The organism is Yersinia aldovae ATCC 35236, assembly GCF_000173735.1.
In the GTDB taxonomy this organism is placed as follows: Bacteria; Pseudomonadota; Gammaproteobacteria; order Enterobacterales; family Enterobacteriaceae; genus Yersinia; species Yersinia aldovae.
Genome location: NZ_ACCB01000014.1, coordinates 1 through 57,671, shown reverse-complemented (window position 1 = coordinate 57,671; position 57,671 = coordinate 1). Strand labels below are relative to the sequence as shown.

The following is a 57,671-nucleotide window of genomic DNA, read 5'->3' as shown; positions in this document are numbered from 1 at the left end:
GTTGCAAATTGGTCACGGCGGCTGGGTGAGTTTCTTATCCTTTATTGCCGTACTGATTGCCAGTATCAACATTTTTGGTGGCTTCACCGTCACCCAGCGTATGCTGAAAATGTTCCGTAAAAACTAGGTTATATATCCGTTAGGCTTATATAAAAAACCAAGTTGATAAACACAATGAAGGGGTAACTGATGTCTAGTGGTCTCGTTACAGCTGCGTACATCGTTGCTGCGATTTTATTTATTTTTAGTTTGGCTGGGCTGTCGCGCCACGAAACATCCAAACGAGGTAATACGTTCGGCATTACCGGTATGGCCATCGCGCTGATTGCCACCATTCTGGGGCCGGACTCAGGCAATGTTGCCTGGATTATCATAGCTATGGTGATTGGTGGTGCGATTGGTATTTATCTGGCAAAGAAAGTCGAAATGACTGAAATGCCAGAGCTGGTCGCTATCCTGCACAGCTTTGTGGGCCTGGCGGCGGTGCTGGTTGGCTTTAACAGCTATCTGGATCACGGCACCACGGTAATGGATGCGGTGATGGTGAATATTCACCTGACCGAAGTGTTCTTGGGTATCTTTATCGGTGCGGTGACATTTACGGGTTCTATTGTTGCTTTCGGTAAGTTACGCGGGATTATTTCATCCAAGCCATTGATGCTGCCGCAACGCCATAAACTGAATTTGGCGGCGTTGGTGGTTTCATTCCTGTTGATGATTCTGTTTGTTAAAACTGACAGTGTGGCGCTGCAAGTGGTCGCATTGCTGTTGATGACCGTCATTGCGCTCGGTTTTGGCTGGCACTTGGTCGCGTCTATCGGCGGTGCCGACATGCCAGTAGTAGTGTCGATGCTGAACTCCTACTCTGGCTGGGCCGCCGCCGCCGCCGGTTTCATGTTAAGCAACGACTTGCTGATCGTGACCGGTGCTTTGGTCGGTTCTTCTGGTGCCATTCTGTCTTACATCATGTGTAAAGCGATGAACCGTTCGTTTATCAGCGTGATTGCCGGTGGTTTCGGCACCGATGGTTCTTCTACCGGTAATGCGGAAGAGATGGGTGAATACCGTGAGACAAACGCAGAAGAAGTGGCTGATCTGCTGAAAAATGCCAGCTCTGTAATCATCACTCCAGGCTATGGTATGGCAGTTGCACAGGCGCAGTATCCGGTGGCTGAAATTACGGCAAAACTGCAAGCCCGTGGCATCAAAGTTCGCTTTGGTATCCACCCGGTAGCAGGGCGCTTACCCGGCCACATGAATGTATTATTGGCCGAAGCCAAAGTCCCTTACGACGTGGTACTGGAGATGGACGAAATCAACGACGATTTCCCAGGTACTGATGTGGTATTGGTGATTGGCGCCAACGACACCGTAAACCCGGCAGCACTGGAAGATCCACGCAGCCCGATTGCTGGCATGCCAGTATTGGAAGTGTGGAAAGCGCAAAGTGTGATTGCCTTTAAACGTTCAATGAATACCGGTTATGCCGGCGTGCAAAACCCATTGTTCTTTAAAGAAAATACCCAGATGTTGTTTGGCGATGCCAAAGACAGCGTGGAAGCAATTTTACGCGCACTGTAAGGGTGATGTCGTTTCTGATTAAGGGCCACTGCGGTGGCCCTTATTTTTTGCGTTGCAATGTGGATTAGACTAACAAGCCAGGGCTATTCAGCATCCTCCAGATCTTCATTACCTTCTATCGGGCAGGTAAATCCTTCTGGTTTAATCGCCAGCAAATCACATTTAAGATGGTCGATCACATGTTCGGTGGTATTACCGATAAAGGCCGCCGATAGACCGGTACGCCCCAGTGTACCTAATACCACAACCCCCGCTTGTAGCTGCTGCGCCAGGTCAGGGATTACCTCTTCAGGCAACCCTTTCTCCACATGAGTGAATTTCTCATCAATACCAAACTGCTGACGTAAGGCTTTCATCGCCACCAGATGTTGACCACGAATCGCATCGTTATAAACGCTGGGGTCAAAATCAGGTAACTCAATGGCAATATTGATTGGCGTAACCGGATAAGCACTGATCAGATGCACCTGCGTTGGGTGGGTTTGGTGGGTTTTATTGAGATTTTCAGCCAGCTCGGTGGTTTCTTTAACCAGCCGTAGGTTGAGTGGGTCATGCAGTGGATCTTCACTTGAGAGATTGACCGCAACCAGGGCTGAACCACCTTCGGGCCACGGCTGGTCTTTCACCATCCATACCGGGCAGGGGCATTTACGTAATAAATGCCAGTCAGTTGGCGTGAAGATAATAGATTCCAGCCGATCGTGTTGATGGGCCATTTTTTAGCAGCAAATCATGCCTGGCATTCAACACTTCCTGAATGATGGCTTCATAAGGACGGTTATGCCAAACCACTTTGATTTCAATCGGCACACCAGCATCAATGTAAAAACGACACTGCTCACTTATCCAGGCAGAACGTTGGCTAATCACCCCTTTACGCATAGCCGTGCGCTCATCAGGTGACAACAGGGTCGTCATGTCATAGGACAAGTCATAAATAGCCAAAAATGCTTTGATCCTGCCACCATTATGTTGCACCAGGTAAACCGCACGTCTTAATGCCGGTTGATCATCCTGATTGGGGTCAATAGCAATCAGAATATTCTGATACTTTGCCATAGAGTCTCCTTACTACCGAGAATTAACAGTTTGTTAGTTAAAGAGTAAACCATGAAAGGGAAAGAGAACAGGTGGGAGATCAAACCAGGCCAATAAATATATCCGTCATCTTTCAAGTTGCAGATCTATTGGCTTCTCTTGTTTGCCGCCTTCCTGCAACTTGAAATCTATAGGATATATACTTATCGGGTTTCTATTTTATTACAGGCCGGGGCGTGGATTACCGGCCAGTTGTGCCAAGGCTTCGGTATTCTCAATGGTGATATATTTACCTTTCACACTCAGAATATCGCTTTTCTGGAAACGGCCCAGTAAACGGCTAATCGTTTCTACGGTAAGACCTAAATAGTTACCGATATCACCACGGGTCATGGTGAGACGGAACTCACGCGGTGAGAAGCCACGCTGTGCAAAGCGGCGGGAGAGGTTGTAGATAAATGCGGCCAGACGTTCTTCAGCATTCTTTTTAGAAAGTAGCAGGATCATATCTTGATCGCTTTTAATTTCTCCGCTCATAAGCCGCATCATTTGCTGACGCAGATTGGGCATCTTGCCGGATAAATCATCCAGCGTATCAAATGGAATTTCACATACCATTGATGTTTCTAATGCCTGAGCAAAACTGGGATGTTGCAGATTACTGATAGCATCAAAACCGACCAAGTCACCCGCCAGATGGAAACCGGTGATTTGTTCATCACCTTCTTCGGTAATGGTGTAGCTTTTAATGGTCCCGGAGCGGATAGCATACAGCGATTTCAGTTCATCACCGGCTTTAAACAGCGCCTGTCCTTTCTGAATAGGCTTTTTCCTTTCAATGATATTGTCGAGCTGATCCAGCTCGTTCTCATTCAAGGTAAACGGAATACAGAGCTGACTGATACTGCAATCCTGACAGTGAATTGCACAACCACCAGACTGGATACGTCGGATAACGCGTTTTTCCGGGATCATAGGGTATTCCCATTAATATTGATATGCGTCAATTTTAACATCTTTTCTGACGTCTGATAAGAGCAACGATAGTTAGCACGCTAAAATATAACCCTCATGCATTAATAACCCCCGTTTTCGTTCTACACCACCGGCGTATCCGGTCAAATTGCCGTGCGAGCCGATCACCCGATGGCAAGGGACAACAATAGAGATAGGATTCAATCCATTAGCCATGCCGACGGCGCGGGAAGCGGTAGGGCGATTTATTCTTTTTGCCAGCTCACCGTAACTGATGGTTTCGCCACAAGGAATTTTGCGCAGTTCTTGCCACACCTGACGTTGAAAATCCGTTCCGGCTGTTCTCACCGGCAAGTCATCGATAATGTGCAATTCACCTGCGAAATAGCGCTGGATGCTGTCACTTAGCCCCCCTGGATTGCGGCTTTCAGCTAAGGTAAACGCGTTCGCACCATAGTGGTTGTGTAGTAACTTCATCAGGCGTTCATAATGGTCGGTCCAATCAATGGCACGGAGCCGGTTTTCTTCATCAGCAATCAGCAGCAACTCACCGAGTGGCGTCGCCATTTTATCAATCAAAAACGTTTCCATAAGTCTCCGATGTGGTGTGGCTCAGGGCAGCTTATGCGCAATTATCACATGAAATAGGGCATCAGCAGATGACAATTTAGAGAGTTCTGCAAAAGTTTGTCGCAGTAAATGATGCGCTTTGCTCCAATGACGTTGTCAGACTCATGACCAGCAGCAATTAATTGGATATTATCGATTGTAAAAGTCATTTTATTCAGCGCACAACATTAAGGTGATCATCACATGGAATCGAAACCGGCGCGCATTCTGATCAGTGCCTGCTTGATGGGCAAACCCGTGCGTTATAACGCCACCGCTTTGTCAGTCAGTGACGAAATTATCCAGCGCTGGCAAACTGAGGGGCGGTTGGTGCTTGTTTGTCCTGAGTTGTCCGCAGGGATGCCGGTTCCACGCCCGGCGGCGGAAATTCAACAAGGTCATGGTGAGGCCGTGTTACAAGGGCAGGCTCGCGTGATTGAGCAGTGGGGGAACGACGTGAGTCGCGAGTTCCTGCAAGGCGCTTATCAGACATTGGAATTAGCACAAAAGCACCATTGTGCCGTGGCGATTTTGACCGAAGGCAGCCCATCGTGTGGCAGTAGCCGTATCTATGACGGTAATTTCAGTGGGTCGCAACGGGCAGGTCAGGGCGTGACGACGGCATTACTGCGACGACATGGCATCAGGGTGTTCAGTCATCATCAGCTCCAACAGGCAGACGATTTTTTGCGAAACGCCTCACATAACCCGCTCAATAATTAACCGAATGTCATAAAATACCGCTATACTGTATAAATAAACAGTATCACCACGAAGTCGCATTTTTGGTCATTTTATTTTGTTGAAACCATTAAGTCGAGGTAGCGATATGACATTCAAAATAGTAGAAAAACAACCACTGAAAATAGTAGGGATTCGTGTCGTTGGCCCTTATCACGAAACTATCCCTCAAGGTTTTAAACAGCTCTCAACACTCTATACCCAACACCAAATCCCCGCCAAAGATTGGCTGGCTCTCTATTGGGATAACCCTGAGGTCAATCCGCCGGCAGCGTTGCGTGCTGATGTTTCACTTTCTGTTGCCGCCGATTATGTTTTGCCGCCTGAACTGAGTGATCAACTGCAACAGCAAGTTATTCCTGCTGGCATGTATGCGGTTTATCATGCCCGAGTCACCGATGATGATTACGCCAAAGCGTGGAGCGAATTGTACAACCTGCATCTGCCACAGAGCGGTTATCGCCCTGCAAAAGGGGCTTGCTATGAGGTTTACCTCAATGACGGTATCACTGATGGCTATTTTGATATCGATATTTATCAGTCTGTAGAAAAAGCAGAATAAGTTGGGTGTCAATTAGTTTGGTATAAATTAATTGAGGGCAGCCGTTCCAGCGAGTTCGGCTGCTACGTTTTGAGTGATTCAGTGATGAGTTGATGAGGTAATGGATTGCGCAATAATTAAGGCTAACTGTCATAAAAACGTCATTGGTATGTTCTAGTATCCGTTGTAACCCATTAATACAAATTGTATTACTGTTTTACAACAAGGAATTATATCGATGCAGAACCGCGTATCCACTCTGTCAGGCATAGCGCTATCTACTCTGTTATTGTCCAGCGCTCTGTTTACTCCCAATGCCATTGCTGCCGCCACAGGGTTATATGACCGTGCCGCTCAAGGCGATGTTACCCAGTTTGGCGGCGCACGCCGTTTGACCGGGGACCAGACTCAGGCACTTCGTGATTCGTTGTCTAACAAAACGGTAAAAAATATCATTTTGCTGATTGGTGATGGCATGGGTGATTCAGAGATAACCTCGGCTCGTAACTATGCAATGGGTGCCGGTGGTTTCTTTAAAGGAATCGATGCGTTGCCGCTGACAGGGCAATACACCCACTATTCGTTAGATAAGAAAACGCAGAAACCGGATTACGTGACAGATTCTGCGGCCTCTGCCACCGCATGGTCATCCGGTGTGAAAACCTACAATGGCGCGTTAGGGGTTGATGTGTTTGGTAAAGACCACGTTACTATTCTGGAATTAGCCCAAAAAGCGGGTAAAGCGACCGGCAACGTGTCGACGGCTGAGTTGCAAGACGCAACACCTGCGGCCCAGTTTGCCCATGTCACTGGGCGCAAATGCTATGGCCCAGAAGAAACCAGCGAAAAATGCGCGACCAATGCGCTGGAAAATGGCGGTCGCGGTTCCATTACGGAACAAATGATTGCCGGGCGTGCGGATGTCACGTTGGGCGGTGGGGCAAAATCCTTCAATCAGCTGGCTAAAGCCGGTGAATGGCAAGATAAATCCTTGCGTGATCAGGCGCTGGCTCGCGGTTATGTCATCGTCGAAAACCTTGATGAGCTGAAGGCGATAAAACAGGCAGATCAGCAAAAGCCCCTATTAGGGTTATTCAGTCCAGGTAATATGCCGGTACGCTGGCAGGGGCCGAAGGCTTCTTATCACGGTAATTTGGATAAACCGCCCGTGGTTTGTGAGAACAACGCCGAACGCACCAAAGACATACCAACCTTGGCTGTCATGACAGAAAAAGCGATTGATCTGTTGAAAAACAATGAAAAAGGCTTTTTCTTACAAGTTGAAGGGGCATCAATTGATAAGCAAGACCATGCGGCTAACCCGTGTGGGCAGTTTGGCGAAACTGTCGATCTGGATGAAGCGGTACAAAAAGCCTTGGCATTCGCACGGGCTGACGGCAATACACTGGTGATTGTGACTGCCGACCATGCTCACTCTAGCCAAATTATTGAAGCGGATGCCAAAGCGCCTGGCCTAACACAGGCTTTAACCACCAAAGATGGGGCAGTGATGGCAATCAGTTACGGAAACTCTGAGGATGACTCTCAGGGGCATACCGGAACTCAATTGCGCATAGCCGCTTATGGTCCCCATGCAGCAAATGTGGTTGGTCTGACTGACCAAACGGATCTGTTCTTCACCATGCGCGATGCGATGGCACTGAAATAAGTACCGCACATTAATAGTGTGTTGAGGTTATTGACAACCTGTGCGGTACAGAGCGAATAGGCCGATCATAAAGACGCCGCAAAATCATCGCTGATGGTGCGGACGTTTTACTCTTCGAGCTATCGACACCGTTTAAGAGCGTATCGTCGATATTTGTCAGCCGTCTGGTTATGGCGATTCTTCATTAATCCCGGAGCACTTTAGCCGGGATTTTTTACGTTGATGTTTTGACGGGCAGGGAGTTTGTCTACTGTGCGAGTCTTTACTAGCTGAATTCAGCGTCAACTGGCATAATTGTTTTATTCCATGTTTTTCCCTCCAACGCGGTGGGGAAGTGATATAAAATATAATTCTGACTTATTATTTAACCTCTATTTTGTACTTAAGTGCAATTAATAGGGGGGGCCGTTGTGTATTACCCAGAAATATCGGCACAAAAGAATTATTTATTAAATATTGCCCTTAACGGCAGCATAAAAATGACTATTTTAAGATAGGAGCATATAAACCATCGTGGCGAAGAAAAAATCGACGGGTACCGGCTGGGTTATCTTATTGGTAGTCGTTTTAGGGCTGTTCACCGGTATCCCAAGAGAGACGTGGATTGCGTTAAGTGCGGCTATCTTATGTCTGTTTTTTGTCTGGCAAAATCTTAAAGAGGCTACACCTCATGCCGGGCCGCCTATCACGCCGGATATGCACAAAGTCTCTACAATCCCGGACTTGGGGGGCTACCCGTTAACTGTGTCCCCCACGCAAGCGGTAGAAACGCCAGAAGATATCTCATCCCAACGCGAGCAGGCGGCTGATAAACTAAAAGCAAAACAAGCCGAAACCTCAAGAGGATCGTTGGCTCGCGCATCGTGGCTGCGGCCCGGTGAATTGGCTGTGGTTGCCGGGTTAAGTTTGCCAGATGGCATGATTTATATCGGTAATAAATACAAAAGTAACCGCACCGGTGCGGAGCCTGCCTTTATTAACCCTTCAATGGATGTAGCCAGCGAAGAAATAGATATCTCCCTACCGTTGACCGATAACACACCTGATTATTCAACGTGCAGCCCAGAGGCAAGAAGAGCTTATTTGCAGTGGCTATCGGAAGGGCGTAAATCTCCTACAGCGCATATAGGTTATGTCTTTTTATTCTTCTATGGCCTGGAACACCGGGTATTGATTGATGCAGGTATAGACACAACGGCAAAAAAAGAACTTCCCATTATTGAAATTGAAATTAATCGTCTATTAAATATATATGGGAAACATAATGCATTTAACCATTATGCTCAGAATTTATTAGTTTATATTGCCAGAGTGAATATAGAGCAGAAGCTCTATCTTTCTCCGCCGCCACTCAGTCGCGATGCGTCCACCGAGTTGCCATTGGCATTACTGGTCGGTTTAGGGCAATTGGCCGTTGACCAGAAGCCGCTCCCTGCGTCGTGGGCATTGGCTTGGGGTGAAGCAGACCCGGCAATCAATCAAGCTACGTCTATGGCGCATTGCGCTGACGTTTTTTCTCAACTTTTCCAACAACGTTATCAGGCGCAGTACGGAGATGGGTTTTTATTGTCGGTCAATAAAACGAAGTTGCAGGTTTTCTATCGACCGGCCTCCGCAGGGTTAATGGGGCAAGAATTTTTCCACCAGATAGGCGATCTGCCGAATGTTGCAGTGTGCAAATCGCATCGCGATAAACTGCGTTCAATCTTTGAAACATGCCAAAAAGATCTTGATATCTATAACCGCTTTGCCAGCGTCAATCCGCAGAAAAAGAGCACATTAGAAGGGCAATTATTACTGCCCATGCCATTGTGGTCTGAGGCACTAAAAACAGAACTGGAGAGTATTAAGGCCAGAGTGGGCTATGGTTTGTTACTCACCACTCTGGATGAGATTTTTACCCGGCTCAGTATCGCTTGTGCGACCAAACCGCCAGAACGGCTATCTCGTAGCCAGGTGATGGCATTAAGTTATGCGTTAGCCTCGTTGCAAGTTGGTATTGAGCCGGATGTGCGCGCGGATAATCGCACGCCAACCTTGCAAGATACGGTGGCGCTATTCCCTATTGAATCAATGTTGGCCGAATCGGCAAGTTTTGCCGCTTACCGTGTCACCATGTTGGCCGTGGAGCTGGCCTGTGCCGCAGTGATGATTGATGGGCGTATCGCAGAGCCGGAATCAATAATATTGACCAGACATATTGATGCCTGGAGTTATCTTAGCCCCGGTCAGCGAATGCGCTTGAAAGCTTATTTACAGCCAGGGATCAGAAAGAGCAATACCTTGCTGGCGTTGAAGAATAATTTGGAACCGCTGTCGGTGGAAAACCGCCGGGCGATTGCCCGTTTTCTGGCTCATCTGATTCAGGCCGAAGGGACGATTACACCGCAAGAAGTGCAGTTCCTTGAACGGGTTTATAAGCGTTTTGCCCTGGATAGCAAACTGGTCTATAGCGATCTTGATAGTCGTGCGACGCCAATGACATTGAGCCTGCCCGCACCCACCTCTGAAGTAATTAATGACACTGATCGCGTAAACCTACTCAAAAACGAAAGTCAGGCGTTAGTTGAACGGCTTGAAACGCTTTTTGCCACTGAAACTGTGGCCGCACCGCAAGAAGCAGAAATAAGTGCGCAATCAATGGCTGCAATTTGCGCAGAGATGAAAGCAGACAGCATAACCTTCTTGAAACTATTGATCTCTCGTGACGCCTGGCAACGTGAAAAATTAGCGGATATTGCGGCAGATATGGAAATTAAACTTGATGACGTGCTGATTGAAATTAACCGAAAAGTGTTGGCCGCATTTGATAGTCCACTGATCACTGGCGATGCTATTGTTATGATTAATCGTGAAATATCAGCAGCATTGATGATTTAAGGCGGGAAAGCAAACCACAATAACCTCACTTGAGCTGGCTCACAATAATCGCTACCATAGCGCGCTTAATGATGTCAGAGAGATAATCGTCATGAAATACCAATGGATACTGTTCGACGCGGATGAAACACTTTTTCACTTTGATGCTTATCAAGGGTTGAAACTGATGTTTTCGCGCTTTAATGTAGAGTTTTCCGTACAGGATTTCGATTATTATCAATTGGTTAACCAGCCATTATGGGTTGATTATCAAAACGGCAAGATATCGGCCTCCGAGTTGCAAAATACCCGTTTTGAGATGTGGGCTGAAAAATTGGGCGTGGCAGCAACACGCCTGAACAGCGAGTTTTTGTTGGCAATGGCCGATATTTGTTCCTTATTACCCGGTGCGCGTGAGTTAGTTGATGCACTGAGGGGAAAAGTGAGTATGGGCATTATTACCAACGGTTTTACCGAACTTCAAACCCTCCGGTTAGAGCGCACAGGCTTACAAAATATCTTTTCACCTTTGATTATCTCTGAGCAAGTGGGCATAGCTAAACCTGATGTGGCGATATTCGAGCACGCTTTCAGCTTAATGAATCATCCACCTAAAGAACGTATTCTTATGGTTGGCGATAATCTTCACTCAGATATTCAAGGCGGGATTAATGCCGGAATCGATACCTGCTGGCTTAATACGCACGGTGCCGCCGCAGATAAAAATATTGCGCCGCGTTATCAGGTCAGTTCACTGGCTGAATTAAAAACATTATTATTGGCATAATTTCATTACCTTCCCGTTAAAGCAGGGTCATTGCCGCTATATTGTCAATAATGACCCTGCTCAGATAATAAGTATTCCATGCTTACCCTTGATGTGGCATTAAAGAGGGGGTGCCAACGACGGCGGGTTTCTGGCTTTGTAATGCCTGTTCATCCTGGCTGATACTGCCGCTATTAGCGGCCCAAACACCTTCTTGCGTTTTGGTAACCGCTTGATGTTGCGCATTCAAGTCTTGCCCTACTGCGGCAATATGCGTGCTTTCAGTGCTACCACTGTTATCAGCCCACGGAATTTTTGGATCGGCTGCGCGAGCGATGCTGGTGCTGGCTAACGCAATGATAGCAATAGCAAAAATAGATTTTATTTGAGTATTCATATTATATACCTGCTTATTGTGATAAATACATTTTCTGTCTCTTAACAGAACCCTCTCACCCAAGCGGATAAATGCCGGGGGAGAGAGGTAACCAGCTTAAGTTGATACCCATACCAAAATTTAGCAACGGGTGCGATACCTGACGCGTTTTATGATTAAAATGTAATCAACATTAACATTGTGTAATCTGGTGTGTGTTAGCGCGCTTGGTATTTAAAGGGGATATTGCGCGGTCTAACAGATAACCGCGCTCATAGCACTACTGCGTATTAACAGTAGTGCGGGCGACAGGCTTTCTAAAATCAGTTCAGTATTAGTGACAATGTCACTTATGATTCGCAACCAGGTCTTCTACTTGATTGAAAATCACCATTTCTGGCCCGAATCGGCGCACCGCCAGTACATCTTCCAACTTCTCTAACTGGCTGATCATTTGCAACAGACGCTGATCATCGACGACTTGTAACCAAATACGGCTTTCCTCGCCACTGGCCAAAGGCATGCATAAAATCCCTTCGACGTTAAATGCCCGGCGAGCAAATAAACCACAAATGTGGGACATAACGCCAGGGTGGTTACGCACGGTGAGAACCAGCGTGACCTGCTCTGCGTTTTTATGGGTAGCAACCTGTTGATTATTCATATTATTCGCCTCCAATCATATCGATATTTGCCGCGCCCGGAGGCACCATAGGATACACTTTTTCATCCACATCAATCAGCGCATGAATCAGTACCGGCCCTGGGCGGTTCAGGGCTTGGTGTAATGCGGCATAAGGATCGGTGGCGGTATTCAGGTCGCAAGTGGAAAAACCAAACCCTTCAGCGATATGAATGAAATTGGTGCGATAAGGGTAGTCGGCGGCAAAAATTCGTTTACCAAAGAAAAGCTCCTGTTGCTGATGAACCAGGCCCAGTGATTGGTTATTCATCAAAATAATCTTGACGTTCAGTTGTTCCTGCGCCGCGGTTGCCATCTCCTGAATATTCATCATCAAGCTACCATCGCCGGAAAAGCAGACCACTTTGGCCTGTGGTTTGGCTAACGCGGCACCCATCGCCGCAGGCAAGCCGAATCCCATCGTTCCCAGCCCGCCGGACGTCAGCCATTGCCGCGGTCGACGCAACGGATAAGCCTGTGCCACCCACATCTGATGCTGACCCACATCGGTAGTAATGATGCAGTCATCATCCAGCGCCTCGGCGGTGGCCCGAATTAAACCGTAGTGACACAAAGGGTTGCCACTATTGGGCTGATTGAATGGAAATTCACGCTGCATATCACTCACGGTAGTTCGCCACTCACTGCGGGCTTGCGCCTCGATCAGCGGTAATAAATGCGTTAATACCTGTTTAATATCTGCATTCATTGCCAAATGGGGGCGGCGGATTTTACCCAGCTCGGAGGGGTCGATATCGATATGAATAATGCTGGCATCAGGGCAGAATTGCTCGGCTTTACCGATGGCTCGATCATCAAATCGTGCGCCGAGAACAATCAATAAATCGGCTTGCTGCATAATCAGATTGGTTGAGCGCGCGGCATGCATCCCTAACATACCCAGCGACAACGGATGGTCAACCGGCATGGTGCCTAATGCCATTAAGGTCATGGTGGTTGGCAAACCTGCTTGCTCTGCCAATTGAATCGCCTGCTGATGCGCCTCTGAACTGACGATGCCCCCGCCCAGGTACAGTACCGGTCGGGCAGCACGATTAATCATGTCAGCGGCCTGAGCGATAGCGCTTAGATCAACCGGGCAAGGTTCATCCGCAACACCGGGTGCGGGCAAGGTATCTAAGTCGATTTGTGCCAATTGCACATCTTTAGGAATATCAATCCATACCGGGCCGGGGCGACCTGATTGAGCAATGCGAAACGCGGCCGGAATGACGTGTGGTAACTCACTGATATCACGTACCAGATAATTATGTTTGGTGATGGGGATCGACATGCCATAAGTATCGACCTCTTGAAAAGCGTCTGTACCTATCATGGCGGAGGAAACCTGGCCGGTGATACAAACCAGCGGGATTGAATCTAGCTTGGCATCAGCAATGGCGGTCACCAGATTGGTGGCTCCGGGACCGCTGGATGCCAGACAAACGGCCGTTTCCCCTGAGGCGCGCGCCATGCCTTGCGCCATAAAGCCCGCACCTTGTTCATGTCGCGCTAACACATGGCGAATAATACGACTTTGCCCCAGTGCATCATACAGCGGTAACGCGGCTCCACCGGGTATGCCCGCAACAGTGGTAATGCCTTGCTGTTCCAGCAAACGAACGATCAATTGGGCACCTGTATAACGCATTGTTATATCCTTCATCAGGGCCGGTGCGCTAACAGAGTGGGGCAAAAAAGAAACCCCGCTCGGCTCGCGCCGGCGGGGTTTGGGAATCTTTCTGGATTCGTTACCCGTTACGGCGCGCTGCCGACCACCACCACTAGGACGCGCACGACTACGACTGCGTCAACATGCGCAGTGTTTTGTAGTAGGGCGAAATTAGCAGTGGAATAGTTCACGGGGTATCTCATCAAGTAGTGTAATAAGCCTTGAAAGATAAACACGATTAGCCCAAAGGCACAAGCGTATAGATTAGGCAGAATGCAAAAATCCAAAGTTGATCACAGAGTTATCGACACAATAGGGTATTGCCGCTTTAATCAGAAACAAATAATACATTGTATATTAATGATATTTTTTAATTTTTGCGGCTTTAACGCCACACTGGCAAAAATAGACAAATGGGTGAGGGTAAAAACAAAACTCATTGAAAATCCAAGAGGTAACGTTTTGTTGACACTTTGTTTAAAAGCCAAACAGTAAAGTATCAATCCTTGACGTGAATGGAAACTGCTTGATAAAGCATTAGAAGGGACTTATGCATAAATTGTTACCTTGGATTTTTGTTATTGCTTTAGTGGGGTGCGGTGCGAAAAATAACCCGCACGAAATAGTCGATATCGATAACTACACATCCAGTCGCATTAATAGCATTATTGAAACACAGGCAAAAACAGCGCATAACCGCAGTGCCGGAGACGCGATCACACAGATTTCAGCCGAATTTTTAGGAACGCCTTATGAAGCTAACAGGTTAGTTGGTTCAAACACTGAACCCGAAAAGTTAGTGATAGACTTCAGAGGGTTAGACTGTTTTACCTACCTTGATTATGTTGAAGCATTGCGTAAAACCACCGCTAAATCTGACTTTATTCAACAGGTGATTCGAACACGCTATATTGATAGCAATGTAAATTATCTACATCGCAAGCACTTCTTTACCGATTGGGCCAATAGAGAACCGTTAAACGCGCAAGATGTTACTGCACAAATTAGCCCTCATGCGGTCACGATAATGAAGCATCTGAATCAGAAAAAAGCGGGTGGGGAGTTTATTCCTTCACTGGGTGTTACCCCACGGAATGTAACGTTTATACCCCCTGAGTTTATCGATGACACGGTAATCAGCCAGTTGAGATCCGGTGATTACATCGGTATCTATACCTCAATTCAAGGGTTGGATGTCACACATACCGGCATATTTATCATGACCAACAACGGGCCAATGCTGCGAAATGCATCTTCGCTGAAAGGTAATAACAAGGTTGTTGACTCACCTTTCATGGAATATGTGAAAAAAACGCCGGGTATTATTGTCCTGCGAGCCTTATAGCCGAAACTTAGGCCATCGTAGTCAGCCGCTGACCGCGATGGCCTGTTTTACTGAGTTTTATTATTCGGCTTTAGGTTGAAGCAATACAACTATTGCGGCCAACTGCTGGCGATGCAATTCACTGATTTCGTTTCCTGCGCAATGCCCTTCATTTTGAGTAATCATTTCACCCAAGCCAACCAGCCAGTCATAAATATAAAAGGCGGTATTATTGGTCGGTGCTAATGATAATTTAGTTAAACGGAGTGAGGCGCTTAACGATGATGCCGATTGAGGGGGATGAGCAAATATTTTATAACCCCGGTTGATGCGGCTCTCGGGCCGCTGGTTTTCACTGACGTGTAAAAAACCTAACCAGGCAACAAAATCGCCCAATACCGCCAGAACGCGCGACACCTGACGGTCTGCTTTCATTTCGCGATGCAAGCCAACTTGTTCGTTATCGGCCAGTATGTTGACCAAACTGCCAGCAACATCCAGCCGAATACTGGCGGTGATAAGTTCAGACACTAATAATTCAATTGTGGGCTTAGTGACACCAAGTAATTCAACCAATGGGCCGTTATCGGGCAGTTGACGCAGGTGATTTATCCAGTAGCGTTGCACGCGGGTGGCGTATTCCATTTCATAATCGTCACTCGCCGCCGGAGCCGGGGGAGTCAGCGGATCTATCGACACGGGCGAGTCGCTAAACAAGTCAATATCAATGCCAATACTGAAAGGCTCGGTGTTAATTTGAGGCTTGCGCGGTTCATTTGAGCCAACCTGTTGCTGTCGCTGGCCGGCAAATAAGTACAGGTGGCGTAACTCTTCGCGTGAGGGAAGTAATCTCTCCAGCAATTCGCCGTGAACCCCGGTTCGGGTTTGCAATGTTTTGAGCAAAATTTCTGCTATACGTCGCTTGTGTTGTGCTTCATTAAACGTCGGTTGATGCCAGCCCAGCAACAGGTTATCAACCAATTCCCGTTGCAGCTCTTGCAGTTGCTCGCTGATGCGTTCAGCTTTGATACCACGGTGAATTTCTTTCGACAGATAAGCGATCATCCGTTCAACGCCACGTTGATCAACTGCCAGCATGGTGCCCCAACTGTCACCGGGGTTACCGACTGAGCGCTGTACCGCTTCATCGTAATTTTTGTCTTTTGCGACGAAAATAGGCGGCTGTTTCTCCGCTACAATGCGTTGGTCAAAAGGTGTTAGCACCCAAATCAGGCCCGGATTACGGCGCGATCGAACTTGAGTATTCTCGCCCTGAGTCTCTTTAACCCAATAATCCAATGCCTTACCCATGTGTTTTACTTCATTTCGCAGGCTTACTGCCTGACAGACTAATAACAAATTGATCTGCTGTTTATCGGTGTAGCGTTCCAGTAAATAGGTGTTCTTAGCCCGCGAAAGCCGATTCGCCAACGGATAGCAATCATCTTCAGCGTGAGGCGGTAGGTCACTTTTCTCACTAAAATTGGGGAAATCCAGTAGATCGACAGTTTCAAACCCCTTTTCCTGTGCCGGCATTTGTAATGGAATAGTTAATTCGACCGTCAACAAGGTAAGCTCGGCGAGTGACAACGTCACCGATTCGCTGGCATTGCTCTCTGTACAAGGGCGTACCTGAATCTGGACATCGGCGGGGGTATTTAGGTCGCTGAGTGTCGCAACATTCATGATGCCATTGGCGGGTAATAGGGTGTCATCCACCAATACACCCAGCGGGGCCAGGACTTGCTGTACATGACCAAGGTGCTGCAAGGTGTAAGCAAAATGGCGGTAAGCCGCGGTTAATTCCTCACTTTCCCCCACAGTAAGGCAAACAGTCGCGCGCGATCATCAATGCTAAGGTAAGGAGCCAACGCGACGGCGGCTGGCCAGAAATGGGTTTCCAACGTCTTTTGGCGCAAAGCATCATGGCGCAGCAGCGAATCCCAAAGCGCAATCACATCGTCATTGTTGATACCGGCCACTGCCACGGGTTGCCGGTGCATTGCCAACTGTTGGAGATGATCCGTTATATATTGTTCATCCAGCGCATGACCTGCTTTTTCCTGATGGCCATCCAACAAGAAAGCCGTCGCCATAATTCTGGCGATATCCTGTTCACTCAGCAGAGAAAGCCGCACCGGATAAGCCTCATCGGTGATTACCGCGTGATGGCTAAAGCGGGTGACTAAACCACTGGCCTGATAGTCGGGTTTGATTTGCTGCCAGAAGTCCAGTGTTTTACCGCCAAGGCGGGTTGCTACCTGACCACGCTCATCGGCAATCAACGCTGAGATCAGGTATTTTCTTCCCGCACTGGAGTGCCCGAAAAAACCTATCGTCATCGCATTACGCGATGTCTGCGCCAGATGGCGGGCTTTGTTAGCGACTCGGCGCAGTTTAATCGTCAGATGATCGGCTTCAATATCCAGACGCGCAGCGTGTCGACGCACCGTGCTAATCCAGTCAATAGCTTGATCAATGCCTTGAGTCACCTGCTGAAGCTGGCTGTGGAGTTGTTGGTTGGTTAACGATTTCATTTTCTAAATACGCTCCCACTATCAATCCAATAATGGGTTGATCCTGAGCCATTGCTGGCTAATGTGTTTAATTTGAGGCGCAAGTGATGCGAGGGGACGCGGCTGCCATCTTGTAATACGGCATCGGCTATCTCAAAACGTTCTGGGCCAATCGATAGCTTATCTTCTTTTGTCAATTGCAATTTGACCTGCAAGACGCTGTCACCGGCAACTTTACGCGCCAGTTCTTGATCGACAATCGACAAGGTATAAAGTGGCGAGGCAGGCCAGCGCTCATTATCAAGCTGACGGAATCCCAGGCACAGAGAACCACGGACTTGGAAATCGGGGGCGGAAGGTAAGCTAAAATGCGGGCTATCCAGATCAATTTCACGGTAGTAGACATTATCTTCAGTCAGGGCCTGACTGCTGTCCAGCATCCCCAGGTAGCGAATGGTTGAATAAGGTTGGAAATCACCCGCTTTAAAGTAGAAACCTGGCAGCCGTAAATCTAACGACAGCAAACACAACATGGCCCCCACTGCGGCGGTGGATTTAGGGTTATCAATGCGGCCATTTTTATTAAATGGATACCAATCATTAGTGTGGTAGCCATCCAGCGATAAAATGCGGTTGTTAGGTAACGGTTGCAGATGGCGGAATAGCGCTTGAATACCGGGGAAGCGTGACGGGCGGCCAGTGAGTAGCAACACATCGCAAGCATACAGCGACACCACTTCAGACAGAGAACGCAGGTTTTGCGTAATACTCATGCGGTTAGATAAAAACTCAGCGTGCAATTTGCTCAATTTCACCACTAACGGCACATGCAAGATATCAAATAGAGCGGCATCGGCCGGCAATTCCCGCTGGACTTCACTGTTGATGTATTCCAATACGTTATCTGTCGGCCGCTGTGTCAGCAGTTCACCGACGTTGGCGTCAATCTCAGCGGCGGTATCCAGCGGGTCAAAACGTTCATAGGCTTCCAGTATTGACCGGCCAACCGGCATGAAAATTTGCAGCGTCGCTTGCTGGCGCAGTGTCGATTGCCCATCCATCCGGCCTTCATTACCAAAGAGCTTATCCATTAGCCCATCTACGTTAGCCACCCCGGCTTTTTTCAGCATGACCTGTAATGCTGGCAGAATGTAGAGCTGGATGACATCAAGCAAAATATCATCCCCGGCAACTTTGAATCCTTCACGGAACAGCAGGCGTGGGCTAATTTTGACGTTATTACCCAGGCCATCGTCCAGCCAGTACTGTGTCACCGCCAGATCCGTGGTGCCCCCACCAATATCAATTGAGGCGATACGCAAGGTTTTCCCTGCGATTTCATCTGCCGCCAACTGCTTATCCGGCCTTGCCATACTGGCGAAGAAGGCGGCAGTGCGCCCCCCGAAATTAACTTGTGTTTCGTTATACAGGTAAACCATCTGACCACAGGTGGCTTCATCCCATTCCATCTGCACGTCAGGCACTGGGACTTGGCTCTTCGCCCAGTCGTGCTCTGTGGCAAAATTCTCATCGGCGGGGTGCCATCCCATCGCTTTCCACACCAGGGCGATAGCCTCATGCATCCGGCGACGGAAAATTTCACGCTCTGGTTTTGGCATCGCTGAGGGCAGGGTAAGAATAATGGAACGTAATTGGCGGGGCGCATTAACATGGGTCATTTTCATCCGCTGCGCCGCGCTGTTAATTTGCATTAGCGCCTGTGACAGTAATTCCGCCAGCATTAACGCCATCACTGCGCTGCGGCTATAGTGGGGTGAGAAAACCGGTAAGCGCTCATCCGCCGGTAAGTTATATAGCGGCTGCCCGTCATCGTTGAGCAAGTGGGTCAGCGGCAGAGCCGTTGCCGGTGTTTCGTGGGATGAGTCGCTTGGCGTGTTATTGAAACGCCAACCGGCAGCATAAGTTTCTTCATCCCACAAATAACGCCGTGGACTGGAAATACCGCTAGAACCCTCGGTTCCTACTCGCTGTAAAGCCATACGGCTGGCTTCCCGGCCAACGCGGGTAATGGTGGGCCAGATAAAGGCGTCATCGCGGCCACTTTCGACTGAAAAGTTGGGTTTACCGAATCTTGCCGGTGCGAATTCAACGCGGCTTTCAAATAATTCGTTATACAGCGAGTGAGGCTCACTTAAATCACGGATTTGTAATTCATAGCTCTGTTTCAACCCATGACTTTCATCAACATGATCTTCCACCAAAATGCCACAGGTATGGGAGTTACCCACGTCCAGAATCAGGTCAACATTCACCGCCGGCTCTTGCAAGGTGCTGGTATTGAGTTTGATTTCCGGTATAGCCAGTTGACGGCCCAGTAATTCCAGTAAGTTCAAATAGTGGGCCTGATACTCAAACTCACGCAGCGACACCGTAATATGGCGCGCGCTGCGCTCTTCTTGTTGTGACGCTTGCTGGGTAAAGACTTCACGTAACCAGCCGTCAACCCAGGTGAGATCGAGGAATTCGGCAATTTCCTCATTGTGGTAAGCCAAGGCAAAACTGAGGCCCGTTTTGATATCGTTCTCATTCGGTGCCAGATTCTCGCAGGCGTGGCCTTCCGGATAGACTTTAGTATCAAAAGCAAGCGTGACGCGCAGGGTATTGCCATCTTGATCCGGCGTATCCAACTGCAATATTTGCACTCTGGCCCAATTATCTGGCCCGCTGACAAAGGCGCGCGGGGGACTAAAACGCAGGAACGGCAGTGGCAACCAGATCTTATTCAGTAGCTTGAGTGATTGTTCCAGCGGGAAGCTAAACTCGGGTTTAACAATTTCAGGGGCAGCCCCCGGAACCATCAGCGAGTATTTGCCATTATGTGAGTGATAATTCAGGCGTAGCAACGGGCCATTAGCACTTTTTCTGACAAATTTGTTGGGCAGTTCGCTATCGGTCTCAGGTGTTAAAGCAAAGTCCAAAAACTGAATACCGCTGTTTTGAATGAGCGTAATTTTCTGTTTATAATCCGTGATCGTTGCCAGCATAGTGTTATTTACTCTCACGCTTCATCATCATAGAAAGGGTGGTATTGGCATCATAGCGACCTTTGCAATCAGCAATGCCCTCAACACCTTGCTTACAGACTATCTCCGGTATTTGATATTTCGAACCATCACTGCATTGCGCTCTATAGCGGCTATTAATCACCAAATTGCCTGATTTCATCAGCCCTGCGGTGACATTGGCGCGGCAGGTAACATTATCGCCGTGGGTGATTCTTACCGTGCCTTTGCCATTTTTGAGCTGATATTTCAAGCTCGGTGCCTTACCGGTGTGCGACGGTTTGATATCCGGGCTAACACGCCAGTTACCGTTAAGGAACGTCGTTGAGCCAATTTTGACCGCCTCCGCAGGGAGGATCAGCGCATTTTTGCTCACAACGCTGGACGGTGGGCTGATTGCTGCAACCGGTTCGGTTGGTGTCGCAGCACTTTCTAATGGCAGGGCAACGGTGGCCTGACTCAACGGGAGTTGCGGCGTAATAAGAGGCTTAGTGACTGGCTCAATGGCCACCGGCGCGACAACTTTAGGTTGTGCAATGATGTCTCTTGGCTCTGCAACGACGGGCTTGGCCGCAATCGGTGTTGCGGGCATCCCGCCACTGAATTGCACTATCAGCGCCACCACCAATGCCAGAACCGGTAATGCCCAACGGATACGCTGCCAGCGCGCGCGGGGCTTGGCGGGTGGGGTCGGGTTGGGCAATTCAGGAGGAAGCACGGGTGCCGGTGGTGTTTCAGTGGTCACCGGCGGGGTCATTGGGGCGGCGTTAGTCACAGGGGGGGCCGTGATTTTCGCCGCCATCGCGGTTTCTGCTGTCATAACCGCAGGTTCAAGGGGTTCAGTGGTCAGACGTAAGCAATCGAGCGGATCGGGACGCATTTTTTTATCTTGGCTGACAAACCCCCAACAGGTGATCACCGGCTTGCCCGCAACCAGATAAACGTGATTTTGATCAGGGAATTGCAGGGTTTTGGCTAACAAAACACCGAATAACCGCTGGGCGGCTTTTTCGGATTGTTGCGCCCGCTGGCACAATTCGTTGACACTCGACAGGCACACCGACAATTGTTTGATTGCCGCTTTGCGCTCGGTGCTACTGGCTGCCAGCCAGGAGGTAACATTCCCGTCAATCGGCGCATACCAATCAATGCGATCGCATTGTTCATTAAGCTGAGGAATAGCCAGACAGTCAGCGATATGCTGCTGTTTTTTAAGACGTAGCGCTTCTCTTATCTGAGATGCGGAGGCATAAACCGGTTGCCCGTTCTCACCTAACGCCAGAATATCGTCCAAACTGCCACTGCGTAAAAATGATTTTGCCACGCAAAAAAGACCTTTGTAATGATGCCCAAGGCAGAAAAATATGTTGTCTGCGACAACAACTACTTTAGGGCCAAAAGCAGGAATCAAACGGTGGAATAAAGGGCAAAATGCCCCGTTGTTTTGAACGCGGCGGCCGATAAGCGCATGGTGCAAAAGAGGGAATGCACAATAAAAGGCATTAATAACGGTGGGGGCCAGGCCAATAGTCACTTTATGAAAGACCTGAATAAGTCTGCGGCTTACCTTATCGCAGGAATAATAAGTAGGAATACGATAAATGAAAATTTTTAGCCGTATGTTGCAGTCAATTAAGTTAAACACCGTTGGGGTGCAGGGTAATGCAACAACTCGGTTGGGACAGGCTTTGTCCCAGGCCTCTAATACCATGGAAAAAAGACCCGAAGCCTCAAAATCGAAGGGTAAAGCACCGCAACCTACCGATAAGATGAAGTTCGAGGCGGCAAAGAGAGGGTTGGAAACCTCAAAACCGAAAGGTAAAGCACCGCAACCTACTGATAAGATGAAGTTCGAAGCCTTAGAAATGAAGGGGAGCGAAGCCGTTAATCGTAAGGCTCCTAGCATTACTGATCTTGCTAACCTTCTTCGTAGTGTTAAGCCTGTTGACCTTGCTAACATTAAAAATGCGCTTACACCTGCGTTGGTTCAATTCGAGCGGAGTCGAATAAATACAGGGGAAGAAAAGCCAAAAAGCCCAGTACATACGAGGAGCGAAGCGCTGAAACCCTGCCGTCCGGCCCCCAAACCGCCCCTTAATTCGCAGTTTAAAGCCGTCACTCGTGACGTCAAAGCAGATCCCGTAGCGGCAAATGCAAAAGAACCTGTCACCACCGGGCAGAAGTTTAGCGGGCAGGGCAGACAGATACAGAGGCCGAGTAGCCCACCGCCAGCGCCTCCGGTGGCCGCAAGTGCAACCGCGTTTGTCACCACCGGGCAGAGTAAGCCGTCACGGGAGCCTGCCGATCTATTACCTCCGACCACTGCTGATGTTTATACCAACAATGTTGCAAATTCACTCGCCGCTGCGCTGAAAGAATTCAAAGCAGATAAGGTAAAGGCAAGAGAAAAATGGTTGGGAGCAGCAAGCAGTCAACTGATCACTCAGCCACTGAAGATGCACCGCACGGAGCAGTAATTTGGCCTTGCTTTAAAACTTCACGTTTAGCTCTGCCAGCTAATTTAGTAAGCTGGCAGTACCGCCTTTACTGGTACTGCAAGGAGCTAGCTTGAATCAATCACAAAATACCGCCCATCTATCCGCCGCTGAGGCGATTGATCGACTGGACACGCTCTATGAGTCAGCTCTGGCAGCGCTGCGTGATGCCATTAGTGCATTTATCCGTGATGGCTCTTTACCTGATGTGGGCGAAAGAGCAAAAGGGGTATTTTCCTATCCGCAGCTCAGTGTCAGTTGGGATGGACGATTGCGTGACCAACAACGCACCCGTGCTTATGGGCGTTTTTCCCGCACCGGTCAATACAGCACCACCATTACCCGGCCGGCACTGTTTCGCGAGTATCTGACCGAACAGCTTCAGTTGCTGGAAAATGAGTACGGCGCGGTGTTTGAAGTGACACCGTCACAACAAGAGATGCCCTATCCCTTTGTCATTGACGGTTCTAACCTGATTTTAGACCGCTCAATGACCGCCGACCTGGCACTGCATTTCCCCACCACCGATTTGGCCAAAATCGGCGACAGCATCACTGATGGCATTGAAACCGCAACCGCAGATTTCCCGTTATCGCATTTCGATGCTTTGCGTACCGATTTCTCACTGGCGCGGCTAAAACATTATACTGGCACACCGGCAGAACATATTCAGCCGTATATTCTTTTTACCAATTACAGCCGTTATGTTGATGAGTTTGTCAGTTGGGCGTGTGAGCAGATCCTCGATCCTACCAGCCCGTATAAGGCACTTTCCTGTGCCGGTGGCAGCTACATTACGGCAGAAAATGCCGATCCGGGGAAGACCACCTCTGATCTGGCATGGAAAAAGCATCAGATGCCGGCATACCATTTAATCGCCGAAAGCGGGCATGGTATAACGCTGGTGAATATTGGTGTTGGCCCATCGAACGCCAAAACCATTTGTGACCATCTCGCGGTTCTCAGACCCCATGCATGGTTAATGATTGGGCATTGCGGCGGGTTGCGTGAAAGTCAGGCGATTGGCGATTATGTGCTGGCACATGCTTATCTGCGCGATGACCATGTGCTGGACGCGGTGCTGCCGCCAGACATTCCTATTCCCAGTATTGCCGAGGTGCAGCGGGCGCTGTATGACGCCACCAAAGCGGTTAGCGGGATGCCCGGCGTCGAGGTCAAACAACGGTTACGCACTGGTACGGTTGTGACCTCTGACGATCGTAACTGGGAGCTGCGTTTTTCTGCCTCAGCACTGCGCTTCAACTTGAGCCGTGCGGTGGCGGTTGATATGGAAAGTGCCACCATTGCCGCTCAGGGATATCGCTTCCGGGTGCCGTATGGCACATTGCTATGTGTTTCGGATAAGCCGTTGCACGGTGAGATAAAATTACCGGGGCAGGCCAACCATTTCTATGAAGGCGCTATCTCTGAGCATTTGCAGATCGGTATTCGTGCCATCGATTTGCTGCGTGCTGAGGGGGACCAACTGCATTCACGCAAGTTGCGTACCTTCAATGAGCCACCGTTCCGTTAATATCACCCGCATAGCCCCTCGCGACTGAGGGGCTACTTGCCCGCGCCCACCCACTGAGAAAACAGGCCAATAATGTGCTGTAACACCGGATCGGCTTTTTGCGCCTTATGAATATGCGCATAAATACTCAGTTTACTGCTATCCAAAAATGCCGTTTTGACGGTTCTTAGCGGTAACATTGCACACATTTGCGGGGCAAAGGGCGCGGGAACAAACATCACGGCATCGGAGTGAGCAGTATGCATCAGCAGGTTGGTAAACGAGGTGCTGCGGTAGGTGCGGTGAACGGTATAAATATCATCGAATGAAACCAAGTATTGCTCTTTTTCAACCGCGTCCTGCGGCAAGATCCAACCCAATAGCTCTTCGGCTTTTAACTCTTCAAAGGTAACCGCCGCTTTGATTCGCGGATGGTCGCGTCGGCAGACCAATACCGAGCCGGATTCAAATAGCGGATAGCGCTGAATTGCACTGTCATTCTCAAGGCTAAAACCAATATCAATATCGATTTGCCGCCTTCTTAACAGCTCAATCCGTTTTTGCCCGGAAGGTTGATTGGAGAGGAATTCATACGACACCGCGTGGCTGTCCGGTGGGTGTTGCATCATGCAGCCCAGCAACCAGAATTCAACTAACGAACTGCTCCGTATCCTGACGGTGCGCATAGCAACGCCTTTTTCGTTAAGTAGCGCCGTTTTATTAACCCCTGAATCCATCATTTCCAGTGCAGGTTTGAAAATTTTATATAATTCAAGCGTCAATGCAGTTGGCTGCATTCCCTTGCCACCTCTGAACATAATTGGATCGTTATAATGCTTTCTCAGTTTATTTAGCACCACACTGACGGCGGAAATACTCATGTCCAGCCTTTCTGCGGTCAGTGACACCGTTCCTGTTTCTACCATAGCGCACAAAATTCGGGTCAGATTTAAATCAAGCGAACTTTTCACGCGGAATCCCAAATATTATTTTTCTAACTATCAGTATAGACAGCGCTTTTTGATTTTCAAAAACTAACTTTTCACTTTCTCGATAGCCTTTGAAGCCAACAGAGCCTAAATTTACCTCACGATCCTCATCATCTGTTTTCGATTTATATTTTATCATCAGAATTTTCTGAATAATTATAAATGCAATCCTAATGACTTGCAGGGGGATTGGTAAGGATAATGCCGCGTATGAAAATAGAACCCTTTAAATACCCACATATTAATTGTGGAATTAATAATGCTACTGAAAAGATTAACTTCTTTTTTTATAGTGATTCTGAATTATTGGCATATTCCCTTAGCCAACTGGTTCAGAGCATCGCTGATACCGATTATGCTCATTTAATTAAGGTTAATCTTGTTCATGTGACAGTCATTAATGAAGTTGTAATGGATGTGTTAAGAGATAATGTAAATAATGTCATTGTGTTCGATCTCGATAGCATGTTTTATACTGAAAAAATAAAAAGTGATCAATGATCTTAAAAAAACCAATAACAGCCTAAAGTCAATTGCACTTTGTAACGACCAGGAGTTTTTAGTTTATTATAGGTTCTATTCCTCTTTTTTTGATTCGGTTTTAAGGAAGAAGATTAAAATCAATGAATTGGCTAAAGATTTAAGTGTACTTATTGATAGTATTGTCGCCCGAAATGGCGCTGGACCACCCAGTGAACATACCTCATCAAAACATTACTTTTATATGTTAACGGATAAAGAATCAGCCATTTTAAAGAAAATACTCGCTGGAGAAACCAACAAGAAAATAGCCAATAGTTTATTTATCAGTGAGAAGACCGTCTGTAGTCACCGTTCAAAAATTTACTCTAAATTTGGTGTTAGAACATTATCTGAATTATATTCAAGATTAAAGTATGAATCACTCATTGTTTAATCTTATTAAGATAAAGAACGGACTCTGATAAATTAAGTCATAACAGTTATAAAATTTAATTAAACCTAATAACCTCATTCCATCAATAGTGGACGGAGCGTTGCTATCTATGTTTTCGGAGTTTGTATGAATAAAATTCATCGTATTATAAAAACGTTTATCGTCAGTTTTCCGGTGTTATTAGGTGGATTTTCTATGGTGGAGGCCAAGGCCGAAAGCACACTGAATACTCAATCCGGGCCAATCTATTTATCTCTTTTCGGGCCGGAAACTGATTTTTTAGTGCCTGAAACGGCAACAATTACCACCATAACCGACAGCACAATTTTTGGTAATCGTGATGCTGACTGGCGGCTGATTGTTTATGGTTCGGTAATCGATAATACCTATGCAATGGTTGCTGCCGGTGCGATCCATCTTGATTCAAAAACTGCCAGTGGTTCTCATCTGGATAACTACGGCATTATGGCTGCGACCCAGGCAGGATCAGGTGTCTCTGGTGTAAAATTGGAAAATGGCGGAACAGTCGTCAACCATGCAGGCGCGAGCATCGGTAGCCTGGGGGGTTACGGTATCGTCTCCAGTAAGGCCTTGGCCTACATCATAAATAATGGCGCGATCACCGGTTATTCAAGTGGGATTCGGCTGGCCTCAGGTGGCAGTGTTACACAAGGTATTACCGGGATAATAAACTCCAGCGATGGGCCTGGCATTCTTTCTGATAGTGGCATTCTTACCGTTAACAATGCTGGCACTATTAGCTCTAATTCAGGTGGCGGGATATTGACCAGAGGGGACACTCACGGCTCAATATCCAATAGCGGGACGATAACCGGCCCCAATGCCATTCAGATTCAGGGTAGTGGTGGCATGATTATTGAGAATATGGGCACCTTAACCGGCAGCAATGGCACTGCGGTTAATCTGAGTGGCAGTAATAACCAACTTATTCTCGCAACTGGCAGTACCATTAACGGCAAAGTTATCAGTAGCGGTAGTAATAACACACTCGCATTACGCGGGGATGGCACTGCCAATAATGATTTCAGTGGATTAACATCGATTTCAGCGACCGACAGTGGTCGTTGGACGTTAGGCGGCAATGTGACAACCAGCGCTGCCAATGCGACAGCGCTGGTTGTGCAGAATGGGGCGCTGATGATTACCGGCCAATTGACCAACAGTGGGTCAGGAGCGACAGCCAATGTCTCGCACGGCGGGATATTACAGGTGGGCGATACCACCGGCGGGAGCCTTATCAGCAATGTCAATATTGAGCAAGGTGGCACACTGGGCGGCTATGGCAACGTGACCGGCAATGTGTTGAATGCCGGTGAGCTTATCGTCGGGCGAGCCTTGACCGGTGGCGACCACGGTGAGTTCACCGTCAATGGCGATTATGAAGGCAGGGGCGGTACTGTGGTATTTGATACCGACATGGGAGCGGATAACGCCTCAACGGATAAATTGATTATCAACGGTTCCAGCTTTGGTGAGAGTCAGATTCGGGTTCAAAGCGCCCACGGTGAGGGAGCCGAGACTTATGATGGGATCAAACTGATTAAGGTGAACGGCAGCCAGTCTGACGGGCAATTTACGCTCGCAGGTCGCGCGGTCGCCGGGCCTTATGAATATTTCCTGCAACAGGGCACGCTGACGGATTCAACTAACAAAGACTGGTATTTGCGTTCAACCTTTGGTGGAACAGCGCCAGTGAGTGGTGATACGGGATCAGGTACCAGTACCGATGATCATAGTAATGGCGGTGGCAATAATAGCAATAACGGTGACGCTGCCAGCGAAGGTAACGCAGCCAGTGGGGGGCGAGCCGTAAGCTCAAAAACACTGCGGCCAGAAGCCGGTGGTTATATGGCGAATATCGCTGCGGCACAAACGATGTTTAACCTGCGGCTCAATGACCGCGAAGGGCAGGCAGAAAACTCCAGTATGTGGCTGCGGCAGGTGGGTTCACGCACCGGTTTCAGTGATGGCAGCGGGCAGTTACACAGCAGCGCCAATGGTTATGTGGTGCAAGGGGGCGGCGAAGTATTGAGTGCGGCAATGGGTCAGGATGACCGGCTGGGGGTCGGTATGATGGCCGGTTATGGCTATAACAATAATCAGACCCAATCTAACCGCACCGGTTATAAATCACGCGGCATCGTTGATGGCTACAGTGCCGGTATGTACGCCACCTGGTATCAAGATGCTAAAACGCAAAATGGCAGTTATGTCGATAGTTGGCTGCAATACAGCAAGCTAAAGGCTAGCGAGCAGGGCGATGAGCTGGCGATGCAAAGCTATAACATCAATGGCCTGAGTGCCTCGATTGAAAGTGGTTATCGGATGCCGGTGTATCAGGGAACAAATGGCGAGGTATTTGTGACACCACAGGCGCAGGTTATCTGGGATGGGCAGAAAGCAGATACGGTGCGTGATGACAGTAATACGCAAATTCAATCGACAGGCACTGGTACTATCAGCACCCGATTCGGGGTTCGTGTGGCGCGTGATAGTGTCAGTGATCAGGATAAAGGCAAGGATAAGCTGTTCACCGTTTACTCCGAAATGAACTGGCTATATCACCGCAAAGATCCCGGTGTTGCGATGGATAACATTACAGTGAGTCAAGCTGGCAGCCGCAACGTGGGCGAAATAAAACTGGGGGCGGAAGGCAAACTGAATAAGAACTGCAATACATGGGCCAACGTTGGCCAGCAAATGGGGGGCAGTGGTTACAATGACAGCCGTGTGACAGTGGGCCTTAAATACGCATTTTAATCGCTGCGGTAAAAAAATTAAATATTGATAAGAATAAAACGCTGCGGGAACTCCGTGGCGTTTTTCGTTTGCACATCAGTGGGATGGGGCTAACTCAACCACCTGCTTGATAGAATTATCCCACACTAAATCTTGCCGACGACCATCTCAGGCGATGCCCATCTGCTAACCAATATTCTTACCGTTAAGCCGCGTGATATTTATCGTAAAAGACAGAACCAGGAAAACCAGCCTATCGGCTAACCCCGCTACCAATGCTGATACTGGATATGCCGCTCGACCCGCCACTCACTCCCATATGCCCGCTATTGGCACAGCCAACCAGCCACAGAGCCAGTATTACTACGATTGCTTTTTTCATGGAGCTTCCTTTGTTATTACTCACAGCCAGCAGCTCATTCAGTATATAGGTTAAGTGAATCGATACCGAATGTATTCGCGAGGAGGATGGTGTGAGGTTAGTTATAGAATATTTATCTGACAGCCGAATAGGTTGCAGCATCAACGATATACAGCGTAAATATAGAGATACCCGTGGCGGATTCGACCTGATTGGTGGCGGTATCTGTTTAATAATCAGATCAACACCTTCGTAACACCCAATCAAGAGAACCGCTTATGCACTTTACTAAGTGTGGGATTGTCACCTGCCGAACAATTCTATTTGCTGGCTGCCTAAATAACTGGCAACGCAACTTTTGCCAACTTCATATCACTAATGCGACAGAACCTACTAGGTTACTGGCAATTTTCCAGTATTATACGATAATCATTATCCATACAGCGTTGATGGTTGGTGGATAAAAAATAAATGTATAATTATTTACTTCGTGAAGTTTTTCAAAAAACAAAATGTCAGGCATTATCGATAAATAGTACGGTAACACGAAAAACAAGAATACTTACCAGGATCACTATTCTTATTCATTTATTACTTCCTTTAAGTTTACCCTTCACTCCGGTGATTGCTGCCACTGTCTTATTACCCGAAAACTCCACGGTAATTCACGTCGATACAGAACCGTACCTGCTGGGTACCAATGAAACTGTTGAGTCAGTGGCAAAGAAATACGCTATATCCGTTGATGAACTTAAACGCATTAATATTTACCGCACGTTCGCCAAACCCTTCACGGCATTAACTGTTGGTGATGAAATTGACGTGCCGCGTAAAAAATCTCCGTTCACGGTAGATAATAACGTCACTGTTCCTGCAGAGAACGGGGTAGCAAGTAATGCTGCAGCGGGGGCCGCTCTCTTGTCCCACGGTGATGCAGCCAAATCGGCAGAGAATATGGCCCGCTCTGCGGTCAACAATGAAATCAGCAGTTCGGCACAACAATGGCTGGGCCAGTTTGGTACCGCCCGTATCCAGTTCAACACTAATGATGATTTTGAATTTGACAGCAGTGCTATTGATGTACTGATTCCTCTTTATGATAACCAAAAGTCTTTGTTTTTTACCCAATTGGGGGGACGGAATAAAGACAGTCGCAATACGATTAATATCGGCGCTGGGGTTCGCGCTTTTTTAACTAACTGGATGTACGGTGCCAATACCTTTTTTGATAATGATATTACCGGTAATAATAGACGGGTCGGCATTGGTGCGGAAGCCTGGACAGATTACCTGAAGTTATCTGCAAACGGTTATTTTGGCACGACCGACTGGCATCAGTCTCGTGATTTTGCGGATTATAATGAACGCCCTGCTAATGGTTATGATCTGCGTGCCGAGACTTATTTACCTGCTTACCCGCAATTAGGCGGTAAGTTAATGTATGAGCAGTATAATGGTGATGAAGTCGCATTATTCGGCAAGGATAAACGCCAGAAGGACCCACATGCCATCACGGTAGGCATCAATTATACCCCTGTCTCTTTGGTTACGGTTGGAATAGACCACCGCGCGGGGAAAAGTAGTAAATCCGACAGCAGTATTAATCTCCAGTTCAATTACCGCCTGAGCAATTCCTGGCAGTCGCATATCGACCCCTCTGCTGTGGCCGTTACCCGCACCTTAGCGGGGAGCCGCCAGGATCTGGTTGAGCGTAACAACAATATTGTGCTGGACTACCAGAAACAAGAATTATTACGATTATCATTACCGGAGCAACTAACGGGTTCAGCAGGCGATAATGCTATACTTACAGCACAGATTGAGTCGAAATATGAAGTTCAACGCGTTGAATGGGATGCTAACTCTCTCATTGCTGCTGGAGGTAATATTAGTACGACCTCTCAGAAAGACGTTACAATCACATTTCCGCCATACCAGTATCAAGTAGGTGTAAGTAATATCTATGCGTTGTCTGCTATTGCATATGACGTCAATGGAAATATTTCAAATCGCGCTACAACTCAGATTCATGTGAGTCAGTCGAGTACAATTATTATTAGCACGTTAACTGTACAGACAAATAATGCATCAGCTAATGGAACGGATGTTAATAGCGTAGTTGCCAAAGTCACGGATGCTAACGGTAATCCAATACCAGGGCAAAATGTCATGTTCATGGCAACGAATAATGCATCGGTAATTACCTCGCCAGTAATCAGTGACACAAATGGATTAGCCGTTACAACTATCAATAATACTTTTTCGGGCATTAGTAGTGTTACAGCAAATGTCAATAACACTAATGAAAAATCAGTAGATGTGGTTTTTCTTTCCATAACAGGTGTTTCTGTTAATGTCAATGCTAATAGAGAAACATTTAGTGCTGATGCAGGTTTTCCCAAAACAGGGTTTGTCGGAGCAATATTCCAGATAAATATAAATGGGGGTACGACAATCAACAATCAGTTGACTTGGATTAGTAACCATCCGGAATTGGCAACAGTAGATAATAATGGTTTAGTTAGCTTTATCAGTGATTTCCCAAGCAGTACCCCCATATCGATTACCGCCACTCGTAACGGCGGCAATGCACCGTTAATTTATAGTTTTACCGTGAGAAAATGGTTTATTAATCCATTAACTGGAGCAAGCAATAACTATATTGCTGCTGAGACAGCATGTACAAATGCTGGGTATTCAATCCCAATTATACAAGATTTTTTCTTGGCAGCAGAGACTCCAGGTGCTCAGTCTACTCGCGGAGCCAATGGCAGACTTTGGGACGAGTGGGGACGAATGGCAAATTATACCGGGCCACTTGGCCAGTGGCCCGGTGGTGCCTGGAGTAGCACACCTAATCTTAGTGTACCAGGCTTTCTTCTTACGGGAGGGTTGAATCAAGGGCAGGTGAATTCTACAAATAATACGTCTGGGGTCGTCTGCTCAAAGAATATTTAGCTAGTAGTTCGCTACTTAAACGAGAAGGAACCTGGTCAGGAGAGCATAGTATCGCTTGCTATTATTACGTCAGCCTGGCGAATGGGTTGCGAAATATGAGGCCGTCGCTGAAATTATTGATCCGATCGCCGATACGGTAAAAGTGGTACGTGCTCGGGCCGGCGGGCTAATTTATGCCAGCCGACGAGTGCCCTTTGTGACGTTGGGCGCGCAGGTCATGAAGATTGCGGGGAAGACGCCTTTTGCTGGCGGTGGGGGCTTGGTGTCGTAAATGGAGATAAAGAGACCGTCGCTGTCTCTTTATCTCATTACCGCATTCTTACCCCTTCGTCAGACGGTCAAAATCTGTGGCATCATGGCGCTCTGGCAATTGTTCGTGCGCGTCTCCCCAAGTGCGATTGACGATACTGCCACGTTGAACGGCAGGGCGCTGGGCGATATTCTCCGTCCAACGGCGAAGATGAGTATAGGATTTCACATCCAGAAACTCGCCCGCGTCATATTGCAGGCCGAGCACCAAATTACCGTACCAAGGCCAGATAGCAATATCGGCGATAGTGTATTCATCACCGGCGATATAGGCTTGATTTTCAAGTTGTTGGTTGAGTAAATCCAGTTGGCGTTTAGCTTCCATCGTGAAGCGGTCGATAGCATATTCGATCTTCACCGGCGCATAGTGATAGAAATGACCAAAACCGCCGCCTAAATAAGGGGCTGCACCTTGCAACCAGAAGAGCCAGTTCAGCGCTTCGGTTCTTTGTGGATGTGACTTTGGCAACAAATGACCAAATTTATCCGCGAGATAAAGCAGAATCGCCCCAGACTCAAATACCCTGACAGGTTTAGGCGTTGAGTAATCCATTAGCGCGGGGATCTTTGAATTAGGATTAACAGCAATAAAGCCACTGGAGAACTGATCACCGTCACTGATGTTTATCAAATGCGCGTCATACTCCGCACCTTTCTCGCCCAAAGCCAACAACTCTTCCAGCAAAATCGTGACCTTCTGGCCATTGGGTGTGCCCATTGAGTACAACTGCAAAGGGTGCTTACCTCGCGGCAGGGTAGCTTCGTGTCTGGCACCGGCGGTCGGACGATTAATCTTCGACCAAACCCCGCCGTTTTCATTGTTTTCTGTCCAGACCTTGGGTGGCTGATATTCGTTATCTTTCATCGTGGATGACCTTATTTGAGAATGAATACGAACTTAATAATATTCAGAGTGATTATGCCTCAACCATAAAGAATAACAGGGATAATATTTCTGTCACTCCAGCCCCCTATAGTGAAGTTGCTTTTTACCTTTGGGCAATAAGAATAATCAGGGAACTTAACATGTACATGAAAAAATTCAGGCTGGCACTGCTGACCAGTAGCATCGTATTCAGTACCACGTTGTGGGTACAGGCGGTCGAGATGCCAGCAACGCTGGCCGGGCATGCCGTTCTGTCCGTGAAATCGGCGGTTGCAACGCCTGCGGATGCACCGATTGATTTACAACAAAGTGGCAAATACACCCGTGATCAACGCGTTAGCACCTTAGGCATTGTCGCCGGTAAATCCGCCGATCGCCCTACGGGTATCGGTTTGCCCATCACCGGCCAACCACTGCAAGGCCATTCTGGAATAAAGCACATGCCGGATGGCACATACTGGGTGCTGACCGACAATGGATTTGGTAGCAAAGCCAACTCGCCGGACGCCATGCTGTATCTCAATCACTATAATATTGATTTCAAAAATGGCAGCGTAACGCCACTGCAAACTGTGTTCTTGCACGATCCAGATAAAAAAGTACCGTTCCATATCACCAATGAAAGCACTGAAAAACGCTATTTGACCGGCAGTGATTTTGACCCCGAAAGCTTCCAGTTTGCTGATGATGCGCTCTGGGTGGGTGATGAATTTGGTCCCTATCTGATTAAAGCTGATTTAAACGGTAAAGTGCTGGCAGTATTTGACACTCAGGTTGATGGCAAAATTGTGAAATCACCTGATAATCCAACACTTACGTTGCCTGGTGCGCCGGATGGCAAACAGAACTTTCAGGTGGCGCGCTCAAAAGGATTTGAAGGGATGGCAGTGTCACCGGATGGCAGCAAACTCTATCCTATGTTAGAAGGTGCACTGTGGGAGGGGGAACAATTTGAACATATTGATGGCAAACGTTACCTGCGCGTGCTGGAGTTTGATGTTAAGAACCAAGCATGGACAGGGCGCAGCTGGCAATATGTTCTGGACGATAATCAGAACGCCATTGGTGACTTCAATATGATTGATGCGAACTATGGATTAGTGATTGAACGCGATAATGGCGAAGGGACGGCAGATAAAGCTTGTGCCACCGGTGCGGCGACGGATAAATGTTTTAGCCAGATAGCCAAGTTCAAGCGTGTCTACAAAATTGCCTTCTCTGATGACAATGTTGGCAAACCGGTAGAAAAAGTCGCATATATTGATCTGTTGAACATTAAAGATTCGCAGAACCTGGCACGCAAACCGCTAAATAATGGTGTGCTGACGTTCCCGTTTTTTACCATTGAAAACGTTGATGTGGTGGATGCCAACCATATCATTGTTGGTAACGATAATAATTTCCCATTCTCCGCCAGCCGCCAGCCTAATGAGGCGGATGATAATGAGTTTATCCTATTGGATGTAAAAGCATTATTGAGCCAGTAGCCTGACTCAATTCTTTCTAACAAGCCCGTCTGGGGCGGGCTTTTACTCTTGAATATCATGCTTCATACAGCACTGTTGATGCTTCTTTGACTTGCCGCTCAAGAATATTGAGTGTTTTGGATAACACGTTTTCTTGTTCTGTAAACCATTGATCCTTCTCAGGCAGAGAAGTGGCCAGCCGCCAGGAATCTTCATCTTCCAATGCGGTTAGTTCACTTAACATTGCGTCAATTTGATCTCTGACTTGGGTGATTTTCCGGCGTAATCGTTCGAGATCGTCAATGCAATCACTGCCCATCAGCGGCTCAAGCCCTTGTTTTAAACTCGCCAGCAAAGCATTAATCGCAGTAAAATCACCGCGTTGGCGGGCTTGATTGAGCTGGACCATAAGCTGATGTGCTTTTTCTTTTAAATTCATCCGCGACCAAATCCGGATGGCACAATCGGCTGGCTTGCCGCCATAGGCGGTTTAGCTCCTGGCGCTGATCAGAAGAGAATTTTTGTTCATTTTCGTGTCGTTGTTCGGCTTTTCTTTGTTGCTGCTGATAGCTATCGTACTTATCTTTTGCCTCCTCACGCGCTTTGCGGGTTGACCGCGTATTGCGCGTGCAGAAGCCGTGTTCCAGTTCTTTGATTTCAGCGAGTAGGGCGATGATTAATTCGGTCTGTTGCTGGATCTGTTTTCGCATCTCAAAGGTTGCGTCACACAGTGGGGATAATACCAACCAACGCTGTTTTAACGATGCTAACTCATCGATCGCCTGAGAGAGATACTGCTGGCAGTTGCGGTAATCATCCTCGCGGCGTCGAGTTTCGGCCTCCGCCCGACGCAGGGCGTTTTCCGCCAACTGCTTGCGTAAATGGAGAATTTGCTTCATTAACGGGCCAAGCCGCACCAGATAGAGATCGTTAAAATCATCCAGCAACTGAATACGTTCGTCGCGCTGCACAATTAGCTCGCGTAACTGTTCCTCCAGTGCTTTTAATTCCAGTTTGCAGGCAGACAATTCGACGTCCTGCCAATGCGTCACCGCCTGTTTGCTCCCAAGCCAGGCCGAGATTGCGTCGAGCGCATGAGTAAATTTCCCTTGCTCAATCGCTATGGCGATAGAAACAAGCACCGCATCCTGAGGTTCACTTTTAAGATAAGAGAGTTGCTGTCGGATAATATCGTCATCTTCAAGCTCAATGGCGCTTTTAATGATCTCCAGCCGTTTAATGAGTTTCTTCATGAAGTCCGGATTTGCTGATGGCGTAAGCAGGGTAAGGACATACTAAACAATGGCTTCAAATTGTTCCAGATGAATAGCGAGAAATTGGGTGCCGAACAATTATCAAGATCGCGCCTGGTGCTGATAAACGCATTTGACCGGTAAATGATGGTATTAGTGCTACAGATTTCACGTAGCGTCACCGGGTTAAGGGAAGGGTTTATGGTGCGGCATGTGGGTTGGGTCTGTACGATTATCATTTAACATAATATACATTATACGCACCAACATTGTAGAGGCTAAGTTAAGATGTCTGCCATGCAATCTCATCATTAAGGGATCCTCATGGCGACACACAAAGCGGATTTTTTCACCTTGGGCGAAGTAAATAGACTCAAAATTATTCAGGACGTTGTTGATCATCGCCTCACAACGCAAATGGCCGCACAGCGGCTTGGTTTATCCGATAGACAGTGTCGTCGGTTGATTGAACGTTATCGTAATGATGGGCCTCTTGGACTCACCAGTCGTCGGCGCGGAAAGCCAAGCAATAATCAGCTATCTGAAGGACTCGCTGCTCACGCACTGAATATCATTCGTGAACATTACGTGGATTTCGGGCCTACGCTAGCTTGTGAAAAACTCTCAGAAGTACACAACGTTCATCTTGCTAAAGAAACCGTCAGAAAATTGATGGTTAATGCTGGTTTCTGGATCCCCCGCAGACAAAGAGCATCAAAGATCCAGCAGCCTCGTTATCGCCGAGCTTGTACCGGCGAATTGATACAGATATTACGGGTGGCGATGGCTACACTCAGTTTGGTCGGGCCATGCACGAGCTGAATATCCAGACTATGTCACGTACTGAGGAAATTTTTGGAGAGCGCAATAAGCGTTAATGTTATGATATATATGCATTATTATGGTATGTCAAAGTGAACTTATGAGTATCTCTGATACCCTGAAGTGCTGCGTGCTCATAACTGAATCAAAAAAGGATGATGGAACGATGGCAAAGCTTAAAATAAAAATAGTTACATTGGGATATATCCCGGCAAGGTTTGATATAAAAAAAGTACAGAGTTGGAAATCCAAGCTATTCGAAATATCCAGCATTGACTATTACAATTTAAATTGTGATTCAGATATTGAATATGCTTGGGCATATTCTGATGACTTAATAGTTAAGCAAACACCTGAGATAGGCGATGCTAATTTTTTAGTGGTCTTAACAAACGTGCCCTTAGAGGATAACTGGTATTCACGTAGACTTGGTAATAATAAGGTTATATTCACCTTCCATGAAATAAAGGATTATTTACTTTATGACAACATTCCTCTTGAAAATGTAGTGTACAGAATACTATATGCATACTCATTAGCTTACATGAGGTCTGGACGTCGAATTCCAGACTATGGAGAGACACCTGGATTTACTCATGATGAAACCAAGGGATGTTTATTCGACATGAATGGAATAAAATCAGATCTGATTGAATCATGTAATAAACCGATTATATGCAGAGAGTGCGAACATAAGTTAACTAACGGGATGGTTTCTAATAATGTTATTGAAAACATCAAACATGAATTAAAAGGAATAAAAAAACCATTGTATTACAGATGGTTGGATTTCATTAAAGTGCATCCATTAATATCATTAGCCATCTCATCACTCACCGTAGTACTGCTTGGTATAATAGGGTCTTTAATTGCCACCAAAATCTATGAGTATTGTAAAGTATAAATTTCAGCACTCACTTGTTATAAATCCATAGCTGATTATTATCCCAATATGTCTATTCCCTTAGACAATCGATGCAACGCAGTAAGGACATTTGAACTTAGCCAGCAGGTGGACACTTCTACTTAGCCTTGACACTGTAGAGATAGGCGGAATTTAACGCTTCTGTGGTCATGATTGACTGATGCGACAACCACCGAAGGACATGGACTTTTTCTCCAATATAGCAATATCCCTGCGGCATAAAGAATGAAGTCTTTTATGCCGCAGGGGCTTCCGGATGTTAGTGACAATGTCAGAAAAAGAACTCAACCGTCTCAATGCAAGGCAATCAATCCGGTACTGGTCAATCCAGAAGAATTCAGAACTAGTTTGAAGCGTTGAACATATAACCTACCTTAGAAGTAAAATGTACTGAGGTTGATTATATGAATAAATATCAATTGATTATGATACGTCCATTCAAAGGCTGTATTGGCCGATTGTTAGCATGGTGAATTACTGAGCGAAATTGATTGATTTGTTCGGTAGATGCACTCACTGGTTGATCCAAGACAATCCATCTAACACCTTCAGAACATGGCGGTGTGGTTAGCGAACCGCTAAAACGGTAGAAGTTAAACTGTTTCGGCAGCAGCGTTTTGATATCCAGCGGCTTGTTCAGCACGGCAGTCTGATCGACGGCTGCAGGTATTTGCTGCCAGGCCTTCGCCAGTTGAGTGTTGGCTTTACCCTCCAGGAACATCAGGGCCAGCACCGCGAGGGCACCGTCTTTGTCTTTGTAGACAAAGTGCGCTTCCAGTGGGAACTGCTTGCCGTCGATTTCATTTTCGCTAGGGGCGTGGAAATGGAACTGCTGCAGAGTGAAGGTGCTGTTATCCAAGCGCAGGGTGTTACCTTCGCTTACGTTGACTTGAATGGTGTGTCCATTGTTAACGATTTGCTGTTTGCCCTGCTGGAAAGCAAGCTCAAGTTTGCCATGATTGCTTTTCAGTGCGCCCTGAATGTTGATCGGTGACTGATTCTTACTGTTTTCACACAGTGAAAAGTCAGGTGATAGTTTCCCCCAATGAGCTGGGTCTTCCGAGCCTTCGTAACTCCAATGAGGAGAGTGTTCTGTTGCAAGACTTGAGCAGCTTATGGACAGCAATACAGCAAAAATTACTTTTTCTTTCATCGTTATAAAACCTGCGAACTAATATGGATTCCAAAGTATAAGTACTTCAAAGTGACATTTCTACTATCTGAGGTGTTGCTCTTTGTCATTGCGGGTTCTGGTTTACTCTGTCTAACGATCATCTTATATGTTCATCTGGCTTATCGGTGTAAACCTAAATATACCCCGCTAACTGGCTAAAACCCATAATGAGAGCAATACTTATGTTTCTACAGAAGTCAGCGCCGTTTGATCGTAAATATCTTTGATGAGAGGAATACTATGAAATTATTTAAAGCTATAACGACGTTAGTTCTACTGGGTGCATTCTCTTCCGGTGCCATCGCCGCCGAGCTGTTAACTAAAGATGAACTGAGTAAAAACCCAGGTCAATACGAAAAGATTGGTAATGTTGTTACTGCCGGTGAACAAGCCCCCAGTGACGCCAAAGAAGAGTTATCCAAAAAAGCAGATGCACTGGGTGGCGATTATTACGTTGTAACATCCGCTAATACCAATACAAAAATTCATGCCACCGCTGATGTGTATAAGAAAAAACAGCCATAATACTTTAGTATTAACGTATTAATATAAAACCCGCCTTCATATAATCCAGAAGGCGGTTTTGCCTGAGGCCATACAGCATATTGCTTGGGCCTGAGCACTTAACCCCCCTCCCCGCGTGCCATAAGATCAATATGCTCGCCATTATTTTCTGCAAACGCCAGGGGTAAATCTATCCTATTGATTTTTATGTTAATAATGTTAGTTGCGTTACCAGACGATTAAATATGATTAATAATAATCTTATCCGCCTTGGTGTTATCTACGTTTTTTGCAATAAGCCATCGGAATAATTCTCTATTATTGCACCATGTCATTATTTTAGGAGAATATCATGATATCAGTTCACGTTCAGAATATGCTAAATAAATACTCTGCGATGAATACTAAGCAGGAACCGGTGAAAAGCAGCAATAGTAAAATAGGGTTTTTTAAAAAAAACATCACCAAGATTAGCCATGCTCCTATCGCACTTAAATTAGCTAACAGTACAAAGCCTCCTCAGGCCGACATGAGCGCGAGTATAGTAAAAGTTAATACCCAGTCAGCAGGAATTCCAACCGACATCATCAGCCAATTATCGATACAACTGGAAAAAAGAAATAATGGTGGCCTGGATGGAAATAAGAGCCGTAACAGCGGTAATAAATTCGCCGAGGAAATTAATAAACTGAAAGTGCAGGATGCACTGGAGGCCCCTAAGCGGGCTGAAGCAGAGGCCAAAGATGATGCCAGAATTGCCAAGCTGATCAAGGCTGAAATAACCTTGGCAAATGAGGCGGAAATCAACACCAACGCCAGAGCTAAACAAGTTATTGTTGATATAAAAGTTGACAATAAAGGCGTCCCACTTCCACCGCCGTTACCGCCATTATCGGTCGGCGAAACAAGTAAAATCAATTTGAAATCTGCCAGCCAGCTCAGCCCTATTGCTCAACATGCGGTAGCCAGCCCCAAAACAGCGATCTCGGATAAACTGATCAGCGAATTAGCCCGAGAGCTGGGAAAAAGAGGTCATGGTGTATCGAATGAAAATAAGGCAAGTAACAGTGGTAATAAATTCGCTCAGGAAATTGCTAAGCTAAAAGTGCAAGATGCACTAGAGGTCCCTAAACGGGCTGAAGCAGAAGCCAAAGATGATGCCAGAATTGCCAAGCTGATCAACGCAGAGACAGCATTGGCACAAGAGGCAGTCAATAAAGCCAGCGCAGCTAAACAAGCTATGGCCGATATCAAAATTGATGGGAAAGGCGTACCAGTACCTCCTCCGTTGCCGCCGTTATAGCATGTAAAACAGTTAACTCAGCCAGACGTTGCGGCTGAGTTAACTCTGCGGGTAATGGCTTTCAACCTTATTCAATAGTATGTTATCGGTATATATTATTGGCAACGAAATAAGGACTGGCTATGATCGTTTTCGTCACAGGTGCAACCTCTGGTTTTGGTGAGGCTATTGCCCGTAAATTTATCAGTCACGGTCATCAGGTTATTGCAACAGGTCGCCGGCAGGAACGCTTAGACCAATTAAAAAACCAATTAGGCGCAAACCTACATATCGTACGCTTAGATGTACGAAATCGTGCGGCCATTCAACACGTTATTGATGAACTGCCCGCTGAACTACAGAATATTGATTTGCTGGTAAACAATGCAGGCCTGGCATTGGGGCTAGAACCGGCTCATAAAGCCAATGTTGACGACTGGGATACAATGATTGACACCAATACCAAAGGTTTGGTGAATATGACACGCGCTCTATTGCCTGCGATGGTTGCGCGTAACGTCGGTCATGTGATCAATATTGGCTCTACTGCGGCGAGTTGGCCCTATGCCGGAGGCAACGTCTACGGTGCGACCAAAGCATTTGTTAAACAATTTAGTTTAGGCTTGCGAGCCGATTTACACGGTACACATATTCGCGTGACCGATATTGAACCCGGCATGGTCGGTGGCACTGAATTTTCATTGGTTCGTTTTGACGGCGACGAAGATAAAGTGGACAAAACCTACGACGGCGCTAACCCCTTGACGCCAGAAGATATTGCCGAGGCAGTTTTCTGGGTCGCTACTCTGCCTGCACGAGTCAATATCAACACACTGGAAATGATGCCAGTAAGCCAATCTTTTGCCGGGCTGAATATTCACCGCGAAGTGCAATAATACAGAAAATGAGTGGCTGGATGGGTGTTCACCGCCCCGCCCCTCATTTACCCGCCAGCCTGCCATAATAATAAATATGTTTTGTCTTAAGTATTTTCAATGTGAAATTAACTCTGACTTTGAACATTGGGTCTGACAAATTTAGGGGGGATATATAAATCCAATCCTAAGTTGCCACAATACTCTCTAAACATATTTATAGATCCGACGCCGGACTTCTCGTACATCACACCTAATCTGTTTTCTATGGTTCTGTGAGATAAAGAAAGTCTTTTCGCGACCATTTTAGTTGTCATAGGTTGTAATATGAAAAAAATAATCTCAAGTTCTTTCTCGCTGAACAGGTCTGTTGGCGGGGTCAGTGTTAATACTGAAGGTGTACGGCGGTCTATATATTGAGAAAGAGAAATGAAATTTAATTTACTGGCGTTGGTTAATGTTCCTATACATTCACCAATTTTATTGTAAATCGGGAATCTGGGTAAATAGTAAGGTTCCAGTATTCTATCTCGACCATAAAAATGGGTTGAAATAATGGCCACGCGCTTTCCACTTCTCTCCGCCTTTCTGTCATTTGCTTGATATTGTTCAGCAAATTCCGCCCAATCAGCAGGGCATTCATTATCTAATCGCCCCTCGATATCAAAACTGGCAGGTAAATTCAAAAAATCCAGACCCGCTTGGTTTACGTACACATAACGCGATTGGCAATCTCTCACAACCCACGGTTCATTGCTGTGTTCCATAATGGAGACCAGCGGAAGGGAATTCAAGGATTCTACGACGACGTCCTTTGAATTTGGTGGCTTCTTTTGATTTTGTTCATCCATGATCAGCTCAGCCTCTCAAGTTTTGTTTTAACAACAAAAAGAAGAATTCGACAATTGAGTGTAACTGATTAAAGTATACTCAACAGAATTTGCGATTTCAAGCGAGTTTCGAAGATGTATCTATTATCTATTAATCCTTATAATAAATTTACTTTCCTGAAAATTCCTCAACATTATATGAGAGGTTAATACTAAAAAACATTCTATCATAATAAATTAAAATACTAATTATTTGATAAAACACAATCGCCACCATTACAATAAAACAGAAGACGTTAAAAATACGTGTGTTGGGGAATTTTACAGTTAAATATCTTACTAGAAAATAAACAAACTAAAATATCACCCAAAAACTATTACGAAAGCGGTCACCGCCCCGCCCTTAATTTACCCGCCAGCCGGCCACAATAATCATCATGCCAGCCAACGCAACGCCGGCTCCCACCCAGTCAAATGCCGATAACTTAACGCCATCAACGAACCGTAACCACAGCAGCGCGGTGACCACATAAACGCCGCCATAAGCTGCATAAACCCGCCCACTGGCGGCAGGATGCAAGGTCAGAAGCCAGACAAACACGGCTAAACTGGCGGCGGCGGGCAGTAATAAGCCGATGGAACCGCCTTTACGTAACCACAGATAAGGCAGGAAGCAGCCCACTATCTCGGCCAGTGCGGTGACAAAAAACAGTAATGATGTTTTTAACATAATAGATACTCGTGATATCGCCTGGGTCGCATTAAGGTTACGCCAGACCTGAAATTAACATTACGTTACTCTACATATCCTCAACAGGACTGTCGTTGACTGGTTTATCTGTCGTCAGCAATGATATAATTTAGCTACCGCTGATAGCGTGCCAGTTAACCACATGATTCTCTACCCTCACCGCTGATAAAGGACTTAAGACGATGAAAATAAACAGCCTGCCACGCTTAATTCGTGCATTTCTGCCCACCGTTATACTGATGGTGCCACTGGCCTATCTTGCCCCAGCACAGGCACAATCGGCAAACTGCACGCAGGGCAGTACTTGTGTTTCAGTCGGTGGCAGTAATGATCCTATGACCAAAGAACAGGCTCGCCAAAGCCAGCAACAATGGGACGATACTCACCTGCTGCGTAGCAAAGTGAATACCCGGGTAGAAAAGAGTTTTGATAAATTCGATCGGGCAGTCGATGCCAAAGATAACTGTGATCGTAGTGTAAATTTAAATGCTTATTGGGAGCCGAATACTGAGCGTTGTCTGGATCGTTCGTCTGGCCGCCAGATTAATCCGTAATTGAGCGCTATGGTTCGGATTTACTTGAGGTTACAGCTATTTGGACTATGCTTGAGGCATTGCTTAGGAATCAATATGTTAGGCAAACTATTCATCCACATAAGGATTTTATGATGAAAAAAACGCTTATTATCAGTACGTTGTTATTATCTTTGGCCCCGCTAGCTGCTGTGGCATCGTGTGAAAGTGTGAAAGCAGAAATCGCGCAGAAGATTATCAGTAACGGCGTGCCTGAGTCCGGTTTTAAACTGGATATTGTCCCTAATGATCAGGTTCAGCAAGCGGGCGGTCAGGTGGTCGGGCATTGTGAGAACGATACTCAAAAGATTGTTTATACTCGGATCACTGACGGCGAATAATCCTGCCTCCTCATCAGGGCGTGCCTTTTGATACGCCCTTTGTCTATTTAGCTGTATTTCCACCTAGCCTGCACATGTTATGAAACGGCCAATTCACCTCTATTATTACCGTGCCCTGCTGCGCCGATTGCTGATATCCATCATGCTGGGTGTGATGGCGGCGGTGATTGTTTGGCTGTTTCATCAAGCGATGCTGGGAATTGAGTGGCTACTTTTCGCCCGAACAGATGGCAGCCTGGTAGCCGCGGCCTCGTCGATCAGCGGCTGGCGACGAGCATTAACCCCGGCGCTGGGAGGGTTCACGGCTGGGTGTTTGCTGTGGGCATATCAACGCTACCAACATCGCCAACCCACCGCACCGACTGATTACATGGAAGCCATTGAAACCGGTGATGGTCGATTAGATGTCACCGCCAGTCTGGTGAAATCCTTTGCCTCATTATTAGTAGTATCAAGTGGCAGTGCCATCGGCCGTGAAGGTGCAATGGTGCTATTGGCCGCGCTGTTTGCCTCTGTTTTCGCCCAACGCTACGCAAAACCGCAAGAGTGGAAGTTGTGGGTTGCCTGTGGTGCGGCAGCCGGTATGGCCAGCGCTTATCACGCACCGTTGGCCGGCAGCCTGTTTATTGCGGAAATTCTGTTTGGTACGTTGATGCTCGCCTCGCTCGGCCCGGTGGTGATTGCTGCCGTCAGCGCCCTACTCACCACCAATTTGTTACATGGCGGTCAGGAAACACTGTATCAAGTGCAGGCACTTCCTGCCCCGTTGCCAATACAATATGTCTTGATGGCACTTTTAGGGGTATTAGCCGGGTTTAGTGGCCCGCTGTTTTTAACCGGTATGAGCGCCAGTGGACAGGCCTTCCGTTCACTGAATCTATCACCGCCTTGGCAACTGGCATTGGGCGGAGTGATTGTGGGGGTACTCTCGCTTATTTTTCCTGAAGTCTGGGGCAATGGCTACAGTGTGGTGCAGTCACTGCTGACCACCCCTCCTGGAATTTTACTGATAGGCGGCATTTTGGTATGCAAATTGCTGGCGGTCTTGGCCAGCAGTGGTTCCGGTGCTCCCGGCGGGGTGTTCACGCCGACCTTATTCGTCGGCGCAGCATTGGGCATGTTATGTGGGCAGATACTTGCCTGGTGGCCGCTCCTGCTGGGTGACAACATTGCACTGTTGATGGCATTGACCGGTATGGCGACACTATTGGCAGCAACCACCCATGCCCCTATTATGGCCGCATTAATGGTCTGTGAAATGACGGGTGAATATACTCTGCTGCCGGGGTTATTATTATCTTGTGTTATTTCGACAACAATCGCGCGGTGGATACGCCCCATTTCGGTATACCACTCACGCTAACATTTTATTAAAGGCACACGGTTTATTTTGACTAAACCCCATCAAAATAAGAAATGATTTATTTCATCATGATGGATAAATCTAAATATTTGGCCAGAGGTTTTTCTTCCGGATGTGGCAGGTAAGGTAATTGCCCTAACTGTGGCGCGGGTATACATTCGCGTAGCAATGCAATTGTTTCAGCATAATGGGCCAGCCCCGGATTAATACGATTAGCCACCCAACCTAATAAAGGTAAACCATCATTGATAATTGCCTGTGCCGTCATTAAGGCATGATTGATGCAACCTAATTTGATCCCCACGACTAAAACAACCGGTAATTGCTCCTGAACAACCCAATCAGAATAAAAGCGCTGATCGTTCATCATGACTTTCCAACCGCCACAACCTTCAACCACCACACTATCCGCTTTGGCGGATAAACACTGTAATCCTTCCGTCATTTCATTGTAGTTAATTAATGTATTTGTGCAGGCATGGATCACATCGGCCTGCAATGGAAATGGATTAATCTCTTGATACTCTACTTTAATAGATGACGATGCTTGCAATATTACTGCATCCTGATTACGTAAACCCTCTGGCGTTTCGCGGCTCTCGGTCGCAACAGGTTTATAGCCTACGGCGGTTCGGCCATTTTGACTTAAGGCTTGAAGTAAGGCGCGTGACACCACCGTTTTACCTACAGCGGTGTCAGTTCCCGTCACAAATAAACGTGTTAACATAATAATACTCCACAATCAGGCCACGTAAATTCACGTACTTCCGCCGAAAGTGGGCGGAATTGGCAATATGGATAAAAGTCTAGGCGATGCCGACAACTGACAGTTTGCGTTAGCGCAATGTTTTGCCGAACTGAGAGCGGTTTTTAACAGATAGTACAAAATAACAGGCGAAATAGGCATAAGCTACCTACTAATAATTAACTCTTTATTATTAGTGTTAATACATTAGCCTTGCAGTAATTTCACCAGTAATGAGCCGTTATATAATGCGTCTTTTACTAATGCCGCACCGGGCATGGTGCCCTGATTAAAAAACTCCGTTGATTCAACCAGAATATTCTCACTGTATGCCGGTAATGCTTGCTGGCGAATACAAGATGCAATGGCCGGATGCAAAATAGAAGCGGCTTTATTCAATGGTGAGCCAACCAGAATTTTTTCTGGATTGAATAAGTTAACCATAATGGCAATAATCCGCCCGACGCTGTGCCCGACGCCCAGAATAATATCTTTGGCAAGCTGGTCACCGGCTAACGCTGCATCACATAATGATTCTACATTCAGTGGCGAGCCATGTAATAACGAACTCATTGAACCGTTGAGCCGTTGCTGGGCAATTTCTAATATATTTTCAATACTGGCGACCGTTTCAAGGCAACCGTGATTACCGCAGTAACAACGTTTTCCATAAGGGTCAACTTGTGTATGGCCAATTTCAACCACACTGCGGCTCCCGGCATGTAGCACCCGGCCGGCGGTGATAACGCCAGCGCCGACGTTGTGGTCAATCACCACCTGAATAACATTCTGACAACCGCGTGATGCCCCATATAGCGCTTCAGCCATCGTCCAGGCGCAAATATCATGTTGCAGATAGACCGGCAATCCGGTGCGTTGCTCCAACGCAGGCCCAAGCAGCATTTCATTCACATCATAAAAGGGCATTTTATGCACAATCCCGGCGGGGGCATCAATGATGCCGGGCATGGTAATGGCGATGGCCGTTAAGCGTTCGAGCTTTTCCTGATGGCGGATAAAGAAGTGGTCAACTTCACTCAGGATGCGATTAAGCAGCGGTTCAGGGTGGCTATCGGGTAACGGGATCTGTTCTTCAACCACCAGTTTGCTGCTGAGGTCACGCAGCGCAAGTGTTATCGAACCACGGCTGATGCGCCCGGAGACATAATGCCAGGCTTCGGTATCGAGCACCAAACCGATGGCAGGCCGCCCACGGCTACCCACGTCCTGATATTCTGTCTCTTTTACCAGATGGGCTTGCACCAGCTCGCGCACTATCTTCGTGATACTGGCAGGCGCTAGCTGCGCTCTTTTGGACAGTTCAATACGGGATATCGGGCCAAAAAGATCAATCAGCCGATAAACGGCCCCTGCATTGGTTTGCTTGATTTGATCAATATGCCCAGGCTGTCCATCCGTTATCACTGAACCGGCTCCTTCTTTGCCTACAGAGTATTTTTCGCGCTTCTAAATAAATATTATCGGCTATGTTGGGGCTTTTAGCATATGCCGTCAACTATTTGATTAGTTATGTGATTTACTGCACATAATCACCGCTATCCTGCGCTTCATTGGCGGTTATTTACACGCTATCTATATTAGTAACCGATTGAATATTAGACATCATCAAATGAATTAATGCCTTTGCGGCGGCGGTAACCGGGCGATGTTTATGATTGACCAACCAGACTTCGGTGGTGGCATCCGCTTGCGCCAGTGGCAGATATCTTACCCCATCAACTTTTACCCGCGTAAATGAGGCGGGCAGAATTGAAACGCCTAAACCGGAGGATACCAGGCCGACGATGGTCATCGCCTCCCCGACTTCTTGCGTAATATAGGGTGTGATGCCTGAACGCGCTAATATTGTCAGGATTTCATCATATAACGCGGTGCCCACTTCGCGAGAAAAAAACACAAAGGGCTGCTCGGCCAGTGCGCTGAACTTGACGCTGCCCTGCGGCCATTGTGCCAGCGGATGATCTTCATGGACGACCGCCACTAAAGGCTCGCGCAGCAATAAACGGTGTTGTAGCGCAGCCGGCAGCCGGGTATTACGCATCACGCCAAGATCCAGATGCCCATCCAGTAGCGGCTCAATTTGCTGTTTGCTATTCACTTCGCGCATCTTGATATGCACTTGAGGATGCAGTTGACGAAAAGCCCGCAAACTGCGCGACACCGTGCTGATAAAGGGCGCGGATGATGTAAAACCGATGGTCAGTTCGCCTGATTCCCCACGGTGCAAACGTGCGGCTTTCTCGGAGGCCGCATTAACCTGCGCCAGAATTTGGTAAGACTCCTTTAAAAACAAGGCCCCAGCCTGGGTTAGACTGACATTGCGATTATTACGCGCCAGCAGGCGGGCACCAATTTGGCCTTCCAATATTTGAATTTGCTGGCTAAGGGGGGGCTGAGAAATGCGCAAGCGCTCCGCTGCCCGACCAAAGTGCAACTCTTCGGCCACCGCAATAAAATAACGTAAATGCCTTAGCTCAATGCTCATCTAACTCCAATGATATGTTTAAAGTCTTATTATGAATAATTAATATATTAGACAAAAAACTGCACTATTTCTATGATCATAAAATCAAAGCAAGACACCGTCATCATAGCCACCACGGTGTTCAGACCGTTTTTGATTAAGGATATACCGTGACCACCTCTTTGCGCCCTGCCACTACTGCTGCGTCTGTGCGCGCCGCAAATGATGATGCCACCCCGTTAGTATCGGCACCCGGCGTTAGGCGCTTAAATAAACGCCCTTATATTCAACGCAGTACCCCGGAATTTATCCGCGTTACCCTGGCCTTTTTCACCGCTGGGCTTGCGACTTTTGCCCTGCTCTATTGCGTGCAACCGATCCTGCCATTGCTGTCGCAGGACTTTACTGTCTCACCGGCCAGCAGCAGCTTATCCCTTTCCGCCTCCACCGGCATGTTGGCTCTGGGGTTGATGTTTACCGGGCCACTTTCTGATGCCATTGGCCGTAAATCTGTCATGGTGGTGGCACTGATGCTGGCGGCTATTTGCACCTTAATTTGTTCAGTTATGACCAGTTGGCACGGCATTTTGTTGATGCGAGCACTGATTGGTTTGTCTCTGAGCGGTGTTGCCGCTGTTGCAATGACCTATATCAGTGAGGAAATTCACCCCAGTCTTGTCGCATTGTCGATGGGGTTGTATATCAGTGGAAACTCTATTGGCGGGATGAGTGGCCGCCTGATCACCGGTGTATTAAGTGATTTCTTTTCCTGGCGAGTCTCACTGGCGGTCATCGGGTTGTTTGCTTTAGCCGCCGCCGGTCTGTTCTGGCGCATTCTCCCTGCCTCTAAACACTTTCGTGCCAGTTCACTGCGGCCAAGAACGCTGATGATTAACTTCAAACTGCATTGGCGTGATCCGGGTTTGCCGCTGCTATTTGCTGAAGGTTTTCTGATCATGGGCAGCTTTGTCACTTTGTTTAATTATATTGGTTATCGCTTATTGGCTGGGCCTTATTACTTCAGTCAAGCGGTGGTCGGTTTGCTGTCTATCGTCTACCTGACCGGTTCTTATAGCTCCCCCAAGGCCGGTGCTCTGACTAGCCGCTATGGCGGTGGCCCGGTGTTGTTAGCGTCAATCACCCTGATGCTGATTGGGGTGGTTATGACCGGTTTATCACCGGTCGCGGTCATTATTATCGGCATGATGATCTTCACCGCTGGTTTCTTTGCTGCTCACTCAGTGGCCAGTAGTTGGATTGGGCGGCGAGCGCGGCGCGCTAAAGCGCAAGCCTCATCACTTTATCTGTTTTGCTATTATGCGGGTTCCAGCGTGGCAGGTACTTTAGGGGGTGTTTTCTGGCTAAATTTAGGCTGGGCCGGCGTGGTGGGTTTTATTAGCGTGTTGTTGTTGATGGCATTGTATGTTGGGCAGCGATTACGTCAATTACCCGAAGTAGCAAGAATTTAATCTTAAATTCGCTACACCGTCTATGATTAAGGTGAAACTTAATACCATGCGTTACTGTGGTTGCAATATAGATTAAGTATCTAATGTATTTGGGATTTTATCACGATACGATTCTCTTAATTTATTTAATGTCAGGAGACACGATGACAAGTCACTTTCTTACGCTTTGGGACATACTGGCGACGACATTTTCAATTTTCTTTTTTTATCGCTTATTTGCTGATCTTATTCCAAGTGATTTCTGATTTGTTCAGAGATCATGAGTTGAATGGGTTCTACAAAGCAATATGGATTATATTCTTGCTATTTATCCCACTGCTCACCTCGCTTTTGTATCTTGTTACTCGCGGCAAAGGGATGGCGCAGCGTTATCGGGCGACGGTGCAGAAATCGGTGGCTGAAACCAATGACTATATCCGCCATGTGGCGGGCAAATCGCCAGCAGAGCAGATTTCTGACGCCAAGAAATTGTGGGACGAAGGGACGATTACAGAAAGCGAATATCAACAGCTAAAGGCTAAAGCACTGGCTTAATCACTGAGTTTTCTGTTTCATCACGCAGGCTAAATGTCGCGAATCAGGCATTTAGCCTTTTTTGTTTGGTCCACAATAAAATAATGTAGCCGAATGGCTTATGGCATAGGTTGCCCTTTTCAACTTACTGGAATCCATAAGAATAATAGCCACTGACTTCAGCCAATGTCAGTCGTGTTTCATCACCACAGTGCTTATAATCACCACCTTATTATGTTCTACTTTACCCAGTTTAAGAAAGAGGCTGAAGCGCGGCTCGCTGTATTGGCATCAGCGACCCAGATCACCTGTCCGGATGGGTTGAACCGCCCTTCCACACCGTATTTAGCTTGTTTTTTCATACAGGTAGATCTCGCTTTTATTAAAGACAGCACGGAACTTTCATGGTGCTGTCTTTAATGTTATAAATACTGTATGTTGTAACTAAAATGACCTTTATAAGAGAATGCTATGGCTAGATATGATCTGATAGAGCGTATGAATCGCAGTTTCAGCGCACTGGAAATCGCATTGCAACAGCTCCACCAGCAACTTCATGCGCTGCCACTTCTCGCCGCTCGTGTGTTTTCACTACCTGAAATTGAAAAAGGCACCGAGCATCAACCCATCGATAAAATAGCAGTGACGGCCACTGTTGGTAATAACGCCAGGGATTTGGGATTACGCCATTTCCAGCGCTTATTTATCCATCACCAAGGGCAAAATACCAGTAGTAAGGCCGCCCTGCGCTTGCCCGGTGTATTGTGTTTCTCGGTGACCGATAAACAACTGGGGCAATGTGAAAATATCATTTATCAAATTAATCAGTTGAAAAGTGAGCTGGAACATATCATTACCGTCGAGTCCGGCTTGCCGAGCGAGCAACGTTTCGAGTTTGTCCATACCCACTTGCATGGGCTGATTACACTCAATACATACCGCGCCATTACGCCACTGATCAATCCCAGTTCAGTGCGTTTCGGTTGGGCCAATAAACATATAATTAAGAATATCCCGCGCGAAGAGGTATTGATTCAACTGAACAAAAGCCTGAATGCTGGGCGCGCAGTAGCGCCATTTAGCCGTGAACAATGGGGGGAATTAATTAGTCAGGAAATCAATGATGTTCAACGCTTACCTGAAAATACGCGCTTAAAAATTAAGCGCCCGGTAAAGGTGCAGCCCATTGCGCGGGTTTGGTATCAGGAGCGGCAAAAGCAAGTGCAACACCCCTGCCCTGTGCCACTGATCGCCTTTTGTCAGTCACAATCCGCGGTCGAGCTGCCCAAGTTAGGTGAATTAACGGATTATGATGCCAGCCAGATTAAACATAAATATAAGCCACAGGCCAAACCGCTGCATCTCTTGGTGCCAAGGTTACATTTATATGTTGAAAAGGAATGATTCCACGCCAGTCAACAGCACTGGCGTGGGCGCTCCATACTATTCTTTCATATTCCCGACCATATCTTCCGGCCTGACCCATTCATCAAACTGAGCCTCCGTCAGATAACCTAACTGCACAGCGGCCGCTTTTAAGGTCAGCCCCTCTTTATGGGCTTTTTTGGCAATTTCAGCCGCGTTGTCATAACCGATATGCGTATTTAGCGCCGTAACCAACATCAGCGACTCATTCAATAATTGCGCGATGCGATCACGATTTGGCTCAATACCCACCGCACAATGTTGATTAAAACCGCGCATCCCGTCAGCCAGTAAGCGGACTGATTGCAGGAAGTTATGAATAATCAATGGCCGGAAGACGTTCAATTCAAAGCTACCCGATGATCCACCAATATTAACGGCCACATCGTTACCCATCACCTGCGCGCACAACATGGTCATCGCTTCACACTGTGTCGGATTGACTTTACCCGGCATGATCGAGCTGCCCGGTTCGTTTTCTGGAATGGATATTTCGCCGATACCGCAACGCGGGCCGGAAGATAACCAGCGCACATCATTAGCAATTTTCATCAGCGAGGCTGCCAGCCCTTTTAATGCGCCATGACTGTGAACCAAGGCATCACATGCCGCTAATGATTCAAACTTATTGGGTGCCGTGATAAACGGCTGCTGGGTTAATTTAGCGATTTCATCCGCGACTCGCACCGCATATTGCGGGTGCGTATTCAGGCCAGTTCCGACCGCTGTGCCTCCCAGCGCCAGTTCACACAAGTGAGGGAGACTCGCTTCAATATGCTGAATGCTGTGCGCTAACATCGCCGCCCAACCAGAGATTTCCTGCCCCAAGGTCAAGGGCGTGGCATCTTGCAAATGGGTGCGGCCAATTTTTACGATATCTCGATAAGCCTGCGCTTTGCCTGCCAGGGTTTTCTGCAATACGTCCAGTTCGGGTAGCAGATGTTGGCGCAGCCCAATCACCGCAGCAATATGCATTGCTGTAGGAAATACATCGTTAGAACTTTGACTTTTATTCACATCATCATTGGGATGAACCAAACGGCTATTACCCCGCTCACCCCCCAATAGCTCGCTGGCACGGTTAGCCAACACTTCATTCATGTTCATATTGGTCTGAGTACCAGATCCGGTCTGCCAGATAGAGAGCGGGAACGCATTCGGATGGACATCGGCCAGCACTTCGTCAGCGGCGCACATAATCGCTTGCGCCCGTGTTGCGGGTAACAGGCCAAGGTCCATATTAACCTGTGCGGCCGCCCGCTTGGTCAGCGCCAGTGCATGGATCAGTGCTGTCGGCATTTTCTCTTGAGAAATGCGGAAATGTTCCAACGAACGTTGGGTTTGAGCGCCCCAGAGTTGATTGGCAGGTACATCGATTGACCCCATAGAGTCTTTTTCACTGCGAGTCGTCGCCATCACTGTCTCCTTCGCCTGTAGAACAGAACGTTACGCTATGTCACGCCAGTTGCTCTGGCAGCAGATAACTATAATGGCATAGTCGTCTTTATGCGATTGATTCGCATTTCTTTCACTTGTGCAACACCACAAAAGTGAATCGTGATGCGGTAACTACGTCTTCTCTACGAAAATCTGCACCCACGGGTTTTGTAGCTTGAACCGATGTAAGTATACTCATTACAATCATTTATCTAAGCGTATATCATCCAAATATATAATATGTTTCACTTATTTCAGATGGCAGAGCATAAACATGCAAAAAATGAAGAATGCAGTACAAAACTATGCCTGGGGTAGCCCTCGCGCCCTGACCGATCTTTACGGTATTCCTAACCCACACGGGAAACCGATGGCTGAATTGTGGATGGGCGCGCACCCCAAAAGCAGCTCTCAGGTCGCCGATGCGAACGGCCAGTGGCATTCATTGCGCACGGTTATCGAACAGGACCCCGATGCGAATCTGGGGGCCGATATCTACAAACGTTTTGGCGAATTGCCTTTCTTATTCAAAGTACTTTGTGCTGCGCAGCCATTATCGATTCAGGTTCACCCGAGTAAAGCCGCTGCCGAAATAGGTTTTGCCCGAGAGAATCAAGCAGGTATCCCATTGGATGCAGCCGAACGCAATTATAAAGATGCGAACCATAAGCCAGAATTGGTTTATGCCCTCACGCCATTCCAGGCGATGAATGGTTTCCGCACACTGGATGACATTCAGTCATTATTACAGCCATTGTCTGCCGCCCACCCTGATATCACGGCTTTCCTGCGCGAACCGGATACCGCACACTTAGCCACGCTGTTCGCCAGCTTGCTCAGTATGCAGGGCGAACCGAAAACGCTGGCACTTGGCATTCTAAAAGCCGCCCTCAATCATCAGTTGGGTGAGCCTTGGGATACGATTCGCAGTATTTCGCGCTTCTATCCTGAGGATAGCGGCTTGTTCTCACCATTGCTGCTGAATGTGGTTACGCTGCAACCAGGTGAAGCGATGTTTTTGTACGCTGAAACCCCCCATGCCTATTTGGACGGTGTGGCGCTGGAAGTGATGGCTAACTCGGATAACGTATTACGCGCAGGGTTAACCCCTAAGTTCATTGATATTCCTGAACTGATGGCCAATCTGCAATTTATTGCCAAACCGGCGGATACTCTGCTGACCACCCCAACACAGCAGGGTAATGAACAAATATTCCCCATCCCGGTTGAAGATTTTGCTTTTTCACTCCATACATTGACTCACGCGCCGCAAACGTTGGCACAGCACAGTGCCGCCATTGTATTTTGTGTACAAGGTCATGCAGTATTGAAAAAGCACGATCAGGAAATTATGCTACAACCCGGTGAATCATGTTTTATCCCGGCGAATGAATCACCGGTGACCGTGCATGGCGAAGGTTCTATTGCCCGTGTTTATAACTGAAACGGAACAAAGCCAGTGAATGGGTTGTCAATTATCGGCCAGACGAGGTTGTTATCGTCGCAAAAATCTTTGTGTATAGGTAATCTATACCTATATTGATTTGGGGATGCCCTTTTGACGGTACTCCCCTTAATTTGGTGGTAGGTCTTAGTGCCGCGTTCAACATAGTGAATTTGGTATATTAGAAAAGGATGAACGGAACAATGAAAAAATCGTTAGTGGCTGTCAGCGTCATAGTGGTACTTGGCGCAGCATGGACTGGAGCCTCATGGTATACCGGTAAACTAATTGAACAACGTATGGGCGAGTTGGTTAATAACGCTAACGGGCAGATTAGAACTCTGTTACCGAAAGCGGGCGTGAAATTCGCGTATAAAGACTACCAACGTGGTCTGTTCAGCAGTCAGGTTCGCTATATTCTGCAAGCCGATAGCAGTGTTGCCGGCGAAAAAGCGTTAAAAGAGGGCGATGAAGTGGCCTTTATCGAGACTATCGATCACGGTCCCTTCCCCTTGGCTCAGTTGAAGAGATTCAATCTGATCCCCAGCATGGCTTCTGTCCATACCGAACTGGCGAACACGCCAGCACTGAAGAAGTTATTTGAAGTGACGAAAGGCAAGTCACCATTTACCGCTGACTCACGTATTTCTTACAGCGGTGACACCTCTTCTGCCATTACTTTCATTGCGATCGACTATCAGCAAAATACTACCAGTATGAAATTCTCTGGTGCCACCATTGATGCTGATGTCTCGCGTGATATGCGTAATGTGAAGATGAGCGGCAACAGTGACAACATCGTGTTCACCAGCAAAAATCAGTGGGACCAACTGGAACAATTTAGCCTGCAAGGTCTGACGCTGAAAAGTGACAGCAAAATGGGCAAATTTGATCTCAGCATTGGTGACCAACAACTGGCTATCAAGCAGATGGGTTTCAGTATTGATGGCAAAGAAATGGCCACGCTGGCGGGCTTTAATCTCAACACCCAGTTGGGCGAAACCGATAAAGATCTGAATGGTAAACTGACCTACTCCCTTGATGCATTAAAGATTCAGGGTAACGATTTTGGTTCAGGTAAGCTGGCCTTCGCCTTCGATAAACTGGATGGGCAAAGTCTGAAGCAGTTCACCAGCGCGTATAACCAACAGGTGCTGCAAGCGGTTCAGGCCGGTGAAAATCTGGACCCAGAAGCCTACCAACAACAAATGACCGAGATGTTGCTGGCCAACGTACCTGCCCTGCTGAAAGGCAATCCAACCGTGAGTATCGCGCCTCTGAGCTGGAAAAATGCCAAAGGGGAAAGCTCATTTAACCTGAATATTGATTTGATGGACCCCGCACAGGCTAAAGCCACAGTTGAACCGCTGCTGCTGAAGTCAGTGAAAAAAGTTGATGCCACGTTGACCATTCCGATGGCAATGGCAACCGAACTGACCACGCAGGCGGCACGTCTGCAAGGTTACAGCGCGGAAGAAGCTCAGAAACTGGCACAGCAACAAGTCCAGGGCATTGCCGCGATGGGCCAGATGTTTAAACTGACCACCACCAAAGACGACGTTATCAGCAGCAGCTTCCACTTTGCAGATAACCAGGTCGATTTGAATGGTCAGAAAATGTCACTGCAAGAGTTTGTCGGCCTGTTTGGTATGTTCGGTGGCGGCGCACCGGCTGAAGAAGATACCGGCAGTGAGCCAGTAGCACAGTAATCCGTCCCGACAAGAGTGTGGCGGCGATGCAGCCACACTCTGTTTCACGTCCCCAGCCGCCTTTTATACTTCCCCCAACCCCGTAAAAATCTTTTCCCTACATGATGGCGGCTAAAACCCGTTTTCTCGACAAAAATGACCTCATGCTCTAACTATTTTTGAGCACAATCCGTAGCAGTAAATAATAGGGCTAAGCCTTGGTGGCGAATTAATACTCAGCAGCCACTCGGCCACTTATCATCATCTGTTATAAATGGGATCTGTTGGCTCTATTTATTTGAAAGATATATTGCATAAAAATAATCCGATACATACTCGTTTTCTTAAAGAAAGAAAAATTGCCACACGCTATTTTAGCGTTTTATTTAGGGCGAGGTATGTAACATGAAATTAAGAACAGTATTAAAAACGTATGATTCAGAAAAAAAGATCCAACATAAAATACGCCAAGAAGCGACCGTTTCCATTAACTCACCGACCAATAACAATTTACTAGGCAGATTATTTGGTGTTAAAACACACAAGTTATAATCAGGGTCAATTCTCAAGAGGCGAAGATAAACTATAACAAAGTGTTGGGCGGTTTAAAACAGACCATAACTGACTCAAACATGGAGCATAACAAAGCGTGGTTAATTGATGAAAGATTAACAATAGTTTCAGTTGCAGTCAATCAAGCCATTGATCATGCCAATGTCGGAAATGAATCAAAAATAGATAAAAAAGA

Annotated in this window: 44 protein-coding genes and 6 pseudogenes (1 of these 50 running past the window's edge); 29 read left to right on the top strand and 21 right to left on the bottom strand. The window is 47.2% G+C overall.

Going from position 1 to position 57,671, the window contains the following annotated elements; translation table 11 throughout:
• Together pntA and pntB are read left to right on the top strand one after the other, a co-directional pair.
• On the top strand, positions 1 to 127 hold the 3' end of the coding sequence (gene pntA / locus YALDO0001_RS08600) for a Re/Si-specific NAD(P)(+) transhydrogenase subunit alpha (protein ID WP_004702070.1). The gene continues 1,400 nt to the left of window position 1, outside the view; 127 of the gene's 1,527 nt are visible here — the last part of the coding sequence; its start codon lies beyond the left edge, outside the window; its stop codon occupies positions 125 to 127.
• A gap of 62 nt (positions 128 to 189) precedes the next feature.
• Positions 190 to 1,581 (top strand): Re/Si-specific NAD(P)(+) transhydrogenase subunit beta, encoded by a 1,392-nt coding sequence (gene pntB, locus YALDO0001_RS08595; RefSeq protein ID WP_042839605.1) that lies wholly within the window; start codon positions 190 to 192, stop codon positions 1,579 to 1,581.
• 83 nt (positions 1,582 to 1,664) lie between these two features.
• Here pntB and uspE read toward each other — a convergent pair.
• The 3 genes and pseudogenes from uspE to ogt all read right to left on the bottom strand — a co-directional run bounded on the left by uspE (position 1,665) and on the right by ogt (position 4,185).
• Positions 1,665 to 2,640 (bottom strand): annotated as a pseudogene (uspE, locus tag YALDO0001_RS08590) (universal stress protein UspE).
• Between the two features lie 201 nt (positions 2,641 to 2,841).
• The gene (fnr, locus tag YALDO0001_RS08585) at positions 2,842 to 3,594 is read right to left on the bottom strand and encodes a fumarate/nitrate reduction transcriptional regulator Fnr (RefSeq protein ID WP_004702060.1); all 753 of its coding nucleotides are present in this window, start codon (positions 3,592 to 3,594) and stop codon (positions 2,842 to 2,844) included.
• Between the two features lie 72 nt (positions 3,595 to 3,666).
• Positions 3,667 to 4,185, bottom strand: a complete 519-nt coding sequence (gene ogt, locus YALDO0001_RS08580; protein ID WP_004702058.1) for a methylated-DNA--[protein]-cysteine S-methyltransferase — start codon at positions 4,183 to 4,185, stop codon at positions 3,667 to 3,669.
• 222 nt (positions 4,186 to 4,407) lie between these two features.
• Here ogt and YALDO0001_RS08575 point away from each other — a divergent pair, with 222 nt between their 5' ends.
• The 5 genes from YALDO0001_RS08575 to yjjG all read left to right on the top strand — a co-directional run bounded on the left by YALDO0001_RS08575 (position 4,408) and on the right by yjjG (position 10,800).
• A complete protein-coding gene (locus YALDO0001_RS08575; RefSeq protein WP_004702057.1) occupies positions 4,408 to 4,926 on the top strand; it encodes a 2-thiouracil desulfurase family protein in 519 nt (172 codons plus the stop codon).
• 106 nt (positions 4,927 to 5,032) lie between these two features.
• Entirely contained in the window at positions 5,033 to 5,506 is a 474-nt protein-coding gene (gene sbmC, locus YALDO0001_RS08570; RefSeq protein WP_004702055.1) for a DNA gyrase inhibitor SbmC, read from the top strand.
• A gap of 217 nt (positions 5,507 to 5,723) precedes the next feature.
• Positions 5,724 to 7,154 (top strand): alkaline phosphatase, encoded by a 1,431-nt coding sequence (phoA, locus tag YALDO0001_RS08565; protein WP_004702053.1) that lies wholly within the window; start codon positions 5,724 to 5,726, stop codon positions 7,152 to 7,154.
• Positions 7,155 to 7,667: 513 nt separating this feature from the next.
• The gene (locus YALDO0001_RS08560; protein ID WP_004702051.1) at positions 7,668 to 10,034 is read left to right on the top strand and encodes a tellurite resistance TerB family protein; all 2,367 of its coding nucleotides are present in this window, start codon (positions 7,668 to 7,670) and stop codon (positions 10,032 to 10,034) included.
• A gap of 91 nt (positions 10,035 to 10,125) precedes the next feature.
• On the top strand, positions 10,126 to 10,800 hold the full coding sequence (gene yjjG / locus YALDO0001_RS08555) for a pyrimidine 5'-nucleotidase (protein ID WP_004702049.1): 675 nt from the start codon (positions 10,126 to 10,128) through the stop codon (positions 10,798 to 10,800).
• An 82-nt stretch (positions 10,801 to 10,882) separates the two neighbouring features.
• On the opposite strand, the gene YALDO0001_RS08550 is transcribed toward yjjG, so the two are convergent.
• From YALDO0001_RS08550 to ilvB, 3 genes are all read right to left on the bottom strand, one after another.
• Complete coding sequence (locus YALDO0001_RS08550) at positions 10,883 to 11,176, bottom strand: hypothetical protein (protein ID WP_004702047.1); 294 nt, start codon at positions 11,174 to 11,176, stop codon at positions 10,883 to 10,885.
• 325 nt (positions 11,177 to 11,501) lie between these two features.
• Positions 11,502 to 11,819, bottom strand: a complete 318-nt coding sequence (gene ilvN, locus YALDO0001_RS08545; protein WP_004702045.1) for an acetolactate synthase small subunit — start codon at positions 11,817 to 11,819, stop codon at positions 11,502 to 11,504.
• 1 nt (position 11,820) lies between these two features.
• Positions 11,821 to 13,488, bottom strand: coding sequence for an acetolactate synthase large subunit (gene ilvB, locus YALDO0001_RS08540; protein ID WP_004702043.1), 1,668 nt, complete (start codon positions 13,486 to 13,488; stop codon positions 11,821 to 11,823).
• A gap of 571 nt (positions 13,489 to 14,059) precedes the next feature.
• On the opposite strand from ilvB, the gene YALDO0001_RS08530 reads away from it, so the two are divergent.
• Positions 14,060 to 14,854 carry a DUF1460 domain-containing protein gene (locus YALDO0001_RS08530; RefSeq protein ID WP_004702039.1) on the top strand — a complete coding sequence of 265 codons (795 nt, stop codon included), beginning with the start codon at positions 14,060 to 14,062 and terminating at the stop codon, positions 14,852 to 14,854.
• 60 nt (positions 14,855 to 14,914) lie between these two features.
• Here the strand turns inward: YALDO0001_RS08530 and YALDO0001_RS08525 are convergent.
• The 3 genes and pseudogenes from YALDO0001_RS08525 to YALDO0001_RS08515 all read right to left on the bottom strand — a co-directional run bounded on the left by YALDO0001_RS08525 (position 14,915) and on the right by YALDO0001_RS08515 (position 21,696).
• Positions 14,915 to 17,370: pseudogene (locus YALDO0001_RS08525) on the bottom strand (putative virulence factor).
• Positions 17,367 to 20,354: a virulence factor SrfB gene (locus tag YALDO0001_RS08520; RefSeq protein WP_004702034.1), complete on the bottom strand. Its 2,988-nt coding sequence runs from the start codon at positions 20,352 to 20,354 to the stop codon at positions 17,367 to 17,369. Before YALDO0001_RS08520 ends, YALDO0001_RS08525 begins: the two are co-directional and overlap by 4 nt.
• A 4-nt stretch (positions 20,355 to 20,358) precedes the next feature.
• Positions 20,359 to 21,696 (bottom strand): SrfA family protein, encoded by a 1,338-nt coding sequence (locus tag YALDO0001_RS08515; protein WP_042839617.1) that lies wholly within the window; start codon positions 21,694 to 21,696, stop codon positions 20,359 to 20,361.
• 277 nt (positions 21,697 to 21,973) lie between these two features.
• Here YALDO0001_RS08515 and YALDO0001_RS08510 point away from each other — a divergent pair, with 277 nt between their 5' ends.
• Positions 21,974 to 22,849, top strand: a complete 876-nt coding sequence (locus YALDO0001_RS08510) for a hypothetical protein (RefSeq protein WP_004702030.1) — start codon at positions 21,974 to 21,976, stop codon at positions 22,847 to 22,849.
• Between the two features lie 91 nt (positions 22,850 to 22,940).
• The gene (locus YALDO0001_RS08505) at positions 22,941 to 24,401 is read left to right on the top strand and encodes an AMP nucleosidase (RefSeq protein ID WP_004702028.1); all 1,461 of its coding nucleotides are present in this window, start codon (positions 22,941 to 22,943) and stop codon (positions 24,399 to 24,401) included.
• 32 nt (positions 24,402 to 24,433) lie between these two features.
• Here YALDO0001_RS08505 and YALDO0001_RS08500 read toward each other — a convergent pair whose 3' ends face one another.
• Both YALDO0001_RS08500 and YALDO0001_RS21215 read right to left on the bottom strand, forming a co-directional pair.
• Positions 24,434 to 25,351 carry a LysR family transcriptional regulator gene (locus YALDO0001_RS08500; protein WP_042839603.1) on the bottom strand — a complete coding sequence of 306 codons (918 nt, stop codon included), beginning with the start codon at positions 25,349 to 25,351 and terminating at the stop codon, positions 24,434 to 24,436.
• Complete coding sequence (locus YALDO0001_RS21215; RefSeq protein WP_004702024.1) at positions 25,335 to 25,508, bottom strand: hypothetical protein; 174 nt, start codon at positions 25,506 to 25,508, stop codon at positions 25,335 to 25,337. The genes YALDO0001_RS08500 and YALDO0001_RS21215 overlap by 17 nt, the downstream gene beginning before the upstream one ends.
• 71 nt (positions 25,509 to 25,579) lie before the next feature.
• Here YALDO0001_RS21215 and YALDO0001_RS21820 point away from each other — a divergent pair, with 71 nt between their 5' ends.
• From YALDO0001_RS21820 to YALDO0001_RS08490, 3 genes are all read left to right on the top strand, one after another.
• On the top strand, positions 25,580 to 25,870 hold the full coding sequence (locus YALDO0001_RS21820) for a hypothetical protein (protein WP_004702022.1): 291 nt from the start codon (positions 25,580 to 25,582) through the stop codon (positions 25,868 to 25,870).
• Positions 25,860 to 26,285 (top strand): response regulator transcription factor, encoded by a 426-nt coding sequence (locus YALDO0001_RS21815; protein WP_252830389.1) that lies wholly within the window; start codon positions 25,860 to 25,862, stop codon positions 26,283 to 26,285. Before YALDO0001_RS21820 ends, YALDO0001_RS21815 begins: the two co-directional genes overlap by 11 nt.
• Positions 26,286 to 26,411: 126 nt before the next feature.
• Positions 26,412 to 29,066, top strand: coding sequence for an autotransporter family protein (locus tag YALDO0001_RS08490; protein ID WP_004702016.1), 2,655 nt, complete (start codon positions 26,412 to 26,414; stop codon positions 29,064 to 29,066).
• Positions 29,067 to 29,298: 232 nt separating this feature from the next.
• On the opposite strand, the gene YALDO0001_RS22195 is transcribed toward YALDO0001_RS08490, so the two are convergent.
• Entirely contained in the window at positions 29,299 to 29,427 is a 129-nt protein-coding gene (locus YALDO0001_RS22195; RefSeq protein WP_004702015.1) for a hypothetical protein, read from the bottom strand.
• 450 nt (positions 29,428 to 29,877) lie between these two features.
• Between YALDO0001_RS22195 and yrIlm the strand changes: the two genes are divergently transcribed.
• A complete protein-coding gene (yrIlm, locus tag YALDO0001_RS08485; RefSeq protein ID WP_004702013.1) occupies positions 29,878 to 32,364 on the top strand; it encodes a YrIlm family inverse autotransporter adhesin in 2,487 nt (828 codons plus the stop codon).
• A gap of 55 nt (positions 32,365 to 32,419) precedes the next feature.
• Positions 32,420 to 32,635 (top strand): annotated as a pseudogene (locus YALDO0001_RS08480) (succinylglutamate desuccinylase/aspartoacylase family protein); the annotation flags it as partial.
• A gap of 48 nt (positions 32,636 to 32,683) precedes the next feature.
• Here YALDO0001_RS08480 and yghU read toward each other — a convergent pair.
• Positions 32,684 to 33,538, bottom strand: coding sequence for a glutathione-dependent disulfide-bond oxidoreductase (gene yghU / locus YALDO0001_RS08475; protein ID WP_004702010.1), 855 nt, complete (start codon positions 33,536 to 33,538; stop codon positions 32,684 to 32,686).
• A 161-nt stretch (positions 33,539 to 33,699) separates the two neighbouring features.
• Here yghU and YALDO0001_RS08470 point away from each other — a divergent pair, with 161 nt between their 5' ends.
• Positions 33,700 to 35,046, top strand: coding sequence for an esterase-like activity of phytase family protein (locus tag YALDO0001_RS08470; RefSeq protein WP_042839602.1), 1,347 nt, complete (start codon positions 33,700 to 33,702; stop codon positions 35,044 to 35,046).
• Between the two features lie 55 nt (positions 35,047 to 35,101).
• On the opposite strand, the pseudogene YALDO0001_RS08465 reads toward YALDO0001_RS08470, so the two are convergent.
• Positions 35,102 to 36,278: pseudogene (locus tag YALDO0001_RS08465) on the bottom strand (DNA repair protein).
• Between the two features lie 324 nt (positions 36,279 to 36,602).
• Between YALDO0001_RS08465 and YALDO0001_RS08460 the strand changes: the two are divergent.
• Together YALDO0001_RS08460 and YALDO0001_RS08455 are read left to right on the top strand one after the other, a co-directional pair.
• Positions 36,603 to 37,049: pseudogene (locus tag YALDO0001_RS08460) on the top strand (helix-turn-helix domain-containing protein); the annotation flags it as partial.
• Between the two features lie 151 nt (positions 37,050 to 37,200).
• Positions 37,201 to 38,004: a hypothetical protein gene (locus YALDO0001_RS08455; protein WP_231585768.1), complete on the top strand. Its 804-nt coding sequence runs from the start codon at positions 37,201 to 37,203 to the stop codon at positions 38,002 to 38,004.
• A gap of 436 nt (positions 38,005 to 38,440) precedes the next feature.
• On the opposite strand, the gene YALDO0001_RS08450 is transcribed toward YALDO0001_RS08455, so the two are convergent.
• Positions 38,441 to 39,178, bottom strand: a complete 738-nt coding sequence (locus YALDO0001_RS08450; RefSeq protein ID WP_004701998.1) for a carbonic anhydrase — start codon at positions 39,176 to 39,178, stop codon at positions 38,441 to 38,443.
• A gap of 261 nt (positions 39,179 to 39,439) precedes the next feature.
• Between YALDO0001_RS08450 and yahO the strand changes: the two genes are divergently transcribed.
• The 3 genes from yahO (at position 39,440) to ydfG (ending at position 41,881) form a co-directional block, all read left to right on the top strand.
• Positions 39,440 to 39,724, top strand: a complete 285-nt coding sequence (gene yahO / locus YALDO0001_RS08445; protein WP_004701996.1) for a DUF1471 family periplasmic protein YahO — start codon at positions 39,440 to 39,442, stop codon at positions 39,722 to 39,724.
• A gap of 508 nt (positions 39,725 to 40,232) precedes the next feature.
• Positions 40,233 to 41,006, top strand: a complete 774-nt coding sequence (locus tag YALDO0001_RS08440) for a hypothetical protein (protein ID WP_049595993.1) — start codon at positions 40,233 to 40,235, stop codon at positions 41,004 to 41,006.
• A gap of 122 nt (positions 41,007 to 41,128) precedes the next feature.
• Complete coding sequence (ydfG, locus tag YALDO0001_RS08435; RefSeq protein WP_004701991.1) at positions 41,129 to 41,881, top strand: bifunctional NADP-dependent 3-hydroxy acid dehydrogenase/3-hydroxypropionate dehydrogenase YdfG; 753 nt, start codon at positions 41,129 to 41,131, stop codon at positions 41,879 to 41,881.
• 107 nt (positions 41,882 to 41,988) lie between these two features.
• Here ydfG and YALDO0001_RS08430 read toward each other — a convergent pair whose 3' ends face one another.
• Both YALDO0001_RS08430 and YALDO0001_RS08425 read right to left on the bottom strand, forming a co-directional pair.
• The gene (locus YALDO0001_RS08430; RefSeq protein ID WP_004701988.1) at positions 41,989 to 42,711 is read right to left on the bottom strand and encodes a helix-turn-helix transcriptional regulator; all 723 of its coding nucleotides are present in this window, start codon (positions 42,709 to 42,711) and stop codon (positions 41,989 to 41,991) included.
• Positions 42,712 to 43,093: 382 nt separating this feature from the next.
• A complete protein-coding gene (locus YALDO0001_RS08425; protein ID WP_004701987.1) occupies positions 43,094 to 43,420 on the bottom strand; it encodes a YnfA family protein in 327 nt (108 codons plus the stop codon).
• A 203-nt stretch (positions 43,421 to 43,623) separates the two neighbouring features.
• Between YALDO0001_RS08425 and YALDO0001_RS08420 the strand changes: the two genes are divergently transcribed.
• The 3 genes from YALDO0001_RS08420 to clcB all read left to right on the top strand — a co-directional run bounded on the left by YALDO0001_RS08420 (position 43,624) and on the right by clcB (position 45,717).
• The gene (locus YALDO0001_RS08420) at positions 43,624 to 43,995 is read left to right on the top strand and encodes a DUF1283 family protein (RefSeq protein WP_004701985.1); all 372 of its coding nucleotides are present in this window, start codon (positions 43,624 to 43,626) and stop codon (positions 43,993 to 43,995) included.
• Between the two features lie 113 nt (positions 43,996 to 44,108).
• Positions 44,109 to 44,354 (top strand): DUF1161 domain-containing protein, encoded by a 246-nt coding sequence (locus tag YALDO0001_RS08415; protein ID WP_042545893.1) that lies wholly within the window; start codon positions 44,109 to 44,111, stop codon positions 44,352 to 44,354.
• 79 nt (positions 44,355 to 44,433) lie between these two features.
• Positions 44,434 to 45,717, top strand: a complete 1,284-nt coding sequence (gene clcB, locus YALDO0001_RS08410) for a voltage-gated ClC-type chloride channel ClcB (protein WP_004701981.1) — start codon at positions 44,434 to 44,436, stop codon at positions 45,715 to 45,717.
• Positions 45,718 to 45,775: 58 nt separating this feature from the next.
• Here the strand turns inward: clcB and bioD are convergent, their stop codons facing one another.
• The 3 genes from bioD to YALDO0001_RS08395 all read right to left on the bottom strand — a co-directional run bounded on the left by bioD (position 45,776) and on the right by YALDO0001_RS08395 (position 48,968).
• Positions 45,776 to 46,444 carry a dethiobiotin synthase gene (gene bioD, locus YALDO0001_RS08405; RefSeq protein ID WP_004701980.1) on the bottom strand — a complete coding sequence of 223 codons (669 nt, stop codon included), beginning with the start codon at positions 46,442 to 46,444 and terminating at the stop codon, positions 45,776 to 45,778.
• A 225-nt stretch (positions 46,445 to 46,669) separates the two neighbouring features.
• Positions 46,670 to 47,887: a sugar metabolism global transcriptional regulator Mlc gene (gene mlc, locus YALDO0001_RS08400; protein ID WP_004701978.1), complete on the bottom strand. Its 1,218-nt coding sequence runs from the start codon at positions 47,885 to 47,887 to the stop codon at positions 46,670 to 46,672.
• 157 nt (positions 47,888 to 48,044) lie between these two features.
• Complete coding sequence (locus YALDO0001_RS08395; protein WP_004701976.1) at positions 48,045 to 48,968, bottom strand: LysR family transcriptional regulator; 924 nt, start codon at positions 48,966 to 48,968, stop codon at positions 48,045 to 48,047.
• A 149-nt stretch (positions 48,969 to 49,117) separates the two neighbouring features.
• Here YALDO0001_RS08395 and YALDO0001_RS08390 point away from each other — a divergent pair, with 149 nt between their 5' ends.
• The 3 genes and pseudogenes from YALDO0001_RS08390 (at position 49,118) to tus (ending at position 52,333) form a co-directional block, all read left to right on the top strand.
• Positions 49,118 to 50,416: an MFS transporter gene (locus YALDO0001_RS08390; RefSeq protein ID WP_004701974.1), complete on the top strand. Its 1,299-nt coding sequence runs from the start codon at positions 49,118 to 49,120 to the stop codon at positions 50,414 to 50,416.
• Positions 50,417 to 50,559: 143 nt separating this feature from the next.
• A pseudogene (locus tag YALDO0001_RS22350) lies at positions 50,560 to 50,950 on the top strand (SHOCT domain-containing protein).
• A gap of 450 nt (positions 50,951 to 51,400) precedes the next feature.
• Positions 51,401 to 52,333, top strand: coding sequence for a DNA replication terminus site-binding protein (gene tus / locus YALDO0001_RS08380; protein WP_042839599.1), 933 nt, complete (start codon positions 51,401 to 51,403; stop codon positions 52,331 to 52,333).
• Positions 52,334 to 52,372: 39 nt separating this feature from the next.
• Here the strand turns inward: tus and fumC are convergent, their stop codons facing one another.
• Positions 52,373 to 53,770, bottom strand: coding sequence for a class II fumarate hydratase (gene fumC, locus YALDO0001_RS08375; RefSeq protein ID WP_042839598.1), 1,398 nt, complete (start codon positions 53,768 to 53,770; stop codon positions 52,373 to 52,375).
• 295 nt (positions 53,771 to 54,065) lie between these two features.
• On the opposite strand from fumC, the gene manA reads away from it, so the two are divergent.
• Both manA and YALDO0001_RS08365 read left to right on the top strand, forming a co-directional pair.
• Positions 54,066 to 55,235 (top strand): mannose-6-phosphate isomerase, encoded by a 1,170-nt coding sequence (gene manA, locus YALDO0001_RS08370; RefSeq protein ID WP_004701965.1) that lies wholly within the window; start codon positions 54,066 to 54,068, stop codon positions 55,233 to 55,235.
• Positions 55,236 to 55,438: 203 nt separating this feature from the next.
• The gene (locus YALDO0001_RS08365) at positions 55,439 to 56,944 is read left to right on the top strand and encodes a YdgA family protein (RefSeq protein ID WP_042839597.1); all 1,506 of its coding nucleotides are present in this window, start codon (positions 55,439 to 55,441) and stop codon (positions 56,942 to 56,944) included.
• Positions 56,945 to 57,671: the final 727 nt, after the last annotated feature.

Excerpts from the sequence above, each read along its gene's own strand:
- YALDO0001_RS08395 (WP_004701976.1), bottom strand. The coding sequence starts at position 48,968 with ATGAGCATTGAGCTAAGGCATTTACGTTATTTTATTGCGGTGGCCGAA.
- YALDO0001_RS08470 (WP_042839602.1), top strand. The coding sequence starts at position 33,700 with ATGTACATGAAAAAATTCAGGCTGGCACTGCTGACCAGTAGCATCGTA.
- manA (WP_004701965.1), top strand. The coding sequence starts at position 54,066 with ATGCAAAAAATGAAGAATGCAGTACAAAACTATGCCTGGGGTAGCCCT.
- yghU (WP_004702010.1), bottom strand. The coding sequence starts at position 33,538 with ATGAAAGATAACGAATATCAGCCACCCAAGGTCTGGACAGAAAACAAT.
- YALDO0001_RS08365 (WP_042839597.1), top strand. The coding sequence starts at position 55,439 with ATGAAAAAATCGTTAGTGGCTGTCAGCGTCATAGTGGTACTTGGCGCA.
- YALDO0001_RS08530 (WP_004702039.1), top strand. The coding sequence starts at position 14,060 with ATGCATAAATTGTTACCTTGGATTTTTGTTATTGCTTTAGTGGGGTGC.
- yjjG (WP_004702049.1), top strand. The coding sequence starts at position 10,126 with ATGAAATACCAATGGATACTGTTCGACGCGGATGAAACACTTTTTCAC.
- YALDO0001_RS08415 (WP_042545893.1), top strand. The coding sequence starts at position 44,109 with ATGAAAAAAACGCTTATTATCAGTACGTTGTTATTATCTTTGGCCCCG.
- YALDO0001_RS08440 (WP_049595993.1), top strand. The coding sequence starts at position 40,233 with ATGAGCGCGAGTATAGTAAAAGTTAATACCCAGTCAGCAGGAATTCCA.
- yrIlm (WP_004702013.1), top strand. The coding sequence starts at position 29,878 with ATGTATAATTATTTACTTCGTGAAGTTTTTCAAAAAACAAAATGTCAG.
- YALDO0001_RS08420 (WP_004701985.1), top strand. The coding sequence starts at position 43,624 with ATGAAAATAAACAGCCTGCCACGCTTAATTCGTGCATTTCTGCCCACC.
- YALDO0001_RS08550 (WP_004702047.1), bottom strand. The coding sequence starts at position 11,176 with ATGAATACTCAAATAAAATCTATTTTTGCTATTGCTATCATTGCGTTA.
- fumC (WP_042839598.1), bottom strand. The coding sequence starts at position 53,770 with ATGGCGACGACTCGCAGTGAAAAAGACTCTATGGGGTCAATCGATGTA.
- fnr (WP_004702060.1), bottom strand. The coding sequence starts at position 3,594 with ATGATCCCGGAAAAACGCGTTATCCGACGTATCCAGTCTGGTGGTTGT.
- yahO (WP_004701996.1), top strand. The coding sequence starts at position 39,440 with ATGAAATTATTTAAAGCTATAACGACGTTAGTTCTACTGGGTGCATTC.
- YALDO0001_RS22195 (WP_004702015.1), bottom strand. The coding sequence starts at position 29,427 with ATGAAAAAAGCAATCGTAGTAATACTGGCTCTGTGGCTGGTTGGCTGT.
- YALDO0001_RS08520 (WP_004702034.1), bottom strand. The coding sequence starts at position 20,354 with ATGCTGGCAACGATCACGGATTATAAACAGAAAATTACGCTCATTCAA.
- YALDO0001_RS08450 (WP_004701998.1), bottom strand. The coding sequence starts at position 39,178 with ATGAAAGAAAAAGTAATTTTTGCTGTATTGCTGTCCATAAGCTGCTCA.
- YALDO0001_RS21820 (WP_004702022.1), top strand. The coding sequence starts at position 25,580 with ATGAAAATAGAACCCTTTAAATACCCACATATTAATTGTGGAATTAAT.
- YALDO0001_RS08490 (WP_004702016.1), top strand. The coding sequence starts at position 26,412 with ATGAATAAAATTCATCGTATTATAAAAACGTTTATCGTCAGTTTTCCG.
- tus (WP_042839599.1), top strand. The coding sequence starts at position 51,401 with ATGGCTAGATATGATCTGATAGAGCGTATGAATCGCAGTTTCAGCGCA.
- sbmC (WP_004702055.1), top strand. The coding sequence starts at position 5,033 with ATGACATTCAAAATAGTAGAAAAACAACCACTGAAAATAGTAGGGATT.
- bioD (WP_004701980.1), bottom strand. The coding sequence starts at position 46,444 with ATGTTAACACGTTTATTTGTGACGGGAACTGACACCGCTGTAGGTAAA.
- YALDO0001_RS08575 (WP_004702057.1), top strand. The coding sequence starts at position 4,408 with ATGGAATCGAAACCGGCGCGCATTCTGATCAGTGCCTGCTTGATGGGC.
- ogt (WP_004702058.1), bottom strand. The coding sequence starts at position 4,185 with ATGGAAACGTTTTTGATTGATAAAATGGCGACGCCACTCGGTGAGTTG.
- YALDO0001_RS08430 (WP_004701988.1), bottom strand. The coding sequence starts at position 42,711 with ATGGATGAACAAAATCAAAAGAAGCCACCAAATTCAAAGGACGTCGTC.
- phoA (WP_004702053.1), top strand. The coding sequence starts at position 5,724 with ATGCAGAACCGCGTATCCACTCTGTCAGGCATAGCGCTATCTACTCTG.
- YALDO0001_RS21215 (WP_004702024.1), bottom strand. The coding sequence starts at position 25,508 with ATGATAAAATATAAATCGAAAACAGATGATGAGGATCGTGAGGTAAAT.
- pntB (WP_042839605.1), top strand. The coding sequence starts at position 190 with ATGTCTAGTGGTCTCGTTACAGCTGCGTACATCGTTGCTGCGATTTTA.
- ilvN (WP_004702045.1), bottom strand. The coding sequence starts at position 11,819 with ATGAATAATCAACAGGTTGCTACCCATAAAAACGCAGAGCAGGTCACG.
- clcB (WP_004701981.1), top strand. The coding sequence starts at position 44,434 with ATGAAACGGCCAATTCACCTCTATTATTACCGTGCCCTGCTGCGCCGA.
- YALDO0001_RS08510 (WP_004702030.1), top strand. The coding sequence starts at position 21,974 with ATGAAAATTTTTAGCCGTATGTTGCAGTCAATTAAGTTAAACACCGTT.
- ilvB (WP_004702043.1), bottom strand. The coding sequence starts at position 13,488 with ATGCGTTATACAGGTGCCCAATTGATCGTTCGTTTGCTGGAACAGCAA.
- YALDO0001_RS08425 (WP_004701987.1), bottom strand. The coding sequence starts at position 43,420 with ATGTTAAAAACATCATTACTGTTTTTTGTCACCGCACTGGCCGAGATA.
- ydfG (WP_004701991.1), top strand. The coding sequence starts at position 41,129 with ATGATCGTTTTCGTCACAGGTGCAACCTCTGGTTTTGGTGAGGCTATT.
- YALDO0001_RS08455 (WP_231585768.1), top strand. The coding sequence starts at position 37,201 with ATGAGTATCTCTGATACCCTGAAGTGCTGCGTGCTCATAACTGAATCA.